Genomic DNA, 56140 nt, shown 5'->3' on the forward strand with positions numbered 1-56140 from the left:
CACGCACAGGCCAGCGGCACACTCTGATGGCATCATAGAAGCGGCGTTTCTTACGTCGTTTCTTTTATCTGTATGGTGGTAGCTCTGCCACTGTCATACGGTTAATGCCCAAAGTATGGGTAAAATAGTTCGGTATAGTTATTGTTAATGCTTGTTTCAGGAGAACCGAATGAATCAGCCTATTAGCCCCGAGCTTGAACCAGGCTTGTCGCTGCGCAAGATTACGCACATCTGCTATGGCTTGTTTTCTTTGGCTATGATCAGTGCAGGTATCTTCGGTGCTGCAGCTGTAGCAGCTGTGATTCTGGCTTACGTCAAACGCGGTGATGCATCGGGCACAATTTATGCCAGCCATCTGGATTGGGTCATCAAGACTTTTTGGTGGGGCCTGTTGTGGATGGTGCTGAGCGCTTTGCTGACGACCATCTTTATTGGTTGGGTAACCGCGCTGGTAGCCTTGGTCTGGATTATTCATCGCTTGATCAAAGGCTGGCTGGCTTTGGCGGGTGGTCAGGCCCTGGGGCACGATTACTAAGCAGATCTAGTATGAAGATTGCTCTGGCTAGGCCAGAAAGAGGTAATTTAAAAGGTGCTCTGATGAGCACCTTTTTTTATGTGACCTAGTTTTGTGATGTCGTTTCGATCCGCTTTGAACTGGATCTGCCTTGAGTGTCCTGGATATACAGGCTGACTCCGCCTCATGGCATGACTGGCAAGCTGTGTTCTTTACCCTGTGCAAGCCTCACGGAAAAACCATCAAGACGTTTTAACCGCGTTTCAGAAAGTCTCGCTATACAAGGCAGGGCGTGCACCGTTTCAAGCCTTGCATCCGGGCGATGCCTTGGCTAGTTCCGAGCCGTTTCCTGCATGGCTGGATTTATCTCTATCTATGGGCGCTCAAAAGGGAAGCCTCAGGGCGCCAGCAGGTGGATCTGCTCGATGTGCATATGATGCATACATTCACGCAGCAGCAGTAGGTAAATACCCAGGTTCTGATTGTTAACCAGCTGATGGATATTTTCCAAAGAACCAGCGTTAATCATTTTCAGACTGACGGCCCCTTGGCTGGCGGCGGCATACAGGGTGAACAGGTCGTCAATCGTGTCCCGATTCAGGATGATGTGCTGCTCTCTGCCTTGGGCCTGATGGAGCCAGGTGCCAAGTTCTTCTGCGAACTCACTGGCGGCAAATACCATGAACTGACGCAGGTCCAGGCTGGCTGGCATGATGGCGTCTTCTACGACTTCGATGGCATGTTCCAATTGCGCTGCGCGTGAACTGGAGTCTGAAAAGCAGCTGGCCAACAACTGGACTCCGCTTAGTTCCGGGAAGTGCTCGGTATGTACAGGGGCGCCTTTATGAGCCAGGCTGATTTCGGCATGATCGGCACTGAAATCCAGGATGGCCACTTGTGCCTGGGGATGGGCGGCTTGCAGGTTTTGCAGCAGTACTGATGTACTGGTTGGAGGTGGTGGTCTGGAGCTTTCTGACATAAATATCCTTAAGGTATTTCAATCCGTGTGCTCTTGCTCTCCTGCTTGCTTGAATAGAGCCAAAGCAAGATGCCGTTGTGTGTCGTGATCCACGATGGGGGCCGGGTAGTGTTGTCCCAGCCTGAATTCGATAGGGAGCTGCTTGGCCTGCCAGGGTGCGTGAACAGCCTGCTTGTCCAGCGACGCCAGCTCAGGCACATAGCGGCGTATGAATTGTCCGTCTGGATCAAATTTACGTGATTGGGTGATGGGATTAAAGATGCGAAAGTAAGGCTGTGCATCGCATCCCGTGGAGGCGGCCCATTGCCAGCCTCCCACGTTAGAAGCCATGTCGTAATCAAGCAGCTTCTGGGCAAAGTACTGCTCACCCCAACGCCAGTCTATCAGCAAGTCTTTCACCAGAAAGGAGGCGCTGATCATGCGTAGCCGATTGTGCATATAGCCTGACTGGTTCAACTGGCGCATGGCGGCATCAACAATTGGATAGCCGGTCTGGCCGTCTTTCCAGGCCTGAAACCAGTCTTCGCGATTAGGGAAGGGTAGATCCTTGTAGGCGGGTTTGAAGCTCTCTGTGGCTGTCTCAGGGTGGTGCCACAGGAACTGCTGGTAGAACTCTCGCCAGATCAGTTCACTAAGCCAGGTAGCCGAACCTTCAGAGTCGCTGGGCCAGGCCAAAGAGACGGCTTGGCGAATAGATAGCGTGCCAAAGCGCAGATGTGGGGCAAGATAGGAGACGCCTCGTTTGGCCGGAAAATCCCTGAGCATCTGATACGCGTGGATTCTGGGTTCGAATTGCTCCAGCAAGGTCTGAGCTCCTTGCCAACCCGCAGGGTTCAGCAGTTTTGCGCGAGACTCTCCCTGAAAGCCCAATTCGTTCAAACCTGGTAAAGCTTGCTCAGGTAGCACAGCCCATTGCCCGTGCGAGCAATCATAGGCCTGGACATCCTCCGATTGGATACGTGCCAGCCAGTTCCGCTTATAGGGCGTAAAAACCGTATAGGGCTGCTTTTGCTGTGTCAGGATTTCATCTCGCGCAAAAATGACCTGGTCCTTGAAAAGCTGCAGCTCCACGCTTTGTGTAGAGAGGGCATGGCTGACAGTCTGATCCCGAGTGATTGCCGCAGGCTCATAGTCCTCGTTCGTATAGACGGCTTTTGCATTCAGGCTGCTCGCCAGCTCTGGGATTTTTTGCACAGGATCGCCGTAAACCGTAATCAGTTCGCTGCCATACTGGCGCAGTTGTTCCTGAACCTGTAGCAGGCTGTCGTAGATAAAAGCCAGCCGTATATCATCGGCGGGCAGGGACTTCAGAATTGTGCTGTCAAAGACGAACACACAGGCCACGGGCAAACCGCTTTTCAAAGCATGGTGCAAAGCTGCGTGGTCGTGCAGGCGCAGATCCCGGCGCAGCCAGCATAGAACACGTGGGGCTTGATCAGGAGGGGCAGAGGTTGACATTGAGATGAGGACGCGAATTCAGAGGCTTGATGATGCCACATGAAAAAGGGCCGCGGCTGAAAGCTCAGCGACGCGGCCCGATATTGCCAGAGGTGCCCAGGCACCCCACGCTTATTTCAAGTGAGTGCTGACCAGCTTGGTCAGTTCAAACATGGAGACCTGGTCCTTGCCGAACAAGGGGCGCAGCTTGGCGTCGGCGTTGATGTTGCGACGGTTCTTGGGATCCTGGAGATCGTGCTTCTTGATGTATTCCCAGATTTTCTTCGTAACTTCAGTACGCGGCAGCGCGCCAGGGCCAATCACAGCAGCCAGGGTCGGGCTAGGAGTGAGTGGTTTCATGAAGGCTGCATTGGGTTTGCGGGTAGCAGGCTTTTTTTCAGTGCTGGCCATGAACGGAACTCCTGAGAAACGAGTTGAAGGGGCGGGTTATGCGCTAGGGCACGACTTGTCTGTCAGCATACCGTGATACCCCCTATACGTCCAAGCCCTTTGTGCGTAAGAGCTTTTCCCGTCTGTAAGCAGATTTTCCAGTGTTTACAGGCTGCTGCAATGCACTATTAATTTGGGCTCGGGATTCCTGGGCCAATCATGCGCAGCACAGGTAGCTGTAGCATAATGGTGGATTCGGCCTGCTGAAAGGCAATTGTGGCACCTGTTGCTTTATCGACGGTTCAAAGCACAGGGCCTTTGTTTGATATTGAGTAAAGATATGAGCCCTACTGTGGATACCCTGGTCATTCGTCGTCCTGATGATTGGCATTTGCACCTGCGTGACGGTGCTGTGTTGGAATCGGTCTTGGGCCATACTGCGGCACAATTTGACCGGGCTATCGTCATGCCCAACCTGACCCCGCCCGTTACAGCCACCGCACAGGCTCTGGCCTACCGCGAGCGTATTCTGAGCGCCCTGGCCAAAACCGAGTACGTCGGCAAGTTTGAGCCTTTGATGACTTTGTACCTGACGGACAATACTCAGCCTGAGGAAATCGTTCGCGCCAAGGAAAGTGGGTTTGTGCATGGCGTGAAGCTGTATCCCGCCGGTGCCACCACAAACTCCGATGCAGGCGTGACAGATTTGCTGAAGAACTGTTCCAAGGTGCTGGCCCAGATGCAGGAATCGGGAATGCCTTTACTGATGCACGGTGAGGTCACGGACCCCAGCATCGACTTGTTCGACCGCGAAGCCGTATTCATCGAGCGTGTGATGATTCCCATGCGCAAGGCTTTTCCCGAACTGAAAGTGGTGTTTGAACACTTGACCACGGCAGAGGGTGCCGCTTATGTGAGCCAGGCCGATGGCCCGGTTGCCGCGACGATCACGGCGCATCACCTGCTCTATAACCGTAATGCCTTGTTCCAGGGTGGCTTGCAGCCACATTGGTACTGTTTGCCGGTCCTGAAGCGCGAGAAGCACCGTCAGGCTTTGGTGGATGCCGCCACCAGCGACAGCAATCGTTTCTTCCTGGGCACAGACAGTGCACCGCATTCGCGTAGCCGCAAAGAGCAGAGTTGTGGCTGTGCGGGCTGTTATACCGCGCTGCACGCCATGGAGTTGTACGCGTCGGCTTTTGACAAGGCCGGACGTCTGGACCGCCTGGAAGCCTTTGCCAGCCTGAATGGCCCTGCCTTCTATGGTCTGCCGGTCAATGAAGGAACAATGACTCTGCAACGCAGCCAGTTCACCATTCCTGAGTCCGTGGAAATGGCTGGTGAGCCATTGATTCCTCTGGCTGCCGGTCAGGCTCTGGACTGGAGTGTGGTGAGCTAAGGATGAAAGAAGCCGCCCGATTTCAGTGTCTTTGATGGCGCTGAGTCGGGCAGCTCCTGATACCTGGTTTCACTGCGAGATAGCTCCGTGGAAACTGCTTTTCTTGATATAGCGTGGTCTGCCTTGGCAGTTCGTATGGCCGCCACCGCTTTGGTTGTTGTTCTGGTTTCGTGGTCAGTCGGGGCATTTGGCCCCTTGATTGGTGGTGCGCTGGCGGGCTTGCCCATGGTATTGGGCCCCGGCTTTTATTTTCTGTCCCAGCAGTTTCCTGCCGATTATGTGCAGCAGGCGGCAACCTATGCCGTGTATTCGCTAAGCGCGACTCAGCTGTTTTTGCTGCTCATCATTCTTTGCGCACCCACTTTGTCGCCCTGGCGCACCTTGTTGTGTGCGGTAGCTGGTTGGGCGGTGGCGGCCTTGCTCCTGTCCTTTATGCCCGTGCAACCTGTTCTGGGGCTGGCTTTGTTTATTGCTGTGACTGCATTCAGCTTGCGTGTTTCGCGTCGTCTGGCCGGCATGAAAGGCAGCAGCAAAGCGAAGGCGGGCTGGGGCTTGCTGATATTCAGAGGGGCTTTGGCAGGACTTCTGGTCGCTATCGTGACCACCAGCAGTTCTTTGCTGGGGCCGAGCTTGTCCGGGCTGATTATGGCTTTCCCTATTGGCTATACCGTGGTGGCGGTGACCATCCATCAAACCTTAGGTGCGGCAAGCTTGGTAGCGACCTTGCGTTCAGCGTTGTGGGGGACAGGCAGTCTGGCGGGGTTCTGCACCACGCTGGCGCTGACTTTCACGCATTTGCACTGGCTGACAGCCTTGTTGCTGGCTGCCGCCGTGTCGATTGCGATTACCTTGCTATTGGTGTTTCGCCCCTGGGCTCGCCGGGGTTAAGCACTTATTCTGCGTCGAACAGATCCTGACCCTGCGTGTTGCGTGGAGGCGTTAGCCCCAAGTGACGCCAGGTGTTCAGGGTAGCAATGCGGCCCCTGGGAGTACGTTGCAAAAAGCCGTGCTGGATCAGGTAGGGCTCGATCACATCTTCGATCGTGTCGCGCTCTTCGCCAATGGCTGCGGCCAAGCTGTCTACCCCTACTGGACCACCGTCGAATTTATGCACGATGGCTTCCAGCAGTTTTCTGTCCATCAAATCCAGGCCTTGCGGGTCCACTTCCAGCATGGACAGGGCAGCTTGAGCACACTCGGTATGGATAATGCCGCCGGTTTTAACTTCGGCGTAGTCGCGCACCCGGCGCAAGAGCCGGTTGGCGATACGTGGTGTGCCGCGTGAACGGCGGGCAATTTCGTAAGTGCCTTCATCGGTTGTGCTGACATTAAGCAGCCCGGCACTGCGCGCCACGATATGCGTCAGGTCTTTGACGTCATAGAACTCCAGGCGAGACACAATGCCAAAGCGGTCGCGCAAGGGATTGGTCAACATGCCAGCGCGAGTGGTGGCACCGACCAGGGTGAAGGGCTGCAAATCCAGTTTGACGCTGCGGGCGGCCGGGCCTTCGCCAATCAGGATATCAATTTGAAAGTCTTCCAGCGCTGGATACAGAATTTCCTCCACGACGGGGGACAAGCGATGGATCTCGTCAATAAACAGAACGTCGTTGGGTTCCAGATTGGTCAGCAAGGCAGCCAGATCACCGGGGCGTTCTAGTACGGGGCCGGAAGTCTGGCGCAGGTTCACCCCCATTTCATGGGCAATGATGTGAGCCAGGGTGGTTTTACCCAAACCGGGAGGACCAAACAGCAAGACGTGGTCCAGCGCTTCCTGGCGCTGGCGCGCAGCGGCAATAAAGATTTCCAGCTGTTCGCGCGCCCGGGCTTGCCCGACATAGTCCTCCAGCATCTTGGGTCGCAAGGCGCGTTCGATGGACTCTTCGTTGGGTGACAAGGGTTTGGGCGTGATGATGCGCTGTTCAGAAGGCAGGCTGGAGAGCGAATCGGAGTGTATGGCCATGATGACTACGCTGATTGAATATACAGTATGGTACACCAAGCACCCGCCGCCTGAGTACCAAGGAACATGGCGATGTGCATGGAGTGTCTGTGCAAATCGCTTGCCTTGTGCAGGCAGGCTAGTTTTGTGTGGGCAGGTCTAGGCTGCTTCGCATGGCATCGCGCATAATGTGGGCTGGAGTTTTCAATCGAGATTTTAGCCATGTCCCTGGAATTACCTGATTTTGCTGATGTTGTGGCCGCTGCTGAGCGCTTGGCGCCTGTGGCACACCGCACACCAGTCTTGACGTCCGCAACCTTGAACGAGCGCCTGAATGGCGAAGTCTACTTCAAGTGCGAGAACTTTCAGCGTATTGGTGCTTTCAAGTTTCGCGGTGGCTTCAATGCGCTGGCGCAGTTGAACGAGCAGCAGAAAAAAGCAGGTGTCGTGGCTTTTTCCTCTGGCAATCACGCGCAGGCGGTGGCCTTGTCGGCCAAGCTTTTGGGTATCCCGGCCACCATTATCATGAATTCGGATGCTCCGGCTGCCAAACTGGCTGCAACGCGCGGCTATGGTGCCAAAGTGATCGAGTACGATCGCCTGACCCAGGATCGTGCCCAGATTGCACAAGAGTTGGTGGATCGTGAGGGGCTGACCTTGATTCCTCCCTTTGCACATCCCGATGTCATCACGGGGCAGGGGACGGCTGCATTGGAGCTGTTTCAGGACGTGCCGGACTTGCAGCAGTTCTACGTTCCCTTAGGAGGCGGTGGCTTGCTGTCGGGCTGCTTGCTGGCTGCCAAGGCCATGGCTCCGGCTTGCGAAGTCTTTGGTGTGGAGCCGCAGGCAGGGGATGATGCCCAGCAGTCCTTGCGCAGTGGGGAGATCGTCAAGATTGCGCCACCTGCATCCATTGCTGATGGGGCGCTGACCCAAGCTTTGGCACCGATGACATTTGAGTTGATTCGCAGCATGGTGACGGATATTTTGACGGTGCCTGATCCCGAGCTGGTTCAGGCCATGCGTTTCTTTGCGGAACGCATGAAGATGGTGGTGGAGCCTACAGGTTGCTTGGGTGCCGCGGCGGTAATGCGGCAGGGTGATTTGCAAGGCCGCAAGGTCGGTGTGCTGATCAGTGGCGGGAATGTGGATGTGTCCGCCCTGGGGCGTCTGCTCGCTTGATGAATGGAATAGTGAAAAAAACCGGGCCGTTCATATGAACGGCCCGGTTTTTTATACATAGTCGTGTCGTATCAAGCGCGTGACAGCGACTTCAATGCCTGCTTGATCCCTTCCGACACATCAATATCATCCGGCAAGGCTTTGACAGCAATACTGGCCTCCTTGTTGGAGTAGCCCAGGGCTTCCAAAGCGTGCAACACATCATCACGGCTATTGGGAGTGGCGCTGACGGCGCCACCGCTGCCCAGGTCTGCACCCAGCTTGCCACGCAGTTCCAGCAAAAGACGCTCGGCGGTTTTCTTGCCTATGCCTGGAATCTTCACCAGACGGGAAGTCTCCTGGCGGGTAATAGCATCGGCCAGCTCTTCAGCACTCATGCCCGAAAGCAAGGACAGGGCCGTGCGGGCGCCAATGCCGGTGACTTTGATCAGTGCCTTGAAAGTGCTGCGCTCGTTCAGGCTGGAAAAGCCAAACAGCACGTGAGCATCTTCACGAATGGCCAGATGGGTGAACAGATTGACCTGCGCGCCCAGTTCCGGCATTTGGTAGAGCGTACTCATGGGTACATCGATTTCATAACCAACCCCACCCACATCCACACAGATGGTAGGCGGTTGTTTTTCGATCAAGGTACCCCGGATGCGACCTATCATGACGTTCCTTCTGGATAGTTAACCCAAGATCCGGCCAGCGCGAATGCGACGGCGCGGCCCGGTGGTGATGGCTCCGCTTTTTTGCAGGCCGCCCACCACACTGCTGTGATGAGCATGGCTGATGGCGCAGGCCAGGGCATCGGCCGAGTCCGGCGCAGGCAGGCCGTTCAGCTGCAGGAGCCGCTGTACCATCAGCTGGATTTGTTCTTTGGCAGCATGGCCGCTGCCGGTGACGGTTTTCTTGATCTGCAAGGCCGTGTACTCATGCACATCCAGCCCACCTACCGCCAGCGCACACAAGGCGGCACCCCGAGCCTGTCCCAGCAAAAGGGTCGAGGCAGGGTTGCTGTTTACAAAGACTTTTTCGATGGCAGAGGTATCGGGCTTGCTTTGCTCAATCACTTCCGTGATGTGAGTCAGAATCAGCTTTAGTCGCTCTGCCAGAGGCAGATCAGGCGGGACCACAATGGTCCCGCTGGCCACATAGCGCAAGCTGGGCCCCTGGGCGTCGATCACTCCGAAACCAGTGCGACGCAAGCCAGGGTCTATGCCCAGGATTCGCATATTAGTGACGGAAGTGGCGTGTGCCGGTCAGGACCATGGCAATTCCACGCTCGTTGGCGGCGGCAATGACTTCGTCATCACGCACGCTGCCGCCGGGTTGAATCACGCAGGTGGCGCCCGCTTCGGCAACCACATCCAGACCATCGCGGAAGGGGAAGAAAGCGTCGGACGCGACAGCCGAACCCTGCAGGGTCAAGCCAGCGTTTTCAGCCTTGATGGAAGCGATGCGGGCAGAGTCCACACGGCTCATCTGGCCAGCGCCTACGCCCAGTGTCATGCCCTGACCGCAGAACACGATCGCGTTGGATTTCACGTACTTGGCCACGTTCCAGGCAAACAGCATGTCTTGCATTTGCTGGGCGCTAGGTTGGACTTGCGTCACGACCTTGAAGCCTTCGGTGTTATCGCGGAACGTGTCGGGTGTTTGTACCAACCAGCCGCCACCGACACGCTTGACGTCAAACGCGTTGTGAGCCTGGCCGGGCTGAATGCTCAGCACGCGTACGTTTTTTTTCGCGGCAAACACGTCCAGAGCACCTTGAGTGTAGGAAGGTGCCAGCAGCACTTCCACAAACTGGCTGCTGATCGCCTGAGCGGCTGCTTCGTCCACTTCGCGGTTGAAGGCAATGATGCCGCCAAAGGCCGAAGTTGGATCGGTTTGGAACGCTTTGCGGTAGGATTCCTCGGCGGTTTCGCCCAGGGCTACACCGCAAGGATTGGCGTGCTTGACGATGACGCAAGCGCCCGCGTCAAAGCTGCGTACACATTCCCAGGCGGCATCGGCGTCAGCAATATTGTTGTAGGACAGTTCCTTGCCCTGCAATTGCTTGTAGCGACCCAGCAGACCTTCACCAATGGTGCCGTCTGTGTAGAAAGCCGCGCTTTGGTGCGGGTTCTCGCCATAGCGCAGAGTCTGCTCCTGTTTGAGCTGAATGGTCAGCACATTGGGCCAGGTGTTCACTTCGGGGGCGCTGTCCTGGGCAGGCTCGGCTTGAGCCAGGCTGCTCAGGTAAGCCGCGATGGCACCGTCGTAAGCGGCGGTGTGGGCGTAGACCTTGGCAGCCAGTTCCAGACGCAGGCCGTAAGAAGGGTGACCAGCAGGGCCGTCCATATCAGCCAGCACGCGTTCGTAATCGACGGGGTCAATGACGACACAGGCGCCGCCTTCAGGCGTGCCGTGGTTTTTGGCAGCAGCGCGCAACATGGCGGGGCCACCAATATCAATGTTCTCTACCGCATCGGCAAAGGTGCAACCAGGCTTGGCAATGGTTTCACGGAAAGGGTAAAGGTTGACGACCAGCAGATCGATACGGTCAATGCCGTGCTCTTCCAGAGTCTTCAAGTGTTCGGCGCTGTCGCGACGGGCCAGCAGGCCACCGTGAATTTTTGGATGCAGTGTTTTGACACGGCCATCCAGAATTTCTGGCGAACCGGTGTGCTGGGCCACTTCGGTAACAGTCAGGCCGGCCTGGGCCAGCAGCTTGGCCGTGCCGCCAGTGGATAGAAGCCGCACTCCCCGCTGGGCGAGTGCTTGGGCAAATTCGACAATACCGGTTTTGTCGGAGACAGAGAGAAGAGCTGTCTGGATTTTCATGGAAGGTGAGACGTGAGAGTTAGGAATCAGGGTTGCAGATTGTGGGCGCTGAGCTTCTTGCGCAAAGTACTACGCGTGATGCCCAGCATTTCTGCGGCCTTGGATTGGTTGCCCGCGGATTTCTCCAGGGCAACTTGCAGGACAGGCCGTTCCACGCAGGAGATGACCATCGACAACAGATCGCGTGGCTCGGATTCGCCCAGATCGGCGAAGTAGCGTTCGAGGCGTTCACGTACGGACTGTTCTAGTGGGTTGGTCGTTGACATTTTTTTCTGAAGGTATACGTAGTACTTAAATACAAAAGAGCCACACAGCTGTCTGTTATTGCAGGTAGGGCTGGTCCAGGTCGCATTCTTGAAACCAGTGAGTAATGGCTTCTAATTGATCTGCACAGTTTTCGATACGATTAATCTGATCCAGCCAGTGTCGGGAGTCCGGCATATCCGACAGATACCAGCCTATGTGCTTGCGGGCAGTACGTACTCCAGTGTGCTGCCCGTAGAAAGCGTAGTGGTCTTGCAGGTGTTCGATCATGCAATCGCGCAGCTCGCCAAAGGTGGGGGCTGCACGATGTTCGCCATGTTCGAGGTAATGCAGGATTTCCCGGAAAATCCAGGGACGTCCTTGCGCGGCTCGACCGATCATGACGGCATCCGCTCCGGTGTACTCTAGTACGAATTTTGCCTTTTCGGGACTATCGATATCCCCATTGGCGATGACCGGAATAGAGAGGCTGTTTTTGACTTCGCGTATGGTGTCGTATTCGGCGTGGCCCTGGTAGAAGTCGCAGCGTGTGCGGCCATGCAGGGTCAAAGCGGCGATGCCGATATCCTCGGCCAAGCGGGCAATACGAACAGCATTGCGCGATTGCGCATCCCAGCCGGTGCGGGTCTTGAGTGTAACCGGAACCTGGTAGGGAGTACATGCCTTGACAACGTGTTCAAGGATTTCAATGATGCGTGGCTCGTCACGCAAGAGCGCGGAACCCGAGGCCACGTTACACACTTTTTTGGCCGGGCACCCCATATTGATATCGATGATGCGAGCGCCTTTGCTGATATTGAACACGGCTGCTTCGGCCATCATTTCAGGGTCGGAACCGGCAATCTGTACAGCAACCGGATCAGCCTCACCCTCGTGATTCAGACGTCGGGATGTTTTTACGCTGTCCCACAAGCGCTTGTTGCTGGCGGCCATTTCCGAGACAGCATAACCGGCGCCCAGCGTCTTGCACAGACGACGATAAGGTCTGTCTGTGACTCCAGCCATGGGGGCAATGAAAATGGGGTTAGGAAGGGTCCAGGGGCCGATACGCATGGGGAAGATTTTAACCCTGCGGCACGGCTTCGTGGGCAAGGACTTACAAGAAGAAAAGGGCAGGCCCCGCATCGGGACCTGCATGACAGAGGGGCCTAGGCGCGCATCCCTTGCAGCAATTGCCGTGCAAAGGGCTGACGAGCGAACGGCAGGGTGTCCATGGCCAACAGCCCCAGACCACACGCATGTTGTATCAACGGATTCTTGGTCGCAAACAGACGCGGCAAGGTGTCGGTGATGGCGGCTGTCAACCAGCGATCGGGGCGACGCAGACGGGCATAACGCGCCAAAAAGGGATCGGGGTTCTGGCTGCAATCGGCTTGCCACGCGGCCAGACACTGTGACAATTGTGCGACATCACGCAGGCCCAGGTTCAGGCCCTGACCGGCCACCGGGTGCAAGGTCTGGGCGGCATTGCCGACTGCCAGCAGGCGCTCGGACAAGCGGCTGGGGCCGGCATGAAAGGCGAGGGGAAAGATGTGACGCTTGGAGACCAGCTCCAGATGTCCCAGGCGCTCTCCAAAGGCTTGCAACATGGCGGCCTGAAACGCCTCGACCGGCAGTTCGGATAGAGATTGGCTGCGTTCAGGGCTGTTGCACCAGACGATGGCATACAGGTCGGGTGCATCAGGGTGGGGCAGTGCGGCAAAGGGGCCGTGTTCGGTAAAGCGCTCGTAGGCCCAGCCGGTTTGAGGCTGGCTGGCGCGCACCGTCGTCAACAAGGCGTGCTGACCGTAATCGCGTCGCACGCCGCTTGGACGGACGCCATCACATTGCACGGCAATCAAGGCGGTGGCCTGACCCGCATCGTGGTCGACCAGAATCTGTTTGGGGGCGGAGTGAGTGCGGGCTTGCTGAGCGGGCAGCAGCGTGACGCCGCTGTCCCGGAGCCGGGCATGCAGGGCCCAGAGCAAATCATCGTAATGAACTACAGCGCCCAGATCGGGTACGCCCAGCTCGTCGGCCTGAATCAGGCAGCGGCCCAGACGTCCCTTTTGGGAAACATGCACGGTGCGCATCAGGGAGGCGCGCTCGGGCCAGGCTTTGAGCTGATTCAGAATCAGGCGACGGCTGCCGTGATTCAGGGCCAAGGTGCGTGGATCGCCCTGGGCATGTTCGGTACTGGCCAGATTGAAGTTTTTCCCCAGAACGGCAATGCGTGACGGGCTTGGGTGCTGGGCAGCCAGCATTAGCGCCAAAGATGCGCCTACGGGACCGGCGCCACAAATGGCGATGTCGTAGTCGGTGGCATTCATGGGGGACCTCATGACGGCAAGGAAGTAATTCAGGTATTGTACGGGAAGGTGGCTGTCAAATTGGCTTTAAGCAAATGACAGCTGTGCGCAATGGCTGGCAGCACAAGCCCGGATTGGATGCCCTGCATGTCTCAGCAGACTTTGTCATTTGAACAGACCAAACCTTTTCGCCATAAAGTCACCGCTGCGTGGCTGTCTCTTCTATTAGGTGTGGTGGGCGCACAGCACCGCTATCTGGGCAGACGTTTTTGGTATGTCCCTTTGATGTTTACCAGCCTGGCCATTCTGGGAACGCTGGTGTTTCAGCAGGGGCTGGATTCGTTATTCCCCAATTTGCTGATCTTGCCGGTCAGTGCCGGGATTATCGAGGCCGTGATTCTGGCGCTGCGTAGCCCCGAAAAATTTGACGCGCTCTACAACCCCCAAAGCGAGCAACACAATCAGCATGGCTGGCCCAGCGTCCTGACAGCGGTGGTCTCGACGGTTGCCTTTGCCAATATCAGCCTGTTCTGGCTGGTACACATCATCATGGCCTTTTATCGTTATATGGGCTGGCTGGATCTGTCTGTGTATTAAACACATCAAGTGCCTTGTAAAGTAAAGGTTTTTCACAGGCCTGCCCTTGTGGCGAGGCCTTGCGCACGTTACAATACGGGTTCTTTAGTTTTATAGGAGCTGTGTGGTGAATCCCGACCCCGGCGACAGTGCTAGTCGATCTATGTTCGACCTATCTATGTCCAGGCGCGTTCAGGCCCGCTGATTCCTTCACAGCTTGCCGCGTCCTGGAAATTTCAGGGCGTGGTGTCTCAGGCGGCTGTTCTGCTGCCTTAAATTCCCCGCCATTTCATTCTCTGGAAAGCCCTTGGCTTTCTGAATCCTGATGTGTTGCAACTTTAATGTGCAATAGGGGGAATGTATGCGTATTTTCGATCTCTTTTTGCGCCGTGCCGGCATCCAGGCTTCTGCCCTGCGTGCTCGTGCCCCTTTGTCCGTCTCCCGTTTGACGGTTGTCTGCCCTCGTGGCGATCTGGCCCAGATCCGGCGTCGTATTTACTCGGACCTGAATACGGCAGGTATCCGCGTGGCCAATGTGCAGGTAGACCATTCCGATACGCACGATACCGCGTGTGTGACCTTGACCTGCCCGCCTGAACTGCGCGCAGAGCTGATGCAGCGTGCACGGCTGATTCGGGATTATCCCGGTGTGCTGAATGTGAAGTGGGCAGGACGGGAGCGTATTGCTATAAACTAAACCGCAACTGGATTTGCGGATGGCGCTGCTATGTCCTTGCTCGACTGGCTGACACCTTGGGAGTTTTCTCCTGTTCTGCTTTTGACCTTTTTGCTGGTCATTGCTTTGTACGTCCGGGGGCGGCAAGTACACCGCCCCAATCTTTTGCGCCAGTCCTTCTTCTGGATTGGCCTGATTCTTCTCTACCTTTCCTTGCACACGCGCCTGGACTATTACGCCGAGCGCATGTTCTTCATCCATCGGGCCCAGCATTTGATCTTGCATCATCTGGGCCCCTTGTTCCTGATGGGAGCCTACCCTGGCCAGACCCTGCGCGCCGGCCTGCCTTTAAGCTGGCGTCGTGCTCTGGCTCAATGGCTGCGTAGACCCAGTGGCCGACGTGTCCAGGCTGTCCTGACCAATCCGATACTGGTCGCCTTTCTGTTTGTTTTCCTGGTCCTGATCTGGATGCTGCCCACGGTGCAGTTTTACTCCATGCTGGACTGGCGTTTGTACCGTTTGATGAACTGGTCTGTAGTTATCAGCGGGATCATGTACTGGAACCTGATTCTGGATCGTCGGCCTTCGCCGCCGGCCCGACTGTCGGTGGGTGGGCGTATACTTTCGCCGGTTATTACCATGGTGCCGCAGATGGTTGTGGGCGCCATCATCACCTTTACCGAATACGACCTGTATCCGATTTTCGATTTATGTGGTCGTGCCATTCCCGGCATGGATGCGCTGGCTGATCAGGTCATGGGGGGCCTGATCATGTGGGTGCTGGCCGGTCTGGTGGAAGTGTTTGGCCTTTTGTATGCCTTGGGCACCTTGATGCGCCTGTCAGCGCGTCACCGTTTGCCAGAATCTCGCAAGCGGGCAAGCGCTATGATGGTCAGGGCCAATTGATTTTGTCGGGAGTATCCATGCAGTTTAAACCCGCCCGTTCCGCGCTTTCTTTATGTCTGGCATTGTCGCTGGCGTTCAGTTCAGTGTTGCCTGTGCAGGCGCAGCCTATGGGCATTCCCTCCATGGGGGCGGCCTCGGGCGCCGAGTTGTCGCCGGCTTTGGAAAGGACGCTGGGCAACGCCATCATGGAGCAGGGCAGGCGCTCGCCTGAATATGTGTCGGACCCGGATATCAATCAGTATTTGACGGATATGGGCCGCAAGCTGGCCCAGTATGGCCCGGCCATGGCGCAGCCTGTGACGGTGTTTGCCCTGCGCGATAGCAGCATCAATGCCTTCGCCTTGCCCGGTGGCTATATTGGTATTCATAGCGGTCTGTTTACGGCTTCACAGTCCGAGTCCGAACTGGCCTCGGTGCTGGCTCACGAAATTGCCCACGTAGCGCAACGTCACGTTGCTCGCGGTATTACTCAAAGTGCACAAAGCAACCATTTGCTGATTGCCGCCCTGGCAGGTGCCTTGTTGGGCGCCTTGGCGGGCAGTGGTGATCTGGCGATGGGGGCGGCTGCCTTCGGGCAAGCGGCCGCGGTGGACCGTCAACTGGGCTTTTCGCGTCAGGCCGAGCAGGAAGCTGACCGGGTTGGCTTTGAAATGCTGCTCAAGGCAGGCTACGAACCTCAAGGCATGGTGCAGATGTTTCAGCGTCTGGCCGCGGCTTCGCGTCTGAACGAACGTGCGACAGCCAATGAGTACGCCAGCACTCACCCCATGTCCCAGCAGCGTGAATCGGACATCAGCAACCGGGTGCGTGGTCTGCCAGCCAGCAATTATCAGGATACGCCCTCGTTCTGGTATATCCGTGCGAAGTTGATGGTGATGCAGGCTGGGGGCGGGCAGTCCTTGCGTGTTCTGGAGCAGGCGCTGCAAAGCTCGAATCAGTCGCAAAGCGATCTGGAGCGTTCGGCGGCACAGTATGGCCTGGCCTATATTGCGCAAGGCCGCCAGGATTACGAGCAGGCCCGCGCGCATCTGGCCCAGGCGCGGGCGCAAGGCAAGTTTCAGGCTCCTGAACTGGATACCCTGGATATACGCATTGCGATTGCCGATCGTGATGTACAAGGCGCCCTGAACTTGGCCAAACAGGCCTGGCAGCGTTGGCCCAAGAGCCAAGGGGTTGCCCTGGCATATGTGCAGGTCCTGCAGCAATTGGGGCAGAACGATCAGGCCCAGGCTTTCTTGATGGATCGCATCAAGCAATGGCCTGATGAACCCCAACTGCATCAGCTGCTGGCACAAACGTACGACCGTTTGGGTGATGGGGTGAAAGCCCGACGTGCCATGGCTCAATATTATGAATTAGTTGGGGCCTTGCCTACGGCGGTGGAGCAATTGCAGCAGGCGCGCAATCTGACTCAGGACTTCTATCAGCAGTCCGAGCTGGATACGCAGATTCGCCAATTGCGCGAGCGCGTTGAAAGTGAGCGTGTCTTGCTGGAGCGTTTCCGCTCCTGATGAGCCCGCAGGCCCGCTTTAACCAGTCTTAGCTATTGGTTTCGAAGAAGCGGGCCAGCCGTGCGGGTAACCAACCCATATTGCCGGGGATGCTGCCCGTGATGAAACCGACGTGCCCACCTTCGGCAGGTTGGTGCAGCAAAATGGAGTCCGAGCAATCCTGAATCGTCGGCAAGCTGGCATGTGGCACGAAAGGGTCGTTACGGGCATTCAAAACCAGCGTGGGGATTTTGATATTGCGCAGCAAAGGTTTGCTGGACGCACGCGTCCAATAATCCAGCGCATGGCTGAAACCATGCATGGGCGCGGTATAAATATCGTCGAAGTCGCGTATGGTGCGGGCCTGGTTCAAGCGGGCCGTATCGACCATGCCGGGAAAGCGGTGGGCCTTGTCCTGCAGCTTGCTGCGCATGCTTTTCAGAAAATAGGGCGAGTAGAACCAGCGACCCATTCGGGATTCGGACAGGTAGCGGCCGCAAGCGACCAGATCCAGGGGTACCGAAATGGAGGCACATGCCTGCACCCAGGAAACCTCATCACCCGCTTCACCCAAATACTTGAGCATGGCATTGCCGCCCAGCGAGGTGCCGGCTACGTGCCAGCGTACGTTGGGCAGATGGCCGCGAACAGTATTCAGGATAAAGCTGATTTCCTCCGAGTCGCCCGAGTAATAGGCGCGCGCCATGCGATTCGGAAAACCCGAGCAACCGCGGAAATGAGCGACCACCACAATCCAGCCGCGCGCGCGAAAGTATTGCGCAATGGCCTGGATGTAATGGCTGCGGCTGCTGCCTTCCAAGCCATGAAACAGAACCAGGGCATGCGTATCGGCCGTGCTGGGCAGGCTGTCCCAATCCTGGGGCTGCATCCAGCGGCGGGCGGCGGTGCGGGATAGATGGGCGTCGGGCTGGGCGGTGGCGCCGTTGGCCAGCTTGTCTGCAAACAAGCCTGGTCCGGTCCAGTCCAGATCCAGGAAGTCGCCATCGGGTGTATCAATCCTTTGGCGGACAAAGGCGATATGGTGATGGCGGGCAAAAAATGCCCCGTGGATAGTTTGGAGGTGTCCGCCAGGCAGCCAGGCGGGCAGAGGGCAGGCGCTGGAATCCAGACGGGCAACCACGTCGGTGTGACGCCAGGGTTGCGCGTCTGCGCCGGGCACAGGGCCCGGCTCTATCGCATTGCCAGAGGGGGGAGCAGTAGGGTCCAACGAAGCCAAATTCAGAAATTAATGACCGTGAACCTTTTCGCCTTCTTTCAGGCGGTAGCGGGCACCACAGTAAGGACAAGCGGCTTCGCCGGTTTTGCTGATATCGATATACACGCGGGGGTGCATGTTCCACAGTGAGCCACCTGGACGGGGGCAATGCACGGGCAGATCGTCGGCTCCGACCATGATCAGTTCGTGATCTGCTTTTTTAGGTTCGATAGCGGCGCTCATAGGATTCCTGATAAACAATGAGAGGGGTAAGAATACCGTGCACGCAACGGCAATGCCGAACTTTACGTGCGTAGACTAGGGATTGTAGCAAGACCCGGCCTGTTTTTTCTTGACCTTATTAAGAGAGCAAGATGTTGGGGGCCGTCTTTTGCTTCTAGAATAAGCAAAATCATAAGCAAAGCTGCCATCGCTGTTTCCAGCTTGCGGGCAGCACATCTCAGGAGACGGCGTGTCAGCCATCACAAGATTATCGGCCTTGTTGCCCAGTGCACAGGATCGTGTGCACATGCGCGCCGGTTTTATCGACTTTATTCCCGCCTTGATTGCCACTGTGGTCTGGGGTTTTGTGACGGGCGTGGCCATGGTCAAGTCCGGCTTGAGCGGGTTCGAAGCCACCTTGATGACCTTGTTTGTGTATGCCGGCTCGGCCCAGCTGACGGCGTTGCCGCTGATCGAGTCTCACGCGCCCTTGTGGCTGATTTTCACCGCCGGTTTCATTGTCAATATTCGCTTCATTATTTTTGGAGCGGCCCTGCAGCCTTTTTTTCGTCATTTGAGCTGGAAAAAACGCTTGGGCCTGGGCTATATCACCAGTGACATGGTGTTTGTGCTGTTCATGTCCAAGTATGGTGACGCCAAGGAACGCGGCTCTCGCGAGCATCTCTGGTATTACCTGGGCATCATCCTGCCCGGCTGGTTGAGCTGGCAGATCGCTTCTCTGTCGGGCATTGTGCTCAGTGCCTATGTGCCGCCTTCCTGGTCGCTGGAGTTTGCCGCCATTCTGGCCTTGCTGGCGCTCTTGATTCCCCTGGTCAACAACCGTGCCATGTGGGCCTGTTTGATTACGGCCAGCGTGATTGCGTGGGTCGGACAGGCGCTGCCCCTGCGTTTGGGACTGGTGGCAGCGGTGCTTGGCGGAGTGCTGGCCGGCGTGGCGGCAGAACAACTGCAACGGCATAGGGATGCACGGTGATGAGCGATTGGCAGTATGATTGGTACGTTTTGGGTGCAATCGCCCTGTTGGTGTTGTGCAGCTTGCTCACCCGCTCAGGCTATTTCATGTTTGGTGATTTGCTGCCCCTGACCGAACGTATGCGGCGCGCCTTGCGCTTTGCTCCGGTAGCTGCTCTGGCAGCAATCATTATCCCGGAACTTTTGCCTTGGGCTTACGGCGACACCCCCCGATTGGATATCAAAGCTCTGGCCAGCCTGGTGGCTGTGCTGGTGTTCATCCGTACCCGTAACGCTGTTTGGGTAATCGTGGCCGGGATGGTGGCGTTCTGGCTGATACGTGCCGTGATGCCATAAAATCCTGACGCGAGTACTTACACGCCCGTGACTGCTGTTGAGGCAGGCGGGCATAAGTTAAAATAGGATTGTTACAAATGCTTGCCACTCGTGGCAAGCCGACTTTTTGCGTACATGACAGATAAAACTCCTTCGACTCCCAATGACCTTACGTTTGCTGATTTCGGTCTGCACCCTGGAATATTAAGCGCCGTTACCGAGGCGGGATATTCCAAGCCTACGCCTATTCAGGCCGAGGCGATTCCCGTGGTGCTGGCCGGCCGTGATGTCATGGGGGCAGCCCAGACGGGTACAGGTAAGACGGCAGCCTTTTCCTTGCCTATCCTGAATCGTCTGATGGCACACGCCACGACCAGCGCCTCGCCCGCCCGTCACCCGGTGCGGGCTTTGGTGTTGACGCCAACGCGCGAATTGGCCGACCAGGTGGCTGAGAGCATTGCGCTATACAGCAAATCGGTCCCGCTGCGTTCGACCGTCGTGTTCGGTGGTGTGGATATTGGTCCGCAAAAAGAGGCCCTGCGTCGCGGTGTTGAAATTGTCATCGCCACGCCAGGCCGTCTGCTGGATCACATTGATCAGCGCACGATCAACTTGAGCCAGGTCAGCATTCTGGTGCTGGACGAAGCGGACCGCATGCTGGATATGGGCTTCTTGCCCGATCTGGACCGTATTGTTTCCTTGCTGCCCAAGAATCGCCAGGGCTTGCTGTTCTCGGCGACATTCAGCAAGGAGATTCGCAAGCTGGCCCGCAACTTCCTGAATGATCCGGTCGAGATTGAAGTGGCAGCCCGCAACGCTACCGCATCGACAGTCACCCAGGTGGTGTACCCCATGTCAGCTGACGAGAAGCGTCGTGCTGTCGCGCATCTGATCAAGACCAAGAAGCTGACCCAGACTATCGTCTTTTCCAATACCAAGATTGGTGCCGGTCAACTGGCGCGCTATCTGGAACGTGAAGGCATCAAGGCGGAATCCATCCACGGCAATAAAAGCCAGCTGGAGCGCATGAAAGTGCTGGACGCCTTCAAGAGCGGTACTGTGGATGTTCTGGTCGCTACCGATGTGGCCGCCCGTGGTCTGGACGTGGCCGGTATGCCTTGCGTGATCAACGTGGACCTGCCGTACAACGCTGAAGACTATGTGCACCGTATTGGTCGTACCGGTCGTGCCGGTGCCTCGGGTGAAGCCATTGCCTTGATGGCTCCTGATGAAGAACACTTGCTGCAGGAAATTGAAAAGCTGATTGGTACGGCGGTGCCACGCTTGAAGCTGGAACTGCCATCTGTAGCCTCGTCTTCCCGTTCTGGCTCCAACCGCCACGAGCGTGGTGAGCGTCGTTCGTATCAGCCGAACACACCACCTGTGGACGAGTTTTTCCTGAAGCCTTACGAGCCATCCACCGCTGCGGCTCCCAAGCCGGCGGTGACGACTCCTTCCAGCACAACGCGCAAGCGTTCGGTGGGTGTCCTGTTAGGCGGCGGCCGCTACTAAGGCGCGCAAATCCCCTGGCCCGGTATCAAGTACCGGGCTGCGTTCTGAGATGCTGTGCACCAGACGCTCCAGATGTTCGATATGAGGCAGCATGGGACCGTAAAAAACGGTCCCATTTTCGTTCTGGATCAATAAGGTGGGGAAGTCCTCGATATCTTCATCGCCCAGCAGCTCGGGCTGCTCTTCAATATCAATCCAGATCAGGCAGGCTTGAGGGAACTGTGTGGCCAGAGCCTCAAAGGCAGGCTGATATTGCTGACAGGTTTTGCACCATTCGGCGCAAAAGCAGGCAATCAGCATAGCGTCGGGCTCGGCTTGCAAATGGGCCGCCAGAGCGGGCAGATCGTGTTGGGCGTTGAACAAGGCCATAATTTCATACAGACAAAAAGAAGCGACTGTGTCTATGATACTCGGGTAATTGATTTTGCTTCGCAGGAGCTGTATGTCCGTATCTTCGTCTGCCCCCTCGCGATCGGGCCCTGCTGGTGGATGGGCCAGTATTTCCATCGCCTTCAAGCGCTCTTTGGTGTCGCAATTTCAGCCGCGCATGCTGGTGGCCTTGGTCATGCCTTTCCTGATCATGTTTGTGGGCCTGATTCTGCTGAGCTGGCTGCTTTGGACACCTATCCAGAACTGGTTGCTGGAGGTGCTGGGCGGTTGGAATGCTTTTGAGTCCGTGGACCAATGGCTGGTGGGTCTGGGCCTGTTCTCGTTGAAAGTGTATTTGGCCCCCTTGCTGGCCTTGGGCATCCTGTTGCCCCTGGCGGGTGTGTTGGGTCTGATTATTGCTGCCGTGCTGGTCATGCCCTTGGTTCTGGGACATTTGCAGCAGAAAGACTATCCCGATGTGATCAAGCAAGGCCACAATGCGACGGCGTATAGCGTCTGGAATGCCGTGTGGGTGGGGACCTTGTTTGTGGTGGGCTGGCTGGTCACCCTGCCTTTATGGATTTTTCCTCCTTTTGCCCTGATTCTTCCCGTGTTGTGGTGGGTGTTTGCCCTGACACGCATGTTGCGGGTGGACTCCCTGGTCGAGCATGCCAATGTGCAAGAGCGCAAGTATCTGTGGTCCCGCTTGAATAGCCAGTATTGGCTGATCGGCCTGATCTTTGCCCTGTTGAACCTGATTCCACCGGCCTGGCTGGTCTTGCCTGTATTCTCGGCCCTGGTATTTGCCCACTTCTCTTTGGAAAACCTCCGTCGCCTGCGTCAGCAAGAGGCAGCCGCGGCTTCTACTGCGCTTATTGACCATGACAACTAAGGATCAAGCCATTATTCGTCTGATTATCATTGGCGACGAAATCCTGTCGGGGCGTCGTTACGATAAACACTTTTCAAAACTGATCGAGCTGTTAGGGGCCAGAGGCTTGCAACTGGGGGGCGCACAGATTATCCCCGACGACCTGGACACGATTGCCGCTACCTTGGAGCGCAGTTTTGCAACGTCGGATATTGTGTTTTGCTGTGGCGGGATTGGCGCCACGCCGGATGACCAAACCCGTCAGGCGGCAGCCAAGGCTTTGGGCGTAGAACTGAAGCTGCATCCCGAGGCTGCGGCCTTGATTACTGAGCGCTGTGCTGAAAATGAGCGTAACGGCGTGGGCAGTGCTGATATGTCCTTGCCCGAGAACCAGCAGCGCTTGCAGATGGGGATGTTCCCGGAGGGCGCAGAAATTGTGCCCAACAGCTACAACAAGATTCCCGGTTTCTTCATTCGCAATCACACGTTCATGCCAGGTTTTCCTGTGATGGCCTGGCCCATGATGGAGTGGACACTGGATACGCGTTACCAGGCACTGCACCATCTGGCTCATCGGGTGGAGCATTCCTTCCTGGCGTTCAACTTGCCAGAGTCGCGCATTACGCCAGCGATGGAACATGTAGAGCTGAACTGGCCGGGCGTGAAAGCGTTTAGCTTGCCCAGTGTGGGAGAGTCGGGCGGACAGCCGCATATTGATCTGGGCGTCAAAGGGGAGCCGGAACCGGCTGCGGAAGCATTGGCTTATTTGCGCCAGCAAGTGCTGGACTTGGGCGGGAGCTTGAGCCCTGCGCTAAAATAGCGCTTGCCAAGCGCGCGGCCATTTCATATTATGGAATTTGTTGCGTTGCATCATAATTCTCCTAATAATGACAACAAATTCCTTTACGCCTTCTAGCGCGTCGTCAAGCAATGGTGGTCAGATGTCGATCCAGGTTCTGGAACGCGCCATGATTTTATTGGACGAACTGGCCAAGCAATCTGAGCCAGTGGCATTGAAGAATCTGGCGGCTGCAACTGGCCTGCACACCTCTACGACTCACCGCATTTTGAATGATCTGGTGGTGGGGCGTTACGTTGAGCGCGTGGACAGCGGACTGTACCGACTGGGCATGCGTTTGCTGGAGCTGGGCTCTCTGGTTAAAGGCCGCCTGAATGTGCGTGCGGCTTCCCTGGCTCCCATGCGCGAACTGCACAAGTACACCGGCCAAACGGTGAATCTGTCCTTGCAGCAGGGCGATGAAATTGTCTATGTAGAACGTTCCTGGAGCGAGAGCTCGGGTATGCAGGTGGTACGCGCCATTGGTGGTCATGCGCCTTTGCATTTGACCTCGACCGGCAAGCTGTTTCTGGCTTCCTGGGAGCCGCGCCAGGTTCGGGCCTACGTCATGCGTACTGGTCTGGCTGGTGCAACCCGCAACAGTATTACTCAGCTGGAGTTGCTGGAGCGCGAATTGGCTCAAGTTCGTCGCCTGGGTTATGCCCGTGATAACGAAGAACTGGAGATGGGCGTGCGCTGTATTGCGGCCGGTGTGTACGACGATACCGGCAAGCTGCTGGCAGGCTTGTCCCTGTCCGCACCCGCCGAGCGTTTGCACGATGACTGGATTCCCGTCCTCTTAAGTACGGCCGCCAAGATTTCCGAAACTCTGGGATACGACAAGCAGCGCTAAGTCTGTGTTTTTGCGCGGTTTACAGGTTTTGAGAATAAGCTCAAGCGGGATTTGTTGCAGTGCAACAAATCCCGTTGACTTTGTTTTGGATAGCGCTTAAAGTTGAATTGTTGCGGTGCAACATAGAAGGTTTGCCTTGCGTAGTTGCGAATGGGCCGGGCCTTCTGCAGACCCTTGTCTAGTAACACTGACACTAATTTCACGCTGGCTTGACCCAGGCCACGTATCTCCAAGGAAAACATCATGAGTGCTATTCCACAAAATGTACTGGAATCCCAACAAGCTACTTTGAACAACCTGTTCGCTGCTCAAGGCCAACTGTTGCAAGGCTTTGAAAAGCTGGTTGGTCTGAACCTGAATCTGCTGCGCAGCTCGCTGGAACAAGCGGCTGGCCAATCCCAGCAAGCCATCAACGCCAAAGACGTGCAAGACGTTGTGGCCCTGTCGCAAAGCGTGGCCAAGCCTAACGCTGCCCAGGCTCTGGAATACGGCAAAAGCGTGTACGACATCTTCTCCGATCTGCAACTGAACCTGTCGCGCATCGCTGAAGCTCAACTGGCTCAAGGTCAACAGCACGCTGCTGACGCTATCGACCAGTTGGCCAAGAATGCTCCTACCGGCACCGAAAGCGCTGTTGCTTTGCTGAAGTCCTCCTTCGCCACGGCTTCCAACGCTGCCGAGACCGTTGTTAAAGCAGCTCGCCAAGCCGCTGATGCTGCTGAAAGCAACATCCAGGCTGCCACTAACGCCAGCTTGAAAGCCGCTGCCCAAGTTACTGAAGCCAGCAACAAAACAGTGGAAGCCGCTGCCGCTGCCGCAACTGCTGCTACCAGCAAGAAGTAATCATTGGCTTGCTGATTTGATCAGACGCTAAAGGAAAAGCCAGCTCATTGAGCTGGCTTTTTTCTTGTCTGCAGTGCAAGCCGTCAGCTTGCTTCAGGATGGAATGCGATTGCCCGCTTCAAGCGGGCAATAAGCGTTTTACAGAGCGCGAATGCACTCGGAAATCAGGGCGGGGCCCTTATAAATCAAGCCGGTATACAGCTGTACTGCCTGAGCACCGGCCTGGATTTTTTCCTGGGCCTGACGACCAGACTCAATACCGCCCACACCAATAATCGGGAAGTCCGGCCCTAATTGCTCGCGCAGGCGACGAATGACGTTCAAGGACAGTTCGTGCACTGGCGGGCCGGACAAACCACCCTGTTCCTGACCATGTTTCAATCCTTGAACAGCATTGCGCGACAAGGTGGTGTTGGTCGCAATAATGCCGTCCAGACCTTGCGAGGGTACGGTGTCCGCAATGGCATCAATTTGCGATTGATCCAGGTCGGGCGCGATTTTCACCACGATAGGCACGTAGCGTTTGTGCTCGTCTGCCAACTCGGTGCGCAGCGCTTGCAAGGCACCCAGCAGGCGGGCCAGCTCGTCCTGCGCCTGCAGCGCACGCAGGTTTTGCGTGTTGGGCGAGGAGATGTTCACAGTGACGTAATCAGCGTGAGGGTAGACCGCACGCAGACATGTCAGATAGTCCTGATCGGCCTGCTCAATAGGGGTGCTCGCGTTCTTGCCAATATTCAGGCCCAGAATGCCGCCTTGCGAGCGGAACTGGCTTTTGCGCACATTTTCAATAAAGGTATCCAGGCCGTGGTTGTTAAAGCCGAAGCGATTGATCAGGCTATTGGCTTCAGGCAGGCGGAACAGGCGTGGCTTGGGATTGCCGGGCTGCGCTTTTGGAGTCACGGTGCCAACTTCGACAAAACCAAAACCCAGGGCGCCCAAGGCATCGATATGTGCGCCATTTTTATCCAGGCCAGCGGCCAGACCCACAGGATTGCGCAGCTTCAGACCCATTAGTTCCAGAGGTTTGCTGGGCAGGTCTTTCAGCAAACCACCTAAAAGAGGGGTTTGGTGAGCGCAATGCAGGGATTTCAGAGTCAGTTCGTGAGCGTGTTCAGCATCCAGACTGAACAGCACCCGGCGAGCCAAAGGATAAAGGCTGAATAGGGCAGACATGGGGATCGATAAAAGAGGACGTTAAGCCAGCCATTCCCAACGACCTTTCATCAGGAGCTGGTAGGGGCGAAAGCGGGTTTTGTAGGCCATTTTACGGCTTTCTTCGATCCAGTAGCCTAAATAGAGCCAGGGCAGGGATTGTTGACGGCAATAGTCCAGTTGCCAAAGCACGGCGTAGGTGCCCAGACTGCCGGTGTCGTCGGGATCAAAAAATGTATAGACGGCGGAAAGTCCGTCTTGCAGCACGTCGATGACGGCCACTATTTTCAAGGTGCCGTCGGGTTCACGAAACTCCAGCAGGCGCGAGGTGACATGGCTGGCCAGCAGAAACTGGGCGTACTGGGACTGGTCGTCTTCGTCCATGCCGGCACCGGGATGGCGGCTGGCCTGGTAGCGGCGATACAGCTCGTAGTGCTCGGCGTTCCAGTGCAAGGGCAGATCTTGCACGATCAGATTGCCGTGACGTTTTTTTGCACGGCGCTGGGCGCGGTCGGGCTGAAAATGCAGAGTGTCGCAACGCAAGGGCAGGCAAGCGCGGCACTGGTCGCAATAGGGGCGATAGGTAAAGGTGCCGCTGCGTCGAAAGCCTTGCTGGACCAGTTTGGAGTACACCGCATCGTTAATCAGGTGAGCAGGAGCGGCAACCAGAGAGCGTGCCTGTTGCTCTGGCAGGTAGCTGCAACGGTAGCTGGCCGTGGAATAGAATTGCAGCGTTTGAGGACTGGTGGGTGCTTTGGGATAATTCATGCGACTCTGCCAAGCGTGATAGAGCCATTATGGGATGCTCGCGCCAGCCTAGCAAGCTGGGGGAGGGCCTAGCCGCAAAGCCCCGCGTGGCCAGACCGGGCTGGGCTGGTCTTTGGCCCAGGCCAGGGCATCCATAAAGTCCTCGCGGGGAATGGGGCTGGCGCCCAGACTGGCCAGATGCGATGTCTCTTGCTGGCAGTCTATATATGGTATCCCGGCGAATTTCAGAAAATCCACCAGGTGGGCCAGGGCGATCTTGCTGGCATCGGTTTGCAAGGCAAACATGGATTCGCCAAAGAAGAAGCGGCCCAGATTCACCCCATACAAGCCACCGACCAGCTTGCCGTCCATCCAGGTTTCTATGCTGTGCGCGTAGCCGGTGCGATGCAGATCGGTATAGACCTGTTGAATGTCCGGGCTGATCCAGGTGCCGGTGGCGCTGCGCTGCGCGGCGCATTGGCCGATGACTTGCTCGAAAGCCAGATCGCAGGTGACACGAAGGCGGGCCTTGTCCTGATCTTGCTGGCGTGCAATCTGGCGCAGCTTCTTGCCCAAGGAGCGGGATATCTTGAAATTGTCCACTTCCAGCACCATGCGCGGATCAGGCGACCACCACAGTACCGGATCGCCAGGGCTGTACCAGGGAAACATGCCCTGACTGTAGGCTTCTAACAGACGTGGAACGCTTAAATCCAGACCGGCGGCCACCAGCCCTTCTGGGCTGGCGTTTTCAGGGCTGGGCAGGGCCTGATCAGGAGCGACCCATACAAGCGACATGATCAGTCGTGGTCGCGGGGGGCGATATCAAATTCGTGAATCTGAAAGCGGCCCGCCTTGTGATCCTCCACGTAGCGCTCCAGGGTGGCGCTGACCGTGCGAAACGCCAGGTTGTCCCATGGAATGTCGTTCAGGTGGAAGAAGCGGGCTTCCAGGGATTCCGGGCCGGGGTCCAGCACATCACTGGTTACCTTGGCCAGGTAGTACACATGTACTTGCTCGGCGTAAGGCACGCTGATAACGGTAAAGAGCGGGCCGGGTTCGACCTGTGCACCGGCTTCTTCGCCCATTTCACGCAAGGCGCCTTGTCCCAGGGTCTCGCCCAGCTCCATGAAACCGGCGGGCAATGTCCAGGTGTTGTAGCGTGGCTCAATGGCGCGACGGCACAGCAGGACCTGATCGTCTTTCCACATGGGCACAATGCCGACCACATTGCGGGGGTTCTGGTAGTGCACTGCACCGCAGCTTTCGCAGACATCACGCATGCGGTTATCGTCCGGGGGCACCAGGCGTGTGAGTTTGCTGCCGCATTGATTGCAGAAGTTTTGCGTGCGTGGGGCGGGGAAATAGAAAGAGGCGGATGGCTGGGTCATGCAGATTCTGTGATGGCGGTTCAAATAGGATCGGACTCTGGCAAAACAATATACGCCAATTCCTCGGCGGGCGACACGCAGGAAGACCAGACTGTCAGGGAACAGGGCTTGGGGTAGGCAGGTAAGGACCAGCCTTCGCTGTGCTGGGGCTGCTCCAGATCCAGGCTGTCCAGGCCATGCTGCTTTGTGCGTAGTTGTTCCAGCAGCGCCGGAATATCTCGACCTGCCAACAAGGCCGGGCCTGCCGAGGTACGTAAATAGAGCTTGCCTTCAGCGCTGAGGTACCAGGCCAGGATAGCGTGGACAGGGCTGCCAGTGTGGTCTTGCAAATGGGCCTGGTCTTCAGCCAGAGACACAATCAATGGGGCGGCGTCCAGACGAACATAGACGCGCTGCGGACCGTTCTGGATAAACCAGCGCCCTTTTTCATCCGCCTGATAATTGCGATTGAAAAAGGAGAGCAGACCCTGGTGGGCAATGCGCTCGCCTACTTGTTCAGGGTGCTGGTTGGCATCGCCAGCCGGGTGATGACGCCACTGGCCAGCCTGATCCAAAGAGATGTACCCGCTGACAGCGGGTACATTGGGCCATTTTTTCATGGCATCAATAACAGCAGTATCCATAAGTTTCAGCCTTGCGAGGACGAAAACAAAGGGTGGCAACCGTATCGGTGCCACCCTTGATGGTGTGGGGTCGACAGCAAGGTCGCCCCTTGGGCAAGACGGGTTTGCGTCTTAGGCCATATAACTGCGTTGCAGGGTTGTGGGCAGAGGGTGCGAAAGTGGCTTGTCAACTTTGATGTCCGGGGTGCTATCGCCTTGCAGGGCCTTGGATAACAAACTGGACAAGCGTTGGCGCACATCTTGGGGCACATGGCTAAATACGCCCGAGAGCCACTCGATGTAATAGGGCAGCAGGTGCTCGCACAACTCTTGTCCGGCTTCGGTGAGTTTAACAGTGAGCACGCGGCGGTCCGACGTATTGTTTTGTCGCACCAGCAATTGCTGCTGCTCCAGCCCGTCGAGCAGTCCGGTGATGGTGGCGCGGGTGACACCCGCTTGTTCTGCCAGCAAGGCGGGGCTCAGGCCAGACGGTTGGCGGCTAAGCAAAAACAGCAGAACCAGACGGCCTTCGGACAGGCCAAACTCGTTCAAAACGGAGCTGGAAGCGCGATTAATGCTGGAGGCCAGCGACAGAACGCGTAAACACAGTTCGATATCCTCGGTTTTAGGGTGGGCCTGGCGCTGGGATTCGCTCAGGATAGTTTGATATTTCAGATCGAGTAATTTCATAGTGCTGTGCCGTTAAGGAGTGCGCGGCAAAGAGCAGTAGTTATTTAGAAAGAATCAACAAAACCCAATAAAACCGGGCCTGCTTTCTTTTATTACTGAGCCGCTGCTTTTAATGTGGAAATTTATCTTATTTTTTAATTCCATTTTTACTGATTTAAACATCTTTTATTGATCAGGAATTTTCATTTAGTAAAATAAGACTGGTTTTTTTCAGTATAAGCGGCTGCGAGTTTAGAGAATAGCCTTAATGTCTGTGTATACTCTTTCGCCTTCCTTTTTTTCTCAAGTCGCAAGGTTTCGGGACTTCCAATCCGGGCATCTCCAGGGTGATTTTTGATCTTGTGTTGTGAGTCTTATGGCGAAACAGCATCAAAATGATGCAAGCGCGCAACGCTCGTGCACAAAGTGCCAGACTCTTGTTACAGACAGGATGGGCGAGCTATATCGGAGATACACCGCTAAATTAAGTCAGTTTTCAACTGTCAGTCAGGAAAGCAGAGCGGCCCAACTCAAGAAAAACCGCAAAACGACACGCATGCGAGCGCTCGGCGTTTACAATGTTCTCAGCGCTTCCCGAGCTCGACGATGCCTTCAAAAAAGGCGGTTGGATCATTCACCCCGCTTGGTGGATTGCAATAGAGGCCCGTTTTTTACGGGCCTTTGCTTTCCGGGTTTGGATACAAGCATTATCCAAAGCTTATTAGCGGTATTTGCCAGCATGTCCCCGAGCCCCTGCCAAGTTCGCAAGAAATGGCAGGGCTTTGTTCCGTTTGTAGTCCGGGATCGAGTATGAGGCGTATCAAAAAAGTCTTGCTATCGTTATTAAGGAAACGAAGGAATTATGAGTCAGTTCCGTATCGAACATGATTTGCTGGGAGACCGCCAAGTCCCCGATGAAGTCTATTATGGTGTTCATACCTTGCGTGCCAAGGAGAATTTCCACATTACCGGTACGCCTATTTCAACTTACCCGGAACTGATTAATGCTCTGATGCTGGTCAAGCAGGCAGCTGCTCAGGCCAATTTCAAACTGGGTTTGCTGGAGCAGGATAAGCACGACGCCATTGTGGCCGCCTGTCAGGCTGTACAAGCAGGCAAGTGCCATGAGCATTTCGTGGTAGACATGATTCAGGGCGGCGCAGGTACCTCGACCAATATGAATGCCAACGAGGTTATTTGTAACCTGGCCTTGGAACATATGGGTCACAAGCGCGGCGAGTATCAATATCTTCACCCCAATGAAGATGTGAACATGGCCCAAAGCACCAACGACGTTTACCCAACGGCTCTGCACCTGGCGGCCTACCGTTCGCTGGACCCGCTGTTTGCCGCCATGGAACGTCTGCGTGATGCCTTCCTGAAAAAGTCCGAGGAGTTCTCCTCGTACATGAAGATTGGCCGCACTCAGTTGCAAGATGCTGTGCCCATGACCCTGGGTCAGGAGTTCAATGCATTTGCCACCATGATCAACGAAGACATCGTGCGCCTGAAAGAATCGCGCAAACTGATGTGCGACGTGAACCTGGGCGGTACGGCTATTGGGACTGGCATTACGGCTCACCCCGAGTATGCCGAGCTGGCTGTCGCGGCCTTGTCCGATCTGTCCGGTGTTCAACTGCGTGTGTCTGCCGACCTGATCGAAGCAACTCAGGATTGCGGTGGTTTTCTGCACCTGTCGGGCGTATTGAAGCGCGCTGCCGTCAAGCTGTCCAAGTTGTCCAACGACTTGCGTCTGCTCTCTAGCGGTCCTCGTGCCGGTATGGGTGAAATTTGTCTGCCCGCCGTGCAAGCTGGTTCGTCCATCATGCCCGGTAAGGTCAACCCCGTGATCCCGGAAGTGGTCAACCAGGTTGCCTTTGAAGTGATCGGTGCCGACATGACCGTGACCATGGCTGCTGAAGCCGGTCAATTGCAGTTGAACGCGTTTGAACCTGTGATCATTCACTCCCTGCTGCGTAGCATGGCTCTGTTGAGCAATGCTTGCGACACGCTGACCCAGTTCTGCGTGGTAGGTATCACTGCCAACCGTGAATGCCTGGAAAGCAATATCGAGCGTTCCATTTCCCTGGTGACTGCCTTGAATCCGTTCATCGGTTACAAAGCCGCTACCTCGGTTGCCGCCGAAGCCTTCCAGACAGGTACCAATATTCGTGACGTGGTTCTCAAGCGTGGCCTGATGGACGCCGAGACCCTGAACGAAGTGTTGCGTGCCGAATCGCTGATCCAACCTCGTGATCTGCGTGCTGCTGACCCAGCCTGAACCAATCTGAACCAGGCCTGATTGGCCAGTCTTGGCCGACGCCGGTAACAGTTTGGGAAGCCTCCATTGTGGAGGCTTTTTTCTGCCCGCTCGATTCGTAAAGAGGGATACTGTCGCTTGTCTTCAGGCAAGGAGCAGCAGGGGATGATGGAGTCGGTTTATTGGGCGGTGGCTTTTGGCGCCATTGTGGCGGGTTTTGTTCAGGGGCTGTCCGGCATTGCCATGCTGGTCTCTTCGGTCCCCCAGTTGCTGGCGCGCTAGAGCAGGTGGTTTAAGCCTCTAGGGTAATGCTCTATATCTAAAAAAAGCCTGTTTCCCTGATAATAAGTGTCGGCGATGGGAACGCATTTCGGCTTCCCGCCCACTGGAGCAGAGCCTGTGAGGTTTCTGGGATTTCAATTGTTGTTTGGTGATCACTTGGCACGCAGTGTGCGTGGGGTATCCTGCGCGCCCCCCTGCAAGGCTTGAGCCCAAGTTTCAAGGCGTTTTTACGCCGTCTTTGATTACCTGATTGCAACTGGAGTCTGCTATGACTGACTTGTTTGAAAATCCAATGGGCCTGATGGGCTTTGAGTTCATCGAATTTGCCGCTCCCCAGCCTGGCGTGCTGGAACCCGTATTCGAGATGATGGGTTTCACCAAAGTGGCGGTACACCGCTCCAAGAAAGTGTCCCTGTATCGCCAGGGCGAGATCAACCTGATCCTGAACGAAGAACCCAAGAGCCACGCCGCTTACTTTGCCGCCGAGCACGGCCCTTCGGCCTGCGGCATGGCCTTTCGCGTGCGCGATGCGCAGAAAGCCTACGAACGCGCGCTGGAGCTGGGTGCCCAGCCTGTCGATATTCCTACCGGCCCCATGGAGCTGCGCCTGCCTGCGATTAAAGGCATTGGTGGCGCCCCTCTGTACCTGATCGACCGTTTTGGCGAAGGCAACTCCATCTACGACATTGACTTCGTTTACCTGGACGGCGTGGATCGTCATCCCGTGGGCGCAGGCTTGAAAGAGATCGATCACCTGACCCACAACGTGTACCGCGGTCGCATGGCCTACTGGGCCCAGTTCTATGAGCACCTGTTCAACTTCCGTGAGATTCGCTACTTCGACATCAAGGGCGAATACACCGGCCTGACGTCCAAAGCCATGACCGCCCCCGATGGCAAGATCCGCATTCCTCTGAACGAGGAATCCGCCAAGGGTTCGGGCCAGATCGAAGAGTTCCTGATGCAATTCAATGGTGAAGGCATCCAGCACGTGGCCTTCCTGACTGACGATCTGATTGCCTCCTGGGACAAGCTCAAAGCCATGGGCATGCGCTTTATGACCGCGCCGCCACAAACCTATTACGAGATGCTGGAAGGCCGCTTGCCGGCGCATGGTGAACCGACTGCAGAACTGCAAAACCGTGGCATTTTGCTCGATGGCACATCGGAAGGTGGCCACCGCCGTCTCTTGCTGCAGATTTTCTCTGAAACCTTGATGGGCCCCGTGTTCTTCGAGTTCATTCAGCGCAAGGGCGATGATGGTTTTGGTGAAGGCAACTTCAAGGCCTTGTTTGAATCCATCGAGCGCGATCAGTTGCGCCGTGGTGTCTTGCAGGCCGAGTAAAAAGGTTCTGTGCCGGTGCTCACTGCACTGGCGCTGATCTGTCCCCACTGTTTGGCGATGGCAAACAGTGGGGATTTTTATTTGGGCTGAGCCTTTATGTTCAATCCGGCTTGCCGCGTGCGGGCTGCAGGATTCTGAACAGCTCCAGCATCAGATCAGATTGGGTGATCATGCCCACCAGCTCCTTGTGATCATTGACCACCGGCATATGGCGATGGCGACCCTGGCTGAACAGGGGAATCAGCTCGGCCACCGACCAGTTTGCATTGGCGGTGACGGCAGGTGTGGTCATGATCTCGGCTACTGTGGGCGCGGCACGCTGCCGGGGGCTTAAAAAGCGCTTGAGTCGCTGACGCAGATTATCCGGCTGATCCAGCCCGGCACGCTGCAAGAAGTCCGATAGGGCCAAAATACCAATCACGTGCTTGTTCTGATCCAGTACTGGCAAAGCCTTGATCTTGCGCTCGCGCATCATGTCCCAGGCTTGTTGCAAGGGCGTGCTGACCTGGCAGGACAGGGGAGCATCATTCATCAGGGTGGAGCAGCGGCGGGTGCCCAGATTGCGCCGGAAGGCAGACTGGTGCACATAGCTGACCAGCTTTTCCAGGTCATCGTGGCTGATGTTCAGCGTCTGGTTGTAGTGGCTCAAGGCCGCATCGTAATCCTGGTCCGTAAAGCGGGCAGGAGTGGCGGCGGGGCGTGTTGCGGGCTTGTGGACTGGCGGGTAAGCCACGCCGGTCAGGCGGTTGTACAGCATGCCCAGAAGGATCAGCACGCAGGAGTCAAACAGCACCGGAAACAGGACGAAATCGTAGTTCTGAATACCATTCAGGGCAGGAAAGACCGCCATAGCCAGACTGGGCGGGTGCACGCAGCGCAGGGCCAGCATGATGGGCATGGCAACGCAGACGGCCATCGTAATGGCAGCAATCGGATGAGGGAGCAGCACCGCACAGGTAATGCCTGTGAGCGCACCCACCAGATTGCCCAGCACTATGTTCCAGGGTTGAGCCAGAGGGCTGGTTGGCACCAGAAAGATCAGCAAGGCACTGGCGGCCAGGGACGCCACCAACCAATGATGCGTGTGTGCGAAATCCGACAGGTACAGGCTAAGAGAGGAAACTATCAGCACACTAAGCGTGGCGCCTAGCGTGGCACGCAGCATTTCAGGGCGTGCAATGGCCAGCGACTTGGGGCGCAGGCTGTCAAACCAGTGACGAAGTAAAGCAGGCATACCCACCAGGGTGAAGAAGGAAGACAGCTTTAAATCATACTGCTAACTCTTCACTTCAGGGCTGAGCCCCTTGCTGGATACCGGGAATGATGGCGGGGCCCTTGCGCTCGGTGGCGATTTGTTGGGGTACGGCATCGACCGTAATCACAATATGCTCGCGTTGCAGCGAATCCAGCAGCACGCCCGGTGCCAGCTCCTGGCCAGGGCGATACGCACGTACCGGCTGTTGATTGATGCTGAGCAGGGCTGCGCCAGCCTGGCCGCTCACAATCATGCCGTGCAAGCGCAGCTCGGGCAGCGCGGTGCTGCCTCCAAACCACTGCGCAATTTGTTGTGTGCTGATCTGTTCGCGATGATCTTCATCCAGCACCGGCGCAATCGTTCCCTCCGAGGGCAGGAACAGATTGATCAGCAGGTTGATCAGGGCCAGAGCAATACCGGCCTGACACAGACGCAGCCAAAGATGTGACGGAAATATGGCGGAAATAATACCCATTTAGACTGCATCGCATAGTGCTTTGGCAGACGGCCGAGATGGCTGTCTTAAGGGCTCTTAGTGTGCGTGTGCTCCATGAAGCCCGTATGACAAGAGCTTGGGTTTTTTTGGATAGCTTATTTCCTTCATGTCTCGATCTACTTTATCTCGCCGTCCGGCACGCCGTTTGGCCGGCTCGCTTCAGTCCCGCGCTCAACACGGTTTTTCTCTGATTGAGGTCATGGTGGTGGTGGTCATCATGGGCATTATGGCGGCCCTGGTCGTCCCCAGTCTGATGGACCGCCCCGATCAGGCACGTGCCGTCGCGGCTCGTCAGGATATTGCCGCGCTGACCCAGGCCCTGAAGCTGTACCGCCTGGATAACGGCCGTTACCCCAGTACGGCTCAAGGTTTGACGGCGCTGCACCAGCGTCCGACCCAGCCACCCGAGCCTCGCAATTGGCGTCCTTATATGGACCGTCTGCCCAACGACCCTTGGGGCAACCCGTACCAGTATCTGCAACCCGGCGTTCATGGCGAGATTGATGTGTTCTCGCTAGGGGCGGACGGGCAGGCCGGCGGGTCGGGCAGTGATGCCGATATAGGCAATTGGGACTGATGTGGCACAGCGGGGCTTTTCCTTGATCGAGACCCTGGTGGTCTTGCTGATCGTGGGCATTGTCAGCAGCGCAGGCTTAAGCGTGCTGGTACTGGACCGGGATCAGGGGATACAGCGAGAAGCCCGTCAACTGGCCCTGCGGCTGGCCGAACTGCAAAGCTATGTGCGTGAAAGCGGGCGCAGCGTGGCCTGGACGGCGGATCAGCAGGGTTATCGCTTCAGCCTGATTCCGGACGCTACCGATGGCTCCAGTCCTACGCCGGGCTGGCTGCGCGATCAGGCCCGCTTTGCCCAATTATTTCCTCAGCGATCCTGGACTATGGAGTCAGTGCGTGTGCGCCTGGAGCCGGCGGGACCGTGGGTTTTTGTGAATGAATGGTTGTCCGCGCCGCGTCAGCTGGAGCTGGATGATGGCCACGAGGTCCTGCATTTGCGCAGTGATCCGACGGGCCGCTTTGATGTGCAGTCATGACAGAGCGTGGCATGAGTTTGATTGAAGTCCTGATTGCGCTGGCAATCGTCTCGGTAGCCTTGACTGCCGGCTTGCGTGCGCTGGGCCTTAGTGCCTCTGGTAGCCAGGCCATGCATGAACGCAGCCTGGCCTTGCTGGCCGTTGATGGCGTGGTAGCCGAGATGCGCTTGCGCCGCCTGTTTCCCGAACCGGGTGAAACCGTGGTGCCTTGTCGCCAGGGTTCCTTGAACTTGCAGTGCAAGCAAACCGTGCAGGCCACAGCCAATCGCTTCTTTCGTCAGGTAACGGTACAGGCTTTCTTGCCCAAAGGCCCCGTGCTGGCCGAGCTGCACGCGACTTTGGCGTCCTTGCCATGACAGACGCGGGCCAGGAAGGCTTTACTTTGGTGGAAATGCTGGTGGCTCTGACCATCATGGCCTTGATCAGCCTGATGTCCTGGCGTGGCCTGGATGCGGTCTTGCACGCGGATGAGCAGCTTGGCCGACAGGCGCGCCAGACCCAGGCCTTGTTCAATGTCTTGTCCCAAATGGGCCGGGATCTGGAATTACATCTGCCCACCGCGCCAGGTCCAGCGGACCCGACGGGAGCGATGGCGGTGTTGCCCGCCAGTATTCGCTGGCAAGCCAAGGGTGAAGGCCCGGCCATTCTGATGATTGAACGTCGCGCCGAAGCCGGAGCGGGAACCCAGCAGATCCAATGGCGTTTGCAGCAAGGCGTGTTGCAACGGGCTATTGCCCAGGCAGGAACGGTTTACCCCTTGCCCGAGTTGGGCCCTTTGCAAGATGTGCTGGAGCAGGTCACTGCCTGGAACTTGCGTATCTGGATTCCAGCGCGTGGCTGGCAAAGCTGGCCGTGGCCCGATCAAGCCGGGGCAGCCGCTACAGGTATAGAACTGACAGTGCAGTTGGAAGGGCAGGAGCACCCGTATCGCAAAGTGGTGATGCTGCTATGAAACGGGCATCTCAACAAGGCATGGCGGTGATCAATGCGCTGGTGGTCGTGATGGCGGTGTCCATTGCCACCATGGGCATCGTCCAGCGTCAAAGTGGGCTGGCAACACAGTTGGCCAGCGAGCGTGACTACATGCAGGCCAACTGGCTGCTGCGTGGTGCGCTGGATTGGGCTGTGCTGGTCTTGCGTCTGGACTCGCAGCGTTCGGCTGTGACGCATAAAGGTGGGCTGTGGGCGCAGGCCCTGAGCGAGCTGAAGATAGAGACACCGGACAAGACCCGCGCAGCTTACTTCTCCGGCTATATCCAGGACGAGCAGGGCAAATTTAATCTGGCTTTATTGCTGCGCGATGGCCGTATTCAGGCCCGCTATGTGCAGGCATTGGAACAGTTGCTGGGCAGTGTGCAGCAGGAACCCTCTTTGGCTTTGGAGCTGGCCCAGCGATTGGAGCGGGCGCAGGCCGGGCAAGCGCCCTGGCCCTCTCATTTGCAGGACTTCTTTCCCAATGCGGCGCAACAGGCCAGGCAGCTGGAGCCTTATCTCAGCTATTTGCCGCAAGCCAAATCCCTGAATGTGAATACCGCCAGTGCCCAGGTGCTGGCGGCGGTGCAGCCTTCCGTCAGTCTGGTGGAGTGGCGAGGCCTGCTGGAGCAGCGCGACCGGGGCCAGTGGTTTCGGGATCAAGCCGATGTGCAAGCCCGCCTGCAACGTCAGGAGGCGCTGGAAGGGCAAACGCTGAGCGTGCGCAGTGAGTGGTTTTTATTAAGTGGTGAGTTGCGACTTGACCATAGCCGGGTGGCGACCCAGGCCCTGATCAACAGGGCCGCGGATCGCAGCCGGATTGTCTGGATTCGTTGAAGTGATGAGCAAAGTGCTGCGTATTTATTTGGACTCTCCGCCAAGGCTGGATCAGCCGGTGGATTTTGTGCTGCGGGACAAGCGCGCCAGGGTGCTGCGCCGCGGGCGGGGAGAGGTGCAGGCGTTCAAGGGCCTGGCCCGCTCTTTGGAGCTGGTCTTGCCTGCGGGGATGGCGACGGTGACTGAAGCGCGTATTCCTTCGGTCAGTGCTTCGCGGCGGCAAGCCGTGGCATGCAGTGCGGTCGAGCCTATGTGCTTGAGCCCTATCGAACAGGTGTGGGTGGCTTGTTCGGCACCGGGGCCGGCCGGTATGAGTCAATTGGCCTGGACGGAGCGCCAGCCCTTGCTGGCCTTGGGAGAGCAGGCGCGCCAGTTGGGGCTGCCTTTGAGCGGAGTCTATGCCTGGTCCGATGGCCACGAGAAAGACAGACAAGGCCAAGGACAAACACTGACCGTACCCGCCTGCTCCTTGCTGATGCCGGAGATGGCCGCCAGTGGCGGAAACAGCGTGCTGCGACAAAGCCTGTGGTGGACTTTGGCCGCCGTCTTGAGCTGGACCCTGGTCTTGCAGCAGCAGGCGCAGTCGCTGCGCTCTCAGATGAAGCAGGTGCAGACCCAGATGGAGCAGGCGGTTCGACAAGCCTTGCCGCACTTGCCCGTTATCGTCGCACCCTTGACGCAGGCCAGACAGCATCGCGATGGTTTATTGGCTGAGAAGAGCCCGGCCTCGGCTCCCTTTGATCGTTTATTGATGGCTAGCGCCGTGCAGTGGCCGGCCTTGCAAGGACAGGTGCGGGCATTGAGTTTCAAGGATCAGCAATTGCTTTTGACACTGGCCAGCGAGCTGCCTGCGCAGCCTTTGCCAGCTGAATCGGATCTGGAGTGGAAGCAGGGCGAGTCCGCCCGCCAATGGGAAATTGGCTTCAGCAAAGCAGCACAGGCGTCCAGCCAGCAGGGGGCGCAGCAATGAGCAAACTCACGGCCCTCCAGCCTGTACTGCTGACCCTGCAAAGCAAGCTTTCGGTAGCCAGACAGTACTGGCAAGCCCTGAGCCGTCGGGATCAATTGGCCCTGACGGTCCTGGGCGCTTTGCTGGTGTTGATGTTGCTGTGGTTGCTGCTGCTACGTCCCGCCGTTCGTGATCTGGCTCTGGCAAAACAGGAGCTGCCCCGCCTGCAGTACGAGATGGCGCAACTGCAAACCGTGCTGGCGCAGATTCAGGTGCTGGATAAAGAGCTGGTAGCGCCTGTGGACGCGCAAGGACAAGACAAGGCCTTGCAGCGCAGCTTGCAGACCCTGGGTACCCAGTGCCAGACAGAGGAGTCTCAGGCTGAGCAGCGTGTTCTGGTCTGCCAGGCCGTGGCGGCTCCCGCCTTGATGGATTGGTTGATGCACGCCCCCCGTGTGCTGGGCTTTGCGGTGCAGGAAGTCAGCCTGAGTCGCTCTGTGGTCGATAGCCGTGAACGAGCCGGTCTGCTGGATGGCCGCATTGTGCTGCGTGCAGGAGAGCCTTCATGAAAAAGCTGGCAAAGATCACCGCGTGGGCCTTGCTCGTGCTGTGCCTGCTGTTGGCCGCCGTGCCCTTTCTGCCTGCCCGCATGATGCTGGCCTGGCAGCCCGAGCAGTTGCCGCTACGGCTGGAAACTGCCCACGGCAGTCTGGCTTCCGGGCAAGGTTTGCTGGTAGTCGGTTCGGGTCTGCTGGCCCGAACCGTTCCCGGCCCCGTCCGCTGGCGCTGGCGTCTGACGCCCTGGCCACAAATGGAATTGAGCCATGGCTGGCTGGATCAGCCTGTGCGTCTGCAAGCCAGCCTGCAGGGTTGGCGTATTTCGGGTCAAAGCCTGACGGCTCCCGCTGCGCTATTAGGGCGTTTGCATCCCTTGCTGCAGACCGTGCAACCGCAAGGACAGTTGCAGCTGCGCTGGCCCAGCCAGGCATTGGCCGCTGAAACCGGGCCTTTGCTGGAGCTGGATTGGCGCAGTGCACGTTCCGCTTTGGCCGCACAGGCGGAACTGGGGGATTACCAATTGGCGGTCAGCCGCAAGGGGCAGGGCCTGCAGTTAAGTCTGCGTACCTTGGCGGGGGATTTGACCCTGGCAGGTCAGGGTCAGTGGGGGCCGCAGGGTGGGCTGTTTGAAGGACGCGCACAAGCCAAACAAGCCGACGATCAACGATTCAAAGAGTTATTGGAGGCCTTGGGGCCTCAGCGTCAGGGTGTGACCCATTGGCGAATAGCCACAACGACTAGCAAGCAGGAATAACGATATTTTGACTATGAGTACCTTGACTAAACGACTTCCTGGGCTGCGGCCTCGCTTCCTTTTAAGCCTGGGTGCAGCCGTGCTGTTGAGCGCCTGTGCCAGCAATGGTCAGAAGCCTGAACCCGGCCCCGATCCTTCTTCGTTTTTTGCTTCGGTCGGCAAGACGCCTGTCCGCAGTACTCAGGCTGACCCGCGCTTTGCCAATAGCAATACGCCTTCTCCTGCCGTGACGCGTCGGGTTCCGCAGCGTGTTGGTGGCAGTGCGGCGCCGATCGACCTGCCCGACCCGGCCGAGTTTCCGCAAGGTAACGACATTACGCTGAATTTTGTGGATGCCGAGCTGGATGGGGTTGTGGCTGCATTGGCGCGCTTTACCGGCCAGAACTTCATCGTGGACCCACGCGTGAAAGGACAACTGACCTTGGTGTCCGAGGTACCGGTCGATGCCCGCACCGCCTACGAGATGCTGCTGTCGGCTTTGCGCATGCAAGGGTTTGCGGTGCTGCGCAATGGCAAGGTCAGCCGAGTGGTGCCTGAAGCCGAAGCGCGTCAACAAGGTGGCGCGGTGCGTGCCGCCGGTGCCGGGGCCAGCGGTAGCGGCGAGCTGGAAACCCGCGTGTTCACCCTGCGTTATGAAAACGCCACGGCCTTGGTGCCTGTGTTGCGGCCCATGATTTCGCCCAACAACCCTATCAATGCCTACCCCTCCAATAACACCTTGGTCGTGACGGACTATGGCGACAACCTGGACCGTATTGCCCAGGTGATTGCCGGGATTGATACTCCCGCCGGCTTGAATACCGACATCATCCCGATTGATTACGGGGTGGCGCTGGACGTGGCGGCACTGGCCTCGCAGATGCTGGACACGCCCGGCAACGATGTGGCGCAGCGTATTACCGTAGTGGCTGATCCGCGTAGTAACTCCGTGCTGGTGCGGGCAGGCAGTCCGGCCCGTCTGGATCTGGCGCGTGACCTGATACGCCGTATCGACAGCCCGGAAAGCAACAAGGGCAATCTGCATGTGGTCTATCTGCGTAATGCCCAGGCGGTGCAGCTGGCGGAAGTGCTCCGAGCCGCCTTGACCGGACAATCGGGTTCGGGGAACGCGTCTACCGGGAGTCAGCAGCAGAACAACAACAGTCTGGCTCCTGATAACAATGCCAATACCACTGGCGGAGCCAAGGCCATGACGACCTCGGCGACGACGGGCCAGCAGCCTCAAGGCGAACTGGGGCTGAGCGCTGCGAACAATGCCAGTGGCACCGTGGCCTTCAGTGCGGGCGGCGCAACCGTGCAAGCCGACCCGTCCACCAATACCTTGATTATTTCGGCTCCCGATCCGGTTTACCGCAGCTTGCGTGAAGTCATCGACCAGTTGGATCAACGGCGTGCTCAGGTGCTGGTGGAAAGTCTGATCGTGGAAGTGAATGCAGAGGATGCCGCCGAGTTCGGTATTCAGTGGATGACGGGCGGCGGCAATATCGCCGATGGTGGTTCGGGCTTTGTGGGCGGTGCCAATCTGGGCGGTAGCGGCATCACCAAGGCCGGGGCAACCACACTGGATTCGCTGGCCGCCGGTTTGAGTCTGGGGGTAGTGAAAGGCACGGTAAATGTGCTGGGCCAGCAGGTGGTCAATCTGGGTGTTCTGGCGCGTGCGCTGGAACGCCAGGGCGGCACCAATATTCTGTCTACTCCCAATCTGATGACGCTGGACAATGAAGAAGCCAGCATCATGGTGGGCCGCACCGTGCCTTTTGTGACGGGGCAATACACCACCACGGGCGATGGGGCCAGCAACCCTTTCCAGACCATTCAGCGTGAAGACGTGGGCCTGACCTTGAAAGTGCGTCCGCAGATCTCGGAGGGCGGTACCGTCAAGATGGCGCTGTATCAGGAGGTCAGCAGCATTGATACTGCCATGTCGGTATCGGCCAATTCGCCTGTCACGCGCAAACGGGCGCTGAGCACCAATGTGCTGGTGGATGATGGACAGATCATTGTGCTGGGTGGCTTGCTGGAAGACTCGATTGAGGACGGCACACAATCTGTCCCCTTGCTGGGCGATATTCCGCTGGTAGGCAACCTGTTCAAGTACGAAAAACGCAAGCGCACCAAAACCAATTTGATGGTGTTTCTGCGTCCGCATATCGTGCGTAATGCGCAAGACAGCCAGAGCCTGTCTTTGGACCGCTACAACTACATGCGTGCCGTGCAGACAGGCTTGCCGGATCGCTCCACCTGGTTCCATCCGGATGCGGGACACATGGTCTTGCCGCAGGCCGGAGGCTCGTCCGGAACCGTGGACCTGCGAGAGACGCTATGACCCGTCTGCCGTACTCGTGGGCACGTCAGCATCGAGCGGTGCTGACGCAGCAGCAAGGTGTGGGCACGCTGGTGATTAGCGAGCGCACACCGGATTGGGCTCTGGTGGAGTTGCGGCGACGCTATCCCGAGCTGGACGAGCGCCAAGTGCCTGATGCGGAACTGGATACCTTGATTGATGCCAGTTACGCCCAGGGCGACGATGCCGCCAGCGTGGTGGATGCGGCGGCCAATGAGGTAGACCTGGATCGCCTGATGCAGGAACTGCCCGCTGTCACCGACTTGCTGGAAAATCAGGACGATGCGCCAGTCATCCGCATGATCAACGCCTTGTTCACCCAGGCAGTGCGGGATGGTGCCAGTGACATTCACCTGGAGCCGTATGAAACCCATTCGGTCGTGCGCTACCGGGTGGATGGCCGCCTGCGCGATATTGTCAGCCCACGCCGAGCCTTGCATGGTGCTTTGGTGTCGCGTATCAAGATCATGGCCAGCCTGGATATTGCCGAAAAACGGCTGCCGCAAGATGGTCGTATAGCCTTGAAAGTGGGGGGCAGAGCGCTGGATCTGCGTGTCTCGATCCTGCCTACCGGACATGGCGAACGGGCCGTGATGCGCTTGCTGGACAAGTCCGCCGGGCAACTGGAGCTGGAGCGTCTGGGCATGGCCCCGGATATTCTGGCTCAGCTCGATGAGCTGATTCATCAACCACACGGCATTGTGCTGGTTACCGGGCCTACCGGCAGTGGCAAGACCACCACCTTGTATGCGGCCCTGGGGCGAGTCGATACGGCGCGCAGCAATGTGCTGACGGTAGAAGATCCGATTGAGTATGACCTGCCCGGCGTAGGCCAGACGCAGGTCAATCCCCGTATTGAATTGAGCTTTGCCCGCGCCTTACGCGCCATATTGCGACAGGACCCGGACATCATCATGATCGGGGAAATCCGCGATCTGGAAACTGCGCAGATTGCGGTGCAGGCTTCCCTGACGGGGCATCTGGTGCTGGCCACCTTGCATACCAACGATGCCGTGTCAGCGGCGACGCGTTTGGTCGATATGGGCGTGGAGCCCTTCTTGCTGGCCTCCACCTTGCGCGGGGTGCTGGCCCAGCGGCTGATACGCAAGCTGTGCCGACATTGTCGTCAGCCTGCCGAGCACGGGCAGTACCGGGCCAGCCCGGATGGTTGCGAGCATTGCGCCCACACAGGTTATCAAGGCCGTACCGGGATTCACGAGCTGTATCGCATCGACGAACGTGCTCAACACTTGTTGAATGCCGCCGGAGCCGAGCCCGCCTTGCGTCAGGCCGCGCGTGAATCGGGTATGCGCAGCTTGCGTGAAGATGCCCAGCGTTGGGTAGAGCAGGGCATCAGTACCCCTGAAGAAGTATTGCGCGTCACGCGCGAGTTATAGGGGGGGCGAGACAGCATGGGTACCTATCACTATGAAGCGGTGGACCAGGCCGGGCGCAGCGAGCGGGGTGTGCTGGAGGCCGAGAGCGAACGGCTGGCACGCCAGCAGTTACTGTCCCGAGGCCTGTTGACGGTTTCCCTGAAAGCGGGGCGTAGCCGGGCTGCCGCTCGTGCCCGCAGTGCGGGGCTGCGCCGTACCGAGCTATCCTGGCTGACCCGTCAGTTAGCCAGTCTGGTGGCGGCGGGCTTGTCTCTGGAGGCCAGCCTGGGTGTGGTGATTGAACAGGCGACGCGTCAGCCTTTGGTGCAATTGCTGGCCGCCTTGCGTGCTGATATCCGAGCAGGGCAAAGCCTGAGCGATGCCTTGGCCAATCATCCGCGTGACTTTCCTGAGATTTACCGAGCATTGGTGCGGGCAGGGGAGCAGTCTGGCGAGCTGGAAAAAGTGCTGGACCGTCTGGCCAGTTTCATCGAGGACAGCGGAGCCTTGCGCGGCAAGGTGCTGACGGCTTTTATCTACCCAGCCATCGTCAGCCTGATTTCGATGGCGATGGTGGTCTTCTTGCTGAGCTACGTTGTCCCGCAAGTGGTAGGGGCCTTCACCCAGGCCAAGCAGCAATTGCCCATGTTGACTCGCGTCATGATCAGCGCCAGCGATCTGCTGCGTGAGTGGGGGTTGGTGTTATTTGTTTTGCTGGTATTGATGGCTGTGCTGGTGGCCTTCCTGCTGCGACAACCGGCCTTGAAGCTGGCCTTTCACCGACGCCTGTTAAGCGTGCCTGTTCTGGGGGGGTATTTGCTGGGGGTGGACACTGCTCGCTTCGCCGCTACGCTGGCGATTCTGGCTGGCAGCAATGTTGCCTTGCTAACCGCCCTGGAGGCGGCCGGGCGTACCGTGTCCAATCTGGCCTTGCGCGATGCCGTGAACCAGGCTGCCATTCATGTGCGCGAGGGCCTGCCTTTGGCTACCGCCTTGCAGCGCAGTGCCTTGTTCCCGCCCTTATTGGTGCAACTGATTGCCAGTGGTGAAAAAACCGGTGAACTGGCGCCCATGCTGGATCGGGCGGCGACGACCTTATCAACTGAACTGGAGCGCAAAGCCTTGACCATGACGGCCTTGCTGGAACCTTTGATGATTCTGCTGATGGGGGGCTTGGTCTTGCTGATTGTGCTGGCGGTGATGCTGCCAATTATCGAGATGAATCAGCTGGTGCAGTAAAAGGCGGCATTGCCGCCTTATTGATGTGTGGCGGCAGTGCCTGTTACCGCTCACGTTCCCGGCACGGTCCTGGCTAGGATGAGGACATGGCTTTGATACGACGTATCGTCCTGGGGTGTACGTCATATTTTTTTGCAACGATTTCCAGCGGAACCTGATTGGTCAGCGCAATAAGGGCTTCCTTGTGTTGGGCTGGCGACAGGGCAGGGCGCCGGCCTAGTGGCCTGCCATTGGCACGTGCAGCGGCCATTCCCGCGCGGGTACGTTCACTGATAAGCGATCGTTCAAATTCGGCCAGGGCGGCCATCATATGAAAAAGCAATCTGCCGCCCGATGTGGTGGTGTCAATATTTTCCGTCAGGGAAATGAAATGGATATTTTCTTTGCCCAAGCGATCAATGGTGTCGACCAAATAGCGCAATGACCTGCCCAGTCTATCCAGACGCCAGACAATCAGCGTGTCGCCCGATTTCAATTTTCGCTGCAGGTGATTCAATCCCGGACGCGTTGCTTTAGCGCCGGATACTCCTCTATCCGTATAGATATGATCACAATTCACCTTTTTTAAAGCCGCGATCTGTAGGTCCAGGTTTTGATCCTGTGTTGAAACGCGTGCATATCCATATTTCTTACTCATAGTACCCATCTTCCTAGCGCAAAGCGCAGCCTCCCACCTCCCACTCGACGACATCTCAATGCAGTCGATGTTAGTAAACCCAAGATGGTCTAGTGGAATGTTGGCCACGCGATGCCAAGTTTTACTAACCGCATGCAAACCTGCTGCCACGTAAACGGCGATTGAGGTAGCTCGTATTGCAATAAAAACTATTACGTAATTTTTTATTAACGCTGTGTTTCAGATGCAGATACTGATTAAGTGTTAGCGGCGGCCACATGTGTGTCAACACGAAGTAGGTCTGGCTGATGCACTTTCTGAAGAACGTTGCAGCCAGCCATAGGCAAGCGTCAACAATGGTTAAGAAAAGGCGTAAATAGGCTTGCGATTTTGACAAGAAGCCTCCTTTTAGTCCCAACCGAATAGCGCATCGAAATGATCCTTTTCAGCGTAATTTCCACGTACAAACGTGTCTATTTGTTATGGAATAGATGTTGACATAAAGGAGGCTTTTTGACCGCCGCCAGGTTGAAAGCCAGGCGCTGATTCAGACTCAGCGTCCAGAGTGCCAACCGACGATGCGGGGCGTGTAATGGGCGCCCGGTCGGTAGAGTCCTTGTCCAGCTGGTTGCAGCAAGTTACTCCTTCAAGCAGCTATTTGCTTTTAGGGCTGCGCAGCCTGGCATCGCTTGCTCAGGCCTATGATGCGCGCCTGCTCCAGCAAGCCCTTTTGTCCGCCATTCAGGAGCGTCTACGTCCTTACGGCGTCGTGCGTAGCGACATCCTGGTACTTGACCAGGTGGTGTTGATTGGCTTGACGGATTGCCGCTTGCCCACCCAGTTTGACAAGGACCTGTTTCTGGAACGCTGCCAGGCGGCCCTGTGCCACGAGCCTGTCAGATGCGGCTCCGAGCTCATCCTGGTGAATGTGGTACTGGCCTGGGTGGAAGCGTCTGTTGACCAGCCGGTCTGCCTGTCTCATCTGCGTTCGTTGGCAAGCACGATTGCCTTTTCCGAGATCAAGCCGCAGGACGGCGACCAGACTCGACAAGACATGGCGCTGGCATCCCGTTTCTTTGCAGATATGCAAGACGGCAAGATTGCCTTGTCCTTTCAGCCCGTTGTGTTTGTGCAGAACCGCGAACACGTTCTGTACTACGAAGCGCTGTTGCGCTGGGATGATGCCGATTCAGGCTGCCAGTCAGGCTCTTGTGCGCCCGTTGTGCAGGCGATTGAGCGCCTGCATGTTACGGAACGCCTTGATGCCAGTGTGCTTTGGTCGGTGGTGCAGCTACTGGAGCGTTATCCGGACATCCACCTGGCCTGCAATATTTCCCCCTTGTCCTTGCAGCACGGGCCGTGGTGGCGGCTGTTGATCGCAGTGCTGGGCAATGCTCCGCAGTTGGCCAGTCGCCTGACTTTGGAAATTACGGAGACGGCCTGCGTCTTTGATCATAAGGCTGCCGCTAAGCTGCTTTGCACCTTGCGCAGTCTGGGCTGCAAAGTCGCCATTGATGATATTGGGGCCGGATTCAACACCCTGGATCTGGCCCGCCAGATCCGTCCTCACGTCATAAAAATTGATAAAGCCCTGGTGCATCAAGCACGGCACAAGGACGGGATCGCCGCCCTGAACTCCTTGGTTCAGACCTCTTGCGGCATCAGCCAATACGTCATCGCAGAAGGCATTGAGACGGAGCTGGATTTCCAGCTGAGCGTCGATGCCGGTGTGCACGCCGTCCAGGGCTACTTCATTGCATCTCCTTGCGTTCAACCCCCATGGGAGGGGGCGGAACCCTTGTCCGTTAGAGACAGTTTCAACCCCACACACACCAACTTTGCACTCAACAGGTATTCCTTAAAGGATCAGGAACAGAGATGAATCACATCTATAAAACCATCTGGAATGAGCAGACTGGAACATTTGTTGCCGTTTCAGAGAACAAGGCAGCAAAAGGGAAGCGCAGTTCTTCTTGCGTAAAGGGAGGCAAGCGTTCGTCTTTCTCCGCACGTATGGGATTGCTTGCCTTGTTGACAGCCAGCGCATTGGCGGTGAGCAATGCCTGGGCTGTTGTCGAGATTCCTGGCGACGGTCAGGACAACACCATCAACTTCACCAGCCCCGGCGGTACTATCCAATTTGTGGGTGGTGGCAGCATTGTGGGGCTGAGCAGCCTGACCATCTCCGGTGTCTTGAGTGCCGATCAGATTACGGTGGGTGGGGAGTCTGTGGCGACCCTGACGCAGCTCAATGCAACTTCTGCCGATGTGCAGACCAAGATTGATGGGCTGGAAACTCGTGTTACGGGTAATGAGTCCACTCTGACGGATCACGGGACTCGCATTACGGACAATGAAACGGCCATTACGAGTCATGACACCCGGATTACGGATAATGAAACAGCCATTACGGCCCATGACACCCGAATCTCGGACAATGAAACGGTTATTGCTGATCATGGTAGCCGCATTGGAGCGGCTGAAGCAGGGTTGGTAGCGGTCAACGATCGTTTGACCGCCTTGGGAGTGGACGAAACCAATCCTGGCGTGAAGTATTTCCGTGCCAATTCAGAGCAGCCTGACGCCGAGGCGAACGGTGAAGAATCCATTGCAATTGGCCCTGAGTCCAAGGCAGAGGGTGATCGTAGTATCGCTGCAGGGCAGGGCGCTTTGGCCGATGCCCAGAGCGCGATTGCATTGGGTGACGGTGCCAGTGTCGCCAGCGCAGACAGTCGACCCAAACCGGAGGCGGCCATTGCGATTGGCAAGGATAGTCAGAGCAGCGGTTTGGCCAGCGTTGCGGTAGGCCGCGAAGCAGCGGCGAGTGGAAATAATGCGCTTGCCTTGGGTATGCAGGCACAGGCCAGTGGGGCTAACGGGATCGCCTTGGGGCTGGGTGCTCAGGCTGATGCAGAAAACAATATCTCTATCGGTAATGGTGCTGGCCGGGCGACTGGCAATCATCTGCCGGGTGATCGTTCGCACAATATTGCCATCGGTCAGGCCAGTGGTCAGAACGTTAAAGGTCAGTTCAATGTGGCGCTGGGTGATGGCACCGGCAATGGCGTGGATGGCAACGAGAACGTGGCGCTTGGCCGAGATGCTGGCCAGAATATCATTGGCGATAGCAATGTCAGCCTGGGCAAGAATGCGAATCGTGGGCTGTCATCCAATCGTGCGATCGGTATTGGTGAGGACTCCGGCGCTGAAACAGAAGGCGTGGCGATTGGGTACAAGGCGATTGCCGGTAATACCGGGGTCGCGGTGGGCCGTCAGACAACGGCATTGGGAACGGGTACAGCCATTGGTCCTAATGCACATGCAGACAGCAATTTTGTGGCCCTGGGGTTGAACTCTTATGCCGCACAAAATGATGTGTCCGGTCTGGGCCGGTTCACCAATAGAGGCTTCGATGGAAGTGCAGTGTCGGTTGGCAGTAGCCAGGCGGGCAGTGAGTTCACACGTCGTATTGTGAACGTGGAAGACGGTGCCAATGATACGGATGCAGTGAACGTGCGCCAGCTGCAATCGGCAGTAGATCAGGTGACGCTGGGTGCGACAGTGGACTATGAAAAGCTGGCCGAGAAGGTCGACAAGGATTGGGGCCAGCAGATTGCCGACAGCAAGACGGGTTACTTCAGTGTCAATGATGGTGGTGTGGACAAGGGCAACAAGAATAATAATGGTGCTGCTGCTACCGCCATTGATTCGATTGCCATCGGCCCGGATGCGACTGCCAAGGAGAAAGACTCGGTTGCCATTGGGCATATGGCAGGGGCAGAGGGAGCGTCCTCTGTGGTGATGGGGCACAACATCAAGGGCTTGGGGGTGAACTCCACGACCATCGGTAATTCCCAATCCGAGGCGCGCGACGAGAGTGGTGTAGCGATTGGTACGCATGTCGTTAGCCGTGACAAGAACTCCATCGTAATTGGCCGGGATTCCTATACGGATCGCCAGGCAAACGGTCCCTCTGTCGAGAATTCGATTGTGATTGGTACAGAATCCAGTTCCACAGCAGTGGAAGGGATTGTGATTGGTAAAAACTCGGTGGTGAATGCTGCTCGCGGTATCGCGCAGGGTAGCAATGCGGAGGCAACGGCCAGTGACGCCATGGCGTTTGGTACCCGGTCGCGGGCTGATGCGAGTGATGCCCAGGCCAGCGGTACGGATGCCCAGACCTTTGCGGCGCGTGGTATTGCCATGGGCACGCGTGCTCGCTCCGGCCAGCCTAATCCTGATGTCGAAAATCAGGACAAGAACCGCGACTCCATTGCGCTGGGTACGGATTCCGTTGCCGAGTTCAATAGCAGCATTGCAGTAGGACGCGAAGCTCAGGCCACCGCTGATTATGCACAGGCACAGGGCAAGGGCGCTCATGCTTTTGGCGAGGCATCGATTGCACAGGGCCGTGATGCTTGGGCTCTTGAACGACAAGCGATTGCGCTGGGTGACGGTTCCCGCAGCACGGCCGACCGTGCCGTCGCTATTGGTCAGGGCGCACGTGCAGGCAATGCACGTTCGATAGCGCTGGGCGATGGTGCAGAGACAGCAGGCGCGGTTGGCACCTCGAATGCCTCTTTGAACGGGTTGAACTACGGTAACTTTGCCGGGGATCGTCCTGTTGCTACCGTCAGCGTGGGTACGGATCAGGAAAAACGTACAGTGACGAATGTGGCCGCAGGCCGGATCAGCGCGAGCAGCACGGATGCGATCAATGGCAGCCAGTTGTATGCCACGAACTCGGTGCTGGGCAATGTAGCCAACACCACGAAAAACATCCTGGGTGGTAATGCCACACTGGCCCCCAACGGCACTCTGAGCATGAGCAATATCGGTGATACCGGTGAAAACACGGTGCACGATGCGATCAAATACGCTGCTCAGGGCTGGCATGTGAGCGCCAATGGCGCCGCCACAGAGAACGTGAAACCGGGTGGTTCGGTGGACTTCAGCAATGACGATGGGAACATCACCGTCACGCGCACGGGCACCGATCTGGCTTTCAATCTGGCCGATGATCTGACCGTGGGCAACAGCATTACGGTGGGCGACACCGTGATCAACGGTGACAGCGTCACCACCAACAATCTGACTGTTCAGGGTGAAACCCGTCTGGGTGACAACTTTGTAGTTAACAACGCGGGTGATGTCATTTACAAGGGCAGTGAAGTTGCTACCCAGAATGACGGCTTGAGCTTTGCCGGCAACACCGGCAGTACCATTGCCAAGACGCTGGGGGATAACACGCCATTGACGGTCTCCGGCGAACTGGCCGAGGGCGAAGCCTCCACGGGAGCCAACCTGCGTGTTGATAGCGATGGCAACAAGCTGAACCTGGCCATGGCGCAGAACCTGACGGATCTGAACAGCATCACCATCAATAACGGTGGTCCAGTGATTAACGGCGATGGCATCAATATGGGTGGCAAGAAGATCACCAATCTGGATGCTGGCACGGATGACACCGATGCCGTGAATGTGTCGCAGTTGAAAGAGGTCTCGGACGTTGCCAACGCGGGCTGGAACATCAGTGCCAATGGTGCTGCCGCCGAGAACGTGAAACCGGGTGGTTCGGTGGACTTCAGCAATGACGATGGCAACATCACCGTCACGCGCACGGGCACCGATCTGGCTTTCAATCTGGCCGATGATCTGACCGTGGGCAACAGCATTACCGTCGGCGATACGGTGGTTAATGGTGACAGCATCACCACCAATAATCTGACCGTTCAGGGTGAAACCCGTTTGGGTGACAACTTTGTGGTCAATAACGGCGGTGACGTTATCTATAAAGGTAGCGAAGTTGCAACCCAGAATGACGGCTTGAGCTTTGCCGGCAACACCGGCGGCACCATTGCCAAAACGCTGGGTGATAACACGCCATTGACCATTTCAGGTGAGTTGGCCGAAAGCGAAGCCTCCACAGGTGCAAACCTGCGTGTTGATAGCGACGGCAACCAGCTGAACCTGGTCATGGCTCAGAACCTGACGGATCTGAACAGCATCACCATCAATAACGGTGGTCCGGTGATCAACGGTGACGGCATCAATATGGGTGGCAAGAAGATCACCGATCTGGCCGTTGGCACAGAAGACACCGATGCGGTGAATGTGTCGCAGCTGAAAGAAGTCTCGGACGTTGCCAATGCGGGCTGGAACATCAGCGCCAATGGTGCAACTGCTGAGAACGTCAAACCCGGTGCTTCGGTGGACTTCAGCAATGACGATGGCAACATCACCGTCACGCGCACCGGCACTGATCTGGCTTTCAACCTGGCTGATGATCTGACCGTAGGCAACAGCATTACGGTGGGCGGCACCGTGATCAACGGTGACAGCGTCACCGTTGGCGACACGGTCGTCAATGGCGATAGCATCACCACCAACAATCTGACCGTTCAGGGCGAAACCCGCTTGGGCGATAACTTTGTGGTCAATAACGGCGGCGATGTTATTTACAAGGGCAACGAAATCGCCACCCAAGCCGATGGCTTGAGCTTTGCGGGTAACACTGGCAGCACCATCGCCAAGACCTTGGGCGATAACACGCCATTGACCATTTCAGGTGAGTTGGCCGAAAGCGAAGAGTCCACGGGTGCGAACCTGCGTGTTGATAGCGACGGCAACCAGCTGAACCTGGTCATGGCGCAGAACCTGACAGATCTGAACAGCATCACCATCAACAACGGTGGCCCGGTGATCAACGGCAGTGGCATCAATATGAACGGCAAGAAGATTACCAATCTGGATGCTGGCACGGATGACACCGATGCGGTGAATGTGTCGCAGTTGAAGGGTGTTGAAGAGGTTGCCAACGCAGGCTGGAACATCAGTGCCAATGGTGGTGCCACAGAAAATGTGAAACCAGGCGCATCGGTGGACTTCAGCAATGCGGACGGCAATATCAACATCACACGTGATGGCACGGACCTGGCCTTCAACCTGAACAAGGACATTGATCTGGGTGCGGACGGCAGCTTGACGACAGGAAACATGGTCGTCAATAACGACGGTCTGACTGTAGAGGATAGTGCAGGTAACAAGACCTCCACGACTGCGGCGGGCACCACGGTCAGCAATGCCGCCGGTGACACGACTACCGTAGGCGCAGGTTCGATCACGGTAGCAGATGCGGCCGGTAACAGCACGGCTATCGGCAGCACGCAGGTCGTGGTGGGCGGAGCAAACCCGGTCACGATCAATGGTGATACCGGCCGAATCGGCGGACTGACCAATCTGACTTGGGATCCGGACAACTACACCAGCGGTCAGGCGGCGACCGAAGACCAGCTCAAGCAAGTCAATGACGTTGCCAGCGCTGGCTGGAATGTGACCGATGCGGATGGCAATAGCGCCAATATCGGTCCGAACGGCCAGGTTGCCTTTGTCGGTGACAAGAACGTCACGGTTGAGCAGACCGGCACCGATGATTCCGGACAGGTTGAAGTCAAGCTGAACAAGGACATTGATCTGGGTGCAGATGGCAGCCTGAAGACCGGCGATACCGTCATCAACAACGCAGGGGTTGCGGTAGGAAACGACGTACACCTGGGTAACACCGGACTGACCATCAACAATGGCCCGAGCATCACCCTGGCTGGCATCAACGCAGGTGATATGCGCATCACCAATGTGGCCGCCGGCCGCAATCCGACGGATGCCGTCAATTACGGTCAGCTCCAGCCTATCGAGTCCTTCATTGGTCTGGATGGAAACGGCTCGTTTGCCTACAACGGTGGCCAGCATTCCTCCTTGAAAGATGTTCTGGACAGCATGCACTGGAATGTTGAAGCACCGACGGATGGCAAGGAAGGCGGCAATACCGGTGGCTCCAATGGCAATGGTTCCGGCTCCACAGGCGGTGGCAATAATGGCTCTGGTGACGGCACGCCTATCCACAATGGCAACACCGTGGGCTTTGTTGAAGGCGACAACATCGTGATCTCCAAGACGGACCGGGTCAATGATGCAGGCCAGACCGTTGGCGCTGATATCAAGGTGTCGGTGTCCCAGGATCTGAAGGTCAATTCCATTACGGCAGTGAATGTTCAGGCCGATGAAATTCAGATCAATAACGGTGGTCCGATCATCAACGAGAACGGCATCAATATGTCCGGCAAGCACATCACCAATGTGGCGGCGGGCGTCAATGACACCGATGCGGTGAACGTGAGCCAGTTGAATCAGGTTGCGGGCAATCTGCAAGGCCAGATCAACAACATTCGCCACGATATCAATCGTCTGGATAACCGCTTGAGTGCAGGTGTGGCGGCCGCCATGGCAACAGCGTCACTGCCCCAGGCTTACTTGCCGGGCAAACACATGATGTCCATGGCTGGTGGTACCTGGCGTGGAGAGTCCGGTATGGCCATTGGTTTCTCCGGAATTACCGATAACGGCAAATGGGTTTACAAGCTCTCGGGCAATACCACCTCGCGCGGTGATTACGGTGGTGCCGTGGGTATTGGTTATCAATGGTAAGTCGGCCCTGACTCTACGGTGCATCGGCGCATTGACGCCGATGCACAGCACACACTTTTGAAGGATTTCAGATCATGAAGAAAAATTGGTTTGGGGCTGCTCTGCTCGGCAGTCTGGTGCTTGCTGGATGCGGAACCTTGAGTCAGGTGGACTCGGAAGGTCACACAGAAAACCCGGTGTTTCCTGAAGTGGACAAAGCGACGTTTCACACGGGCTCTTACCCGAATATCGACAATCTGCGTCAGGTCCGGGAAGGCGTGACACGCGATCAGTTGTATGACTTGCTGGGTCGCCCGCACTTTGCCGAAGGTTTCAAGGTGCGGGAGTGGGATTACCTGTTCCACTTCAACACGGCACAGGGCATCAAGACGTGTCAGTTCAAGGTGCTGTTTGACCAGGACAAGCTGGGCCGCAGTTTTTACTGGAAGCCTAGCGAGTGTGCTTCTGTCCTGGATGCGACGCCGAAAACCGCGACTGTTCAGCCTTTCTCGCTTTCCGGGGACGTGGCCTTTGCCTTTGGCAGTGCGACCTTGACCAGTGCGGGGTTGAGCACGATTGGAGATATTGCAGGCCAGCTCAAGCAAATGTCCGAAATCGAGCGCGTGACTGTTTCCGGTCATACGGATCGAATCGGAAATGCGGCATCGAATCAGCATTTGTCGCAGCAACGAGCCCAGACAGTCCGCCAGGCTTTGTCCGCCCAGGGCATTCCAGCTGCCGTGATTGTGACGCAAGGCTTTGGTTCGGATCGTCCCCTTGTGCAGTGTGATCAACACAATCGCACTGAGTTGATCGCCTGCCTGGCGCCGAATCGTCGGGTTGATATTGAGGTTCAAGGCCAACGTTAAGTTGGATGCTGCAACCAGGCACGCACCCGGCTTGTCGGGCTGCGTGCCGTGATTGAGAAAATAATGAATATTCTGCACAAATTAGCGCTACTGATTCTGGCGGGCGGCCTGGCTGCTTGTCAGCAAACGATGCCTCGCCAGGCTCCTGAACCTGTAGATCCGGCACCGCCTGTCATGCAAGGTTCTGCCTCGTCCGCCAAGGCCCCTGCGGTGGCAGCAATAGCCCCTCGCAATCAATCCAACACGGTCATTACCCTGCATTTGGCGCAGGAGAAAGCGGAAGCGCCCTTGGTGGCGGTGGACGTAGGCGGAACCTCTCTTTATGCGCTGCCCCAGCCCGTTCTGACGCAAGCCGATCTGCATCGTGTCACTCCCGTGACGACACAAGATCAAGGGACCTTTCTGTTGCTGGAAATGAACCAGAACGGGATTACCAAACTGCGCAGTGTCACGGCTCAGGCGCAAGGCCACTATCTGCTGCTAAGTGTGCAAGGGCAATTGGTGAGTGTGGCGCGTATCAGTGAAACGATTTCCGATGGGCGTTTGCTGATCGGAACCCAGAATGCTCAGCATACACAGGCCATTATTAAATTGATGCAGGGTGGTCAGTGATAAAAGGACTGCGTATCGCGCCCTATGTACGATTTTGATGTGGTTTTTCTCCTGATTGCACAGCCTGCATCATCGCGTGTGGGCGATATGCTGGCCCTGCATGATTATCTGGCCGGCTCAGGGGTGTGCACGACCGTGGCGACCAGTCCCACGGACCTTGCCACAATCGGAAAGCGCCTGCGTGTCTTGATTATTGATGGTGAAGGGGAAAGCGAGTTTGATGTTTATGCCGTGATCTCGGCAATGCGTCAGCTGGATAATGTGGCAATTCTTTTTCTGGCCGACGAGACTCCTTTGGCCTGTGAGCGCGCCTTGTATGCGGGGGCTGACATTTGTTTGTCGGCCCGCATTACGCATGCCGAGTGCTTACGCGCTGTCGTTGAGCTGGGCAGTGTCCGCAAGCCTTCGCCCATCAAT

The 56140-nt window shown here is 57.0% G+C and carries 55 protein-coding genes (1 of these 55 cut by a window edge); 33 read left to right on the forward strand and 22 right to left on the reverse strand.

Annotation, left to right across the window (positions count from 1 at the left end; translation table 11 throughout):
* Positions 1 to 169 precede the first annotated feature (169 nt).
* The gene (locus Q9R35_RS17720; RefSeq protein ID WP_042486956.1) at positions 170 to 535 is read left to right on the forward strand and encodes a membrane protein; all 366 of its coding nucleotides are present in this window, start codon (positions 170 to 172) and stop codon (positions 533 to 535) included.
* A gap of 376 nt (positions 536 to 911) precedes the next feature.
* Here Q9R35_RS17720 and Q9R35_RS17725 read toward each other — a convergent pair whose 3' ends face one another.
* The 3 genes from Q9R35_RS17725 to Q9R35_RS17735 all read right to left on the reverse strand — a co-directional run bounded on the left by Q9R35_RS17725 (position 912) and on the right by Q9R35_RS17735 (position 3341).
* Complete coding sequence (locus tag Q9R35_RS17725; protein ID WP_042486958.1) at positions 912 to 1493, reverse strand: hypothetical protein; 582 nt, start codon at positions 1491 to 1493, stop codon at positions 912 to 914.
* Between the two features lie 18 nt (positions 1494 to 1511).
* Complete coding sequence (locus Q9R35_RS17730; protein ID WP_311220208.1) at positions 1512 to 2951, reverse strand: deoxyribodipyrimidine photo-lyase; 1440 nt, start codon at positions 2949 to 2951, stop codon at positions 1512 to 1514.
* Between the two features lie 111 nt (positions 2952 to 3062).
* The gene (locus tag Q9R35_RS17735) at positions 3063 to 3341 is read right to left on the reverse strand and encodes an SWIB/MDM2 domain-containing protein (RefSeq protein ID WP_042486959.1); all 279 of its coding nucleotides are present in this window, start codon (positions 3339 to 3341) and stop codon (positions 3063 to 3065) included.
* A 319-nt stretch (positions 3342 to 3660) separates the two neighbouring features.
* Here Q9R35_RS17735 and pyrC point away from each other — a divergent pair, with 319 nt between their 5' ends.
* Together pyrC and Q9R35_RS17745 are read left to right on the forward strand one after the other, a co-directional pair.
* On the forward strand, positions 3661 to 4719 hold the full coding sequence (pyrC, locus tag Q9R35_RS17740) for a dihydroorotase (RefSeq protein WP_042486962.1): 1059 nt from the start codon (positions 3661 to 3663) through the stop codon (positions 4717 to 4719).
* Positions 4720 to 4854: 135 nt separating this feature from the next.
* Complete coding sequence (locus Q9R35_RS17745) at positions 4855 to 5607, forward strand: hypothetical protein (RefSeq protein ID WP_042486966.1); 753 nt, start codon at positions 4855 to 4857, stop codon at positions 5605 to 5607.
* 4 nt (positions 5608 to 5611) lie between these two features.
* Here the strand turns inward: Q9R35_RS17745 and ruvB are convergent, their stop codons facing one another.
* The gene (gene ruvB / locus Q9R35_RS17750; protein WP_003803078.1) at positions 5612 to 6682 is read right to left on the reverse strand and encodes a Holliday junction branch migration DNA helicase RuvB; all 1071 of its coding nucleotides are present in this window, start codon (positions 6680 to 6682) and stop codon (positions 5612 to 5614) included.
* Positions 6683 to 6883: 201 nt separating this feature from the next.
* Between ruvB and Q9R35_RS17755 the strand changes: the two genes are divergently transcribed.
* Positions 6884 to 7843 carry a threo-3-hydroxy-L-aspartate ammonia-lyase gene (locus Q9R35_RS17755; protein ID WP_197313685.1) on the forward strand — a complete coding sequence of 320 codons (960 nt, stop codon included), beginning with the start codon at positions 6884 to 6886 and terminating at the stop codon, positions 7841 to 7843.
* 71 nt (positions 7844 to 7914) lie between these two features.
* Here Q9R35_RS17755 and ruvA read toward each other — a convergent pair whose 3' ends face one another.
* The 6 genes from ruvA to Q9R35_RS17785 form a co-directional block, all read right to left on the reverse strand.
* A complete protein-coding gene (gene ruvA, locus Q9R35_RS17760) occupies positions 7915 to 8496 on the reverse strand; it encodes a Holliday junction branch migration protein RuvA (RefSeq protein WP_026484735.1) in 582 nt (193 codons plus the stop codon).
* 18 nt (positions 8497 to 8514) lie between these two features.
* Positions 8515 to 9060, reverse strand: coding sequence for a crossover junction endodeoxyribonuclease RuvC (gene ruvC / locus Q9R35_RS17765; protein ID WP_003803085.1), 546 nt, complete (start codon positions 9058 to 9060; stop codon positions 8515 to 8517).
* A gap of 1 nt (position 9061) precedes the next feature.
* Positions 9062 to 10654, reverse strand: a complete 1593-nt coding sequence (gene purH / locus Q9R35_RS17770) for a bifunctional phosphoribosylaminoimidazolecarboxamide formyltransferase/IMP cyclohydrolase (protein ID WP_026484736.1) — start codon at positions 10652 to 10654, stop codon at positions 9062 to 9064.
* A gap of 26 nt (positions 10655 to 10680) precedes the next feature.
* Positions 10681 to 10920, reverse strand: a complete 240-nt coding sequence (locus tag Q9R35_RS17775; RefSeq protein WP_003803089.1) for a helix-turn-helix domain-containing protein — start codon at positions 10918 to 10920, stop codon at positions 10681 to 10683.
* A 55-nt stretch (positions 10921 to 10975) separates the two neighbouring features.
* Positions 10976 to 11971 carry a tRNA dihydrouridine synthase DusB gene (gene dusB, locus Q9R35_RS17780; RefSeq protein ID WP_021446962.1) on the reverse strand — a complete coding sequence of 332 codons (996 nt, stop codon included), beginning with the start codon at positions 11969 to 11971 and terminating at the stop codon, positions 10976 to 10978.
* A 95-nt stretch (positions 11972 to 12066) separates the two neighbouring features.
* Entirely contained in the window at positions 12067 to 13227 is a 1161-nt protein-coding gene (locus Q9R35_RS17785; protein ID WP_197313684.1) for an FAD-dependent monooxygenase, read from the reverse strand.
* A 126-nt stretch (positions 13228 to 13353) separates the two neighbouring features.
* Here Q9R35_RS17785 and Q9R35_RS17790 point away from each other — a divergent pair, with 126 nt between their 5' ends.
* The 4 genes from Q9R35_RS17790 (at position 13354) to Q9R35_RS17805 (ending at position 16875) form a co-directional block, all read left to right on the forward strand.
* A complete protein-coding gene (locus tag Q9R35_RS17790; protein ID WP_226791379.1) occupies positions 13354 to 13803 on the forward strand; it encodes a hypothetical protein in 450 nt (149 codons plus the stop codon).
* 340 nt (positions 13804 to 14143) lie between these two features.
* Positions 14144 to 14479, forward strand: coding sequence for a hypothetical protein (locus Q9R35_RS17795; RefSeq protein ID WP_003803097.1), 336 nt, complete (start codon positions 14144 to 14146; stop codon positions 14477 to 14479).
* Between the two features lie 30 nt (positions 14480 to 14509).
* Positions 14510 to 15364 carry a cytochrome c oxidase assembly protein gene (locus Q9R35_RS17800; RefSeq protein ID WP_063691359.1) on the forward strand — a complete coding sequence of 285 codons (855 nt, stop codon included), beginning with the start codon at positions 14510 to 14512 and terminating at the stop codon, positions 15362 to 15364.
* Between the two features lie 17 nt (positions 15365 to 15381).
* Positions 15382 to 16875, forward strand: coding sequence for a M48 family metalloprotease (locus Q9R35_RS17805; protein ID WP_042486981.1), 1494 nt, complete (start codon positions 15382 to 15384; stop codon positions 16873 to 16875).
* A gap of 28 nt (positions 16876 to 16903) precedes the next feature.
* Here the strand turns inward: Q9R35_RS17805 and Q9R35_RS17810 are convergent, their stop codons facing one another.
* Together Q9R35_RS17810 and Q9R35_RS17815 are read right to left on the reverse strand one after the other, a co-directional pair.
* Positions 16904 to 18034, reverse strand: a complete 1131-nt coding sequence (locus Q9R35_RS17810) for a YheT family hydrolase (protein WP_086046127.1) — start codon at positions 18032 to 18034, stop codon at positions 16904 to 16906.
* A 66-nt stretch (positions 18035 to 18100) separates the two neighbouring features.
* Complete coding sequence (locus Q9R35_RS17815; RefSeq protein ID WP_026484742.1) at positions 18101 to 18313, reverse strand: zinc-finger domain-containing protein; 213 nt, start codon at positions 18311 to 18313, stop codon at positions 18101 to 18103.
* A gap of 286 nt (positions 18314 to 18599) precedes the next feature.
* On the opposite strand from Q9R35_RS17815, the gene Q9R35_RS17820 reads away from it, so the two are divergent.
* The 3 genes from Q9R35_RS17820 to Q9R35_RS17830 all read left to right on the forward strand — a co-directional run bounded on the left by Q9R35_RS17820 (position 18600) and on the right by Q9R35_RS17830 (position 21112).
* Positions 18600 to 19286: an AzlC family ABC transporter permease gene (locus Q9R35_RS17820; RefSeq protein ID WP_042487085.1), complete on the forward strand. Its 687-nt coding sequence runs from the start codon at positions 18600 to 18602 to the stop codon at positions 19284 to 19286.
* Entirely contained in the window at positions 19286 to 19621 is a 336-nt protein-coding gene (locus Q9R35_RS17825; RefSeq protein WP_009460095.1) for an AzlD domain-containing protein, read from the forward strand. The genes Q9R35_RS17820 and Q9R35_RS17825 overlap by 1 nt, the downstream gene beginning before the upstream one ends.
* Positions 19622 to 19735: 114 nt before the next feature.
* Positions 19736 to 21112 carry a DEAD/DEAH box helicase gene (locus tag Q9R35_RS17830; protein WP_081251470.1) on the forward strand — a complete coding sequence of 459 codons (1377 nt, stop codon included), beginning with the start codon at positions 19736 to 19738 and terminating at the stop codon, positions 21110 to 21112.
* Here the strand turns inward: Q9R35_RS17830 and Q9R35_RS17835 are convergent.
* Entirely contained in the window at positions 21092 to 21481 is a 390-nt protein-coding gene (locus Q9R35_RS17835) for a thioredoxin family protein (protein ID WP_042486987.1), read from the reverse strand. The two genes, Q9R35_RS17830 and Q9R35_RS17835, sit on opposite strands and share 21 nt — an antisense overlap.
* Positions 21482 to 21554: 73 nt before the next feature.
* On the opposite strand from Q9R35_RS17835, the gene Q9R35_RS17840 reads away from it, so the two are divergent.
* The 4 genes from Q9R35_RS17840 (at position 21555) to phaP (ending at position 24886) form a co-directional block, all read left to right on the forward strand.
* Positions 21555 to 22373 (forward strand): EI24 domain-containing protein, encoded by an 819-nt coding sequence (locus Q9R35_RS17840; RefSeq protein WP_042486990.1) that lies wholly within the window; start codon positions 21555 to 21557, stop codon positions 22371 to 22373.
* Positions 22363 to 23172, forward strand: coding sequence for a molybdopterin-binding protein (locus Q9R35_RS17845; RefSeq protein WP_042486992.1), 810 nt, complete (start codon positions 22363 to 22365; stop codon positions 23170 to 23172). Before Q9R35_RS17840 ends, Q9R35_RS17845 begins: the two co-directional genes overlap by 11 nt.
* 121 nt (positions 23173 to 23293) lie before the next feature.
* Entirely contained in the window at positions 23294 to 24043 is a 750-nt protein-coding gene (locus Q9R35_RS17850) for an IclR family transcriptional regulator (protein ID WP_042486997.1), read from the forward strand.
* Positions 24044 to 24286: 243 nt separating this feature from the next.
* Positions 24287 to 24886: a TIGR01841 family phasin gene (gene phaP, locus Q9R35_RS17855; RefSeq protein WP_042487002.1), complete on the forward strand. Its 600-nt coding sequence runs from the start codon at positions 24287 to 24289 to the stop codon at positions 24884 to 24886.
* Between the two features lie 138 nt (positions 24887 to 25024).
* On the opposite strand, the gene Q9R35_RS17860 is transcribed toward phaP, so the two are convergent.
* The 6 genes from Q9R35_RS17860 to Q9R35_RS17885 all read right to left on the reverse strand — a co-directional run bounded on the left by Q9R35_RS17860 (position 25025) and on the right by Q9R35_RS17885 (position 29468).
* Positions 25025 to 26059 carry a quinone-dependent dihydroorotate dehydrogenase gene (locus Q9R35_RS17860; protein WP_311220209.1) on the reverse strand — a complete coding sequence of 345 codons (1035 nt, stop codon included), beginning with the start codon at positions 26057 to 26059 and terminating at the stop codon, positions 25025 to 25027.
* 21 nt (positions 26060 to 26080) lie between these two features.
* A complete protein-coding gene (locus tag Q9R35_RS17865) occupies positions 26081 to 26806 on the reverse strand; it encodes an arginyltransferase (RefSeq protein ID WP_026484750.1) in 726 nt (241 codons plus the stop codon).
* 48 nt (positions 26807 to 26854) lie between these two features.
* Positions 26855 to 27583, reverse strand: coding sequence for a leucyl/phenylalanyl-tRNA--protein transferase (aat, locus tag Q9R35_RS17870; RefSeq protein WP_311220210.1), 729 nt, complete (start codon positions 27581 to 27583; stop codon positions 26855 to 26857).
* Between the two features lie 2 nt (positions 27584 to 27585).
* The gene (locus tag Q9R35_RS17875; RefSeq protein ID WP_045931877.1) at positions 27586 to 28176 is read right to left on the reverse strand and encodes an NUDIX hydrolase; all 591 of its coding nucleotides are present in this window, start codon (positions 28174 to 28176) and stop codon (positions 27586 to 27588) included.
* Positions 28177 to 28196: 20 nt separating this feature from the next.
* The gene (locus Q9R35_RS17880; RefSeq protein WP_252605411.1) at positions 28197 to 28799 is read right to left on the reverse strand and encodes a DUF2946 family protein; all 603 of its coding nucleotides are present in this window, start codon (positions 28797 to 28799) and stop codon (positions 28197 to 28199) included.
* A 111-nt stretch (positions 28800 to 28910) separates the two neighbouring features.
* Positions 28911 to 29468 carry a MarR family winged helix-turn-helix transcriptional regulator gene (locus Q9R35_RS17885; protein ID WP_052362993.1) on the reverse strand — a complete coding sequence of 186 codons (558 nt, stop codon included), beginning with the start codon at positions 29466 to 29468 and terminating at the stop codon, positions 28911 to 28913.
* An 841-nt stretch (positions 29469 to 30309) separates the two neighbouring features.
* Here Q9R35_RS17885 and Q9R35_RS17890 point away from each other — a divergent pair.
* Entirely contained in the window at positions 30310 to 31728 is a 1419-nt protein-coding gene (locus Q9R35_RS17890; protein WP_311220211.1) for an aspartate ammonia-lyase, read from the forward strand.
* Between the two features lie 529 nt (positions 31729 to 32257).
* Positions 32258 to 33334 carry a 4-hydroxyphenylpyruvate dioxygenase gene (gene hppD, locus Q9R35_RS17895; RefSeq protein WP_045931875.1) on the forward strand — a complete coding sequence of 359 codons (1077 nt, stop codon included), beginning with the start codon at positions 32258 to 32260 and terminating at the stop codon, positions 33332 to 33334.
* Between the two features lie 100 nt (positions 33335 to 33434).
* Here the strand turns inward: hppD and Q9R35_RS17900 are convergent, their stop codons facing one another.
* A complete protein-coding gene (locus Q9R35_RS17900) occupies positions 33435 to 34568 on the reverse strand; it encodes an HPP family protein (RefSeq protein WP_042487023.1) in 1134 nt (377 codons plus the stop codon).
* A 55-nt stretch (positions 34569 to 34623) separates the two neighbouring features.
* Complete coding sequence (locus Q9R35_RS17905; RefSeq protein WP_042487026.1) at positions 34624 to 35064, reverse strand: hypothetical protein; 441 nt, start codon at positions 35062 to 35064, stop codon at positions 34624 to 34626.
* A 127-nt stretch (positions 35065 to 35191) separates the two neighbouring features.
* Between Q9R35_RS17905 and gspG the strand changes: the two genes are divergently transcribed.
* The 11 genes from gspG to gspF are packed head-to-tail and all read left to right on the forward strand — an operon-like array spanning position 35192 to position 45163.
* Positions 35192 to 35662, forward strand: coding sequence for a type II secretion system major pseudopilin GspG (gspG, locus tag Q9R35_RS17910; RefSeq protein ID WP_042487029.1), 471 nt, complete (start codon positions 35192 to 35194; stop codon positions 35660 to 35662).
* Position 35663: 1 nt separating this feature from the next.
* Positions 35664 to 36134, forward strand: coding sequence for a type II secretion system protein (locus Q9R35_RS17915; RefSeq protein WP_042487031.1), 471 nt, complete (start codon positions 35664 to 35666; stop codon positions 36132 to 36134).
* On the forward strand, positions 36131 to 36490 hold the full coding sequence (gene gspI, locus Q9R35_RS17920; RefSeq protein ID WP_311220212.1) for a type II secretion system minor pseudopilin GspI: 360 nt from the start codon (positions 36131 to 36133) through the stop codon (positions 36488 to 36490). The genes Q9R35_RS17915 and gspI overlap by 4 nt, the downstream gene beginning before the upstream one ends.
* Positions 36487 to 37086: a type II secretion system protein J gene (locus tag Q9R35_RS17925; protein WP_009460074.1), complete on the forward strand. Its 600-nt coding sequence runs from the start codon at positions 36487 to 36489 to the stop codon at positions 37084 to 37086. Before gspI ends, Q9R35_RS17925 begins: the two co-directional genes overlap by 4 nt.
* A complete protein-coding gene (gene gspK / locus Q9R35_RS17930) occupies positions 37083 to 37943 on the forward strand; it encodes a type II secretion system minor pseudopilin GspK (protein WP_311220213.1) in 861 nt (286 codons plus the stop codon). The genes Q9R35_RS17925 and gspK overlap by 4 nt, the downstream gene beginning before the upstream one ends.
* Positions 37944 to 37947: 4 nt before the next feature.
* Positions 37948 to 38913: a GspL/Epsl periplasmic domain-containing protein gene (locus tag Q9R35_RS17935; RefSeq protein WP_086069827.1), complete on the forward strand. Its 966-nt coding sequence runs from the start codon at positions 37948 to 37950 to the stop codon at positions 38911 to 38913.
* Positions 38910 to 39461 carry a type II secretion system protein GspM gene (gene gspM, locus Q9R35_RS17940; protein ID WP_172400446.1) on the forward strand — a complete coding sequence of 184 codons (552 nt, stop codon included), beginning with the start codon at positions 38910 to 38912 and terminating at the stop codon, positions 39459 to 39461. Before Q9R35_RS17935 ends, gspM begins: the two co-directional genes overlap by 4 nt.
* On the forward strand, positions 39458 to 40204 hold the full coding sequence (gene gspN, locus Q9R35_RS17945; RefSeq protein ID WP_311220214.1) for a type II secretion system protein N: 747 nt from the start codon (positions 39458 to 39460) through the stop codon (positions 40202 to 40204). The genes gspM and gspN overlap by 4 nt, the downstream gene beginning before the upstream one ends.
* Positions 40205 to 40217: 13 nt before the next feature.
* Entirely contained in the window at positions 40218 to 42530 is a 2313-nt protein-coding gene (gene gspD, locus Q9R35_RS17950) for a type II secretion system secretin GspD (RefSeq protein ID WP_109088141.1), read from the forward strand.
* Complete coding sequence (gspE, locus tag Q9R35_RS17955) at positions 42527 to 43945, forward strand: type II secretion system ATPase GspE (protein ID WP_042487051.1); 1419 nt, start codon at positions 42527 to 42529, stop codon at positions 43943 to 43945. Before gspD ends, gspE begins: the two co-directional genes overlap by 4 nt.
* Before the next feature lie 15 nt (positions 43946 to 43960).
* Positions 43961 to 45163, forward strand: a complete 1203-nt coding sequence (gene gspF / locus Q9R35_RS17960) for a type II secretion system inner membrane protein GspF (RefSeq protein ID WP_311220215.1) — start codon at positions 43961 to 43963, stop codon at positions 45161 to 45163.
* A gap of 73 nt (positions 45164 to 45236) precedes the next feature.
* On the opposite strand, the gene Q9R35_RS17965 is transcribed toward gspF, so the two are convergent.
* Positions 45237 to 45800: a recombinase family protein gene (locus Q9R35_RS17965; protein WP_042487058.1), complete on the reverse strand. Its 564-nt coding sequence runs from the start codon at positions 45798 to 45800 to the stop codon at positions 45237 to 45239.
* Positions 45801 to 46371: 571 nt separating this feature from the next.
* Here Q9R35_RS17965 and Q9R35_RS17970 point away from each other — a divergent pair.
* The 5 genes from Q9R35_RS17970 to Q9R35_RS17990 form a co-directional block, all read left to right on the forward strand.
* Positions 46372 to 47661 (forward strand): EAL domain-containing protein, encoded by a 1290-nt coding sequence (locus Q9R35_RS17970; protein WP_086069822.1) that lies wholly within the window; start codon positions 46372 to 46374, stop codon positions 47659 to 47661.
* Positions 47658 to 54263, forward strand: coding sequence for a YadA-like family protein (locus tag Q9R35_RS17975; protein WP_311220216.1), 6606 nt, complete (start codon positions 47658 to 47660; stop codon positions 54261 to 54263). Before Q9R35_RS17970 ends, Q9R35_RS17975 begins: the two co-directional genes overlap by 4 nt.
* A 74-nt stretch (positions 54264 to 54337) precedes the next feature.
* On the forward strand, positions 54338 to 55111 hold the full coding sequence (locus Q9R35_RS17980) for an OmpA family protein (protein ID WP_042487066.1): 774 nt from the start codon (positions 54338 to 54340) through the stop codon (positions 55109 to 55111).
* A 63-nt stretch (positions 55112 to 55174) separates the two neighbouring features.
* On the forward strand, positions 55175 to 55723 hold the full coding sequence (locus Q9R35_RS17985; RefSeq protein WP_063691315.1) for a hypothetical protein: 549 nt from the start codon (positions 55175 to 55177) through the stop codon (positions 55721 to 55723).
* 24 nt (positions 55724 to 55747) lie between these two features.
* Positions 55748 to 56140, forward strand: partial view of a hypothetical protein gene (locus Q9R35_RS17990; protein WP_063691313.1) — the 5' portion only. Its footprint extends 84 nt past the window's final position; the window shows 393 of its 477 coding nt (coding positions 1–393); it begins with the start codon at positions 55748 to 55750; its stop codon lies off the right edge, out of view.

Origin of the sequence: Alcaligenes sp. AB3 (assembly GCF_031844565.1) — a bacterium.
Taxonomy (GTDB): Bacteria; Pseudomonadota; Gammaproteobacteria; order Burkholderiales; family Burkholderiaceae_B; genus Alcaligenes; species Alcaligenes faecalis.

Coding starts and splice junctions, on each gene's coding strand:
- Q9R35_RS17720 (WP_042486956.1), top strand. CDS start 170: ATGAATCAGCCTATTAGCCCCGAGCTTGAACCAGGCTTGTCGCTGCGC.
- Q9R35_RS17725 (WP_042486958.1), bottom strand. CDS start 1,493: ATGTCAGAAAGCTCCAGACCACCACCTCCAACCAGTACATCAGTACTG.
- Q9R35_RS17730 (WP_311220208.1), bottom strand. CDS start 2,951: ATGTCAACCTCTGCCCCTCCTGATCAAGCCCCACGTGTTCTATGCTGG.
- Q9R35_RS17735 (WP_042486959.1), bottom strand. CDS start 3,341: ATGGCCAGCACTGAAAAAAAGCCTGCTACCCGCAAACCCAATGCAGCC.
- pyrC (WP_042486962.1), top strand. CDS start 3,661: ATGAGCCCTACTGTGGATACCCTGGTCATTCGTCGTCCTGATGATTGG.
- Q9R35_RS17745 (WP_042486966.1), top strand. CDS start 4,855: ATGGCCGCCACCGCTTTGGTTGTTGTTCTGGTTTCGTGGTCAGTCGGG.
- ruvB (WP_003803078.1), bottom strand. CDS start 6,682: ATGGCCATACACTCCGATTCGCTCTCCAGCCTGCCTTCTGAACAGCGC.
- Q9R35_RS17755 (WP_197313685.1), top strand. CDS start 6,884: ATGTCCCTGGAATTACCTGATTTTGCTGATGTTGTGGCCGCTGCTGAG.
- ruvA (WP_026484735.1), bottom strand. CDS start 8,496: ATGATAGGTCGCATCCGGGGTACCTTGATCGAAAAACAACCGCCTACC.
- ruvC (WP_003803085.1), bottom strand. CDS start 9,060: ATGCGAATCCTGGGCATAGACCCTGGCTTGCGTCGCACTGGTTTCGGA.
- purH (WP_026484736.1), bottom strand. CDS start 10,654: ATGAAAATCCAGACAGCTCTTCTCTCTGTCTCCGACAAAACCGGTATT.
- Q9R35_RS17775 (WP_003803089.1), bottom strand. CDS start 10,920: ATGTCAACGACCAACCCACTAGAACAGTCCGTACGTGAACGCCTCGAA.
- dusB (WP_021446962.1), bottom strand. CDS start 11,971: ATGCGTATCGGCCCCTGGACCCTTCCTAACCCCATTTTCATTGCCCCC.
- Q9R35_RS17785 (WP_197313684.1), bottom strand. CDS start 13,227: ATGAATGCCACCGACTACGACATCGCCATTTGTGGCGCCGGTCCCGTA.
- Q9R35_RS17790 (WP_226791379.1), top strand. CDS start 13,354: ATGTCTCAGCAGACTTTGTCATTTGAACAGACCAAACCTTTTCGCCAT.
- Q9R35_RS17795 (WP_003803097.1), top strand. CDS start 14,144: ATGCGTATTTTCGATCTCTTTTTGCGCCGTGCCGGCATCCAGGCTTCT.
- Q9R35_RS17800 (WP_063691359.1), top strand. CDS start 14,510: ATGTCCTTGCTCGACTGGCTGACACCTTGGGAGTTTTCTCCTGTTCTG.
- Q9R35_RS17805 (WP_042486981.1), top strand. CDS start 15,382: ATGCAGTTTAAACCCGCCCGTTCCGCGCTTTCTTTATGTCTGGCATTG.
- Q9R35_RS17815 (WP_026484742.1), bottom strand. CDS start 18,313: ATGAGCGCCGCTATCGAACCTAAAAAAGCAGATCACGAACTGATCATG.
- Q9R35_RS17820 (WP_042487085.1), top strand. CDS start 18,600: ATGCGCGCCGGTTTTATCGACTTTATTCCCGCCTTGATTGCCACTGTG.
- Q9R35_RS17825 (WP_009460095.1), top strand. CDS start 19,286: ATGAGCGATTGGCAGTATGATTGGTACGTTTTGGGTGCAATCGCCCTG.
- Q9R35_RS17830 (WP_081251470.1), top strand. CDS start 19,736: ATGACAGATAAAACTCCTTCGACTCCCAATGACCTTACGTTTGCTGAT.
- Q9R35_RS17835 (WP_042486987.1), bottom strand. CDS start 21,481: ATGGCCTTGTTCAACGCCCAACACGATCTGCCCGCTCTGGCGGCCCAT.
- Q9R35_RS17840 (WP_042486990.1), top strand. CDS start 21,555: ATGTCCGTATCTTCGTCTGCCCCCTCGCGATCGGGCCCTGCTGGTGGA.
- Q9R35_RS17845 (WP_042486992.1), top strand. CDS start 22,363: ATGACAACTAAGGATCAAGCCATTATTCGTCTGATTATCATTGGCGAC.
- Q9R35_RS17850 (WP_042486997.1), top strand. CDS start 23,294: ATGTCGATCCAGGTTCTGGAACGCGCCATGATTTTATTGGACGAACTG.
- phaP (WP_042487002.1), top strand. CDS start 24,287: ATGAGTGCTATTCCACAAAATGTACTGGAATCCCAACAAGCTACTTTG.
- Q9R35_RS17860 (WP_311220209.1), bottom strand. CDS start 26,059: ATGTCTGCCCTATTCAGCCTTTATCCTTTGGCTCGCCGGGTGCTGTTC.
- Q9R35_RS17865 (WP_026484750.1), bottom strand. CDS start 26,806: ATGAATTATCCCAAAGCACCCACCAGTCCTCAAACGCTGCAATTCTAT.
- aat (WP_311220210.1), bottom strand. CDS start 27,583: ATGTCGCTTGTATGGGTCGCTCCTGATCAGGCCCTGCCCAGCCCTGAA.
- Q9R35_RS17875 (WP_045931877.1), bottom strand. CDS start 28,176: ATGACCCAGCCATCCGCCTCTTTCTATTTCCCCGCCCCACGCACGCAA.
- Q9R35_RS17880 (WP_252605411.1), bottom strand. CDS start 28,799: ATGGATACTGCTGTTATTGATGCCATGAAAAAATGGCCCAATGTACCC.
- Q9R35_RS17885 (WP_052362993.1), bottom strand. CDS start 29,468: ATGAAATTACTCGATCTGAAATATCAAACTATCCTGAGCGAATCCCAG.
- Q9R35_RS17890 (WP_311220211.1), top strand. CDS start 30,310: ATGAGTCAGTTCCGTATCGAACATGATTTGCTGGGAGACCGCCAAGTC.
- hppD (WP_045931875.1), top strand. CDS start 32,258: ATGACTGACTTGTTTGAAAATCCAATGGGCCTGATGGGCTTTGAGTTC.
- Q9R35_RS17900 (WP_042487023.1), bottom strand. CDS start 34,568: ATGCCTGCTTTACTTCGTCACTGGTTTGACAGCCTGCGCCCCAAGTCG.
- Q9R35_RS17905 (WP_042487026.1), bottom strand. CDS start 35,064: ATGGGTATTATTTCCGCCATATTTCCGTCACATCTTTGGCTGCGTCTG.
- gspG (WP_042487029.1), top strand. CDS start 35,192: ATGTCTCGATCTACTTTATCTCGCCGTCCGGCACGCCGTTTGGCCGGC.
- gspI (WP_311220212.1), top strand. CDS start 36,131: ATGACAGAGCGTGGCATGAGTTTGATTGAAGTCCTGATTGCGCTGGCA.
- Q9R35_RS17925 (WP_009460074.1), top strand. CDS start 36,487: ATGACAGACGCGGGCCAGGAAGGCTTTACTTTGGTGGAAATGCTGGTG.
- gspK (WP_311220213.1), top strand. CDS start 37,083: ATGAAACGGGCATCTCAACAAGGCATGGCGGTGATCAATGCGCTGGTG.
- Q9R35_RS17935 (WP_086069827.1), top strand. CDS start 37,948: ATGAGCAAAGTGCTGCGTATTTATTTGGACTCTCCGCCAAGGCTGGAT.
- gspM (WP_172400446.1), top strand. CDS start 38,910: ATGAGCAAACTCACGGCCCTCCAGCCTGTACTGCTGACCCTGCAAAGC.
- gspN (WP_311220214.1), top strand. CDS start 39,458: ATGAAAAAGCTGGCAAAGATCACCGCGTGGGCCTTGCTCGTGCTGTGC.
- gspD (WP_109088141.1), top strand. CDS start 40,218: ATGAGTACCTTGACTAAACGACTTCCTGGGCTGCGGCCTCGCTTCCTT.
- gspE (WP_042487051.1), top strand. CDS start 42,527: ATGACCCGTCTGCCGTACTCGTGGGCACGTCAGCATCGAGCGGTGCTG.
- gspF (WP_311220215.1), top strand. CDS start 43,961: ATGGGTACCTATCACTATGAAGCGGTGGACCAGGCCGGGCGCAGCGAG.
- Q9R35_RS17965 (WP_042487058.1), bottom strand. CDS start 45,800: ATGAGTAAGAAATATGGATATGCACGCGTTTCAACACAGGATCAAAAC.
- Q9R35_RS17970 (WP_086069822.1), top strand. CDS start 46,372: ATGGGCGCCCGGTCGGTAGAGTCCTTGTCCAGCTGGTTGCAGCAAGTT.
- Q9R35_RS17975 (WP_311220216.1), top strand. CDS start 47,658: ATGAATCACATCTATAAAACCATCTGGAATGAGCAGACTGGAACATTT.
- Q9R35_RS17980 (WP_042487066.1), top strand. CDS start 54,338: ATGAAGAAAAATTGGTTTGGGGCTGCTCTGCTCGGCAGTCTGGTGCTT.
- Q9R35_RS17985 (WP_063691315.1), top strand. CDS start 55,175: ATGAATATTCTGCACAAATTAGCGCTACTGATTCTGGCGGGCGGCCTG.